Consider the following 54713-nt stretch of genomic DNA (forward strand, 5'->3'; position numbering starts at 1 on the left):
GCGGGTGAACCCGCTCCTACGGCGGGTGAAAATTGGCAAGCAGGACCGGCCCTTTCGCGGGTGAACCCGCTCCTACGGCGGGTGAAAATTGGCAAGCAGGACCGGCCCTTTCGCGGGTGAACCCGCTCCTACGACGGCCTGCGCCCGATCACCGATGTGTGCCCACTGTAGGAGCGGGTTTACCCGCGAATACGATAGCGGCGGCGACGGTGAACGGCGGGTGAAAATTGGCCTGCAGGCCCGGCCCTTTCGCGGGTAAACCCGCGCCTACGGGGACAGCACAGTGCTGTGGAAATCCTTTGGAACTGCCCATGAAAAAATTAGCCTGTACCACGATTCTCTGTGCCCCTACATTCCTTCTGGCCGCTGAGCGCGACGACGCCCTAAAGCTCCCCGACGTGCTGATCAGCGCCAGCCGCCAAGTCGAATCGCGTACCGCCACCAGTGCTGCCAATACGGTTTTCACCCGCACCGACATCGACCGCCTGCAACCCTCCAGCGTCACCGACTTGCTCTCCCGCGTGCCGGGCCTGCAAGTGGCACCTACCGGTGGCCGTGGCAGCCTGCCGGGGATCTTTATCCGTGGCACCAAGGCCGCGCAAAGCCTGGTGCTGGTCGATGGCGTGCGCATTGCCAACGCCACCTCGGGCGACAGCGGCCTGCAGTTTCTGGACATCGACCAGATCGAGCGCATCGAAGTACTGCGAGGCTCGCGCTCAGCGGTGTACGGCAGCGATGCCATTGGCGGGGTGATCCAGATCTTCACTCGACGCAGCAGTGGCCCCGGCCTGCAGCCACGCCTGCGCATGGCCGCCGGCAGCAACCAGACATTCCAACGCAGCCTGGGGCTTTCTGGCGGCAACGACTCGACCCGCTTCAACCTTGGCGCCAGCCTGGATGAAACTGCCGGCATCGACTCGACCGGGCCATCCTTCGCCAGCGATGGTGACCACGACGCCTACCGCAACAAGGCGTTGAACCTGAGCCTGAGCCACACCTTCGGTGAGCGCTTCGAGGCCGGCTTGAACCTGCTCGACAGCCGTGGTCGCAGCGAGTACGACAACCCGTTCGGCGGCTTCGACCCCGTGACCTTCGAGAGCTTCGGTCAACAACCCTACACCGACTTCAGCGTCAGCAGCCTGGGCAGCTACGTTGACGTTCAGGTCACCGAAACCTGGCACTCACGCCTTGAACTGGCACATAGCGAGAACCGGGACGACAAACGCGACAAGCTCAGCGCTGAGCGCTTCGTGTTCAACACCTACCGCGATCAGGCTACCTGGCAGAACGACCTGGCCCTCGGCGAACGGAACACCGTACTGATCGGTGGCGACTGGTACGAAGACCGCGTACACGGCACTACCGACTTCACTGACGACAGCCGCTGGAACCGTGCCGTGTTCGCCCAGCACCGCTACCGGGGCGAGCAGTTTTCCACTGAGCTGGGGGTGCGCCATGACCGCAACCAGCAGTTTGGTGGCCAGACCACCTGGAGCGGCAGCCTGACCGTACCGCTGAACGCGAACAACGATGTGCTGCTGTCCTACAGCGAAGGCTTCCGCGCGCCAACGTTCAACGACCTGTATTACCCACAGTTCAGCAACCCGAACCTGGATCCAGAGCACTCCAGAAGCTACGAGCTGCAATGGCGCAGCCAGCTGACTGCAGAGAGCCGCCTGGAGACTTCGCTGTACCGCACCGACCTGCGCGACGCGATCATCTTTGGCCAGGACTCGATACCCCGTAACGTCGCCTCGGCACGAATCAATGGTGTGGAAATGGCGCTGGCGCAGCAGTGGGGCGCCTGGCACAGCCAGCTTGGCCTGGCCCTGATCGACCCACGCGACCGCGACACTGGCCACACCCTCGCCCGCCGCGCCCGCCGCACCTTGAGCCTGGACCTGGACCGAGAGTTCGGGCGTTTCAGCGTGGGTGCCAGCTGGCAGGCGGTCAGCAACAGTTATGACGATGAGGCCAACCGCAACCGCATCGGTGGCTATGGTCTGCTGGGTTTGCGCGGCAGTTGGGCGGCTAGCGACGAACTGAAACTCGAAGCCAAGCTGGATAACCTGCTGGACCGCAGCTACAGCCGCGCCCTTTACAGCTATGAGGGTGCATATCACCCTTACCGCGAAGAGGGCCGCACTGTGCTCTTGAGCATCACCTGGACACCGGCGCTTTAGCGTCCAGCAACGCACACAAGCGGGCGGTGGCTTCGATCATCTGCCCGCTGGGGCGCTCCAGCCCTTTGTCCGGCACCACCAGCAGACGCCCATCAGCAACCGCCCGAATCTGCGGCCAGGCCTTCCAGTTGGCCAGTTGCGCCTCATCAGCTGCCAGGATGACCTGCGGATTACGCAGCAGCACGGACTCCACATTCACCTGTGGCGCCGGCTGGCCAAGGTCGGCGAACACATTGCGCGCCCCGCACACGGCCAGGGCGTCGGTCACCACCTGGCGGCCACCGAGCGTGTACAACGGCCGATCCCAGACTTGATAAAACACCTGCAAGGGTTCGTCACGCCGATACTGCTGGCGCAGCTGCTGCAGCCGCTCACGCAGGGCTCGCGCGTATGAATGGCCCTGCTCGGCACGCCCGACACGCTCGGCAATGGCCTCGATCTGCTCGATCAGCTGGCTGATGTCATGGGGTTCGGCGCTGAAGGTGGCGATACCCAGGCGCTTGAGTTGGTCGCGCTGGGCCGGCGGCACGCTGCCTGGCCACAGCAGCAACAGGTCGGGGCGCAGGCTGAGCAGGCGCTCCATGTCCAGTTGCCCTTGGCGCCCGACCGAAGGCAAGTGGCGCAGCGCAGCCGGTCGTTCGCCGCCATCGAGCACGCCCACCAGCAGGTCGTCGGCCTGCAGTTCAAGCATGATCTCGCTCATCGAGGGGGCCAGACTGACGACACGTAGCGGTTCTGCAGCCAGTACGGTGCAGGCTAACAACGCCAGCAGGCCAGGTAGCAGTCGCATCAGCCCAGCTGGCGCGGAATGCGATAGAGGTACAGCACTACGACGGTAGACAATGCGAGGAGGATCTGCGGCACTGCCTCCAGGCCGACCAGCACCGACAATGCGGCGACCCAAGCCGGGAAGCAGGCATACAGCATGGCCATGCGCCGCACCCGCGCCAGTTCGATCCAGGCAGTGGCTTCTTCGCCCGTACCGAGCACCTTTGAGGTGGCAATAAGTGCGCGCTTGTAGGCACCGAAGCGCGGCAGGCTGAGGAACATGGTGGCCGCACCGGCGATGAACAGTGGCATGGCCAACACCGGGATCAGTGCATCACCGCCCCCAAAGGCCCAAGCCATGACTGGCAGCGGCACCAGGCCCACCGCCAGGTACTGCCACCAGGCCAGCGCCAGCCGCCGCTTGACCTCGGCGCGGGTCACGCCTGGGGCACCTCGCCCTGGTGTTCGTTGCCCAGCATGTGGCCCAACTTGCCGGCCTTGGTCGCCAGGTAGTAGCGGTTGTGCGGGTTATGCCCGGTGTGCAGCGGCACACGCTCGGCAACCACGATGTTCATGTCGGTCAGGGCTTTGACCTTGCGCGGATTGTTGGTCATCAGGCGCAGCGACTTGACGCCCAGGTGCTCGAGCATCGGCAGGCATATGGCGTAGTCACGCTGGTCGGCAGCGAAGCCCAGGCGCTCGTTGGCTTCGACGGTGTCGGCGCCGCCATCCTGCAGCTCGTAGGCGCGGATCTTGTTCAGCAAGCCGATGCCACGGCCTTCCTGACGCAGGTACAGCAGCACCCCACGCCCTTCGCGGGCGATGGCCTGCAGCGCGGCTTCCAACTGCGAGCCGCAGTCGCAACGTTGGCTGAACAGTGCATCGCCGGTCAGACACTCGGAATGCAGGCGCCCCAATACCGGCTGGCCGTCCGCGATATCACCCAGGCTGAGCACCACATGCTCACGGCCTGTGGCTTCGTCGAGAAAGCCATGCATGGTGAAGGTCGCGAAGGGCGTCGGGAGTTTAGAGGCGGCAACAAAGACGACGGGCACGTTGTGCTCCTGGAGTAAGTAGGAAATTTCTCGTGGGCCGATTGTATCAGCAGGTTGGGGAATGTGGGCTGGCTGTATACAGTGGCTTAAGATCGAAAAGTTCGATAATTATTAAAAGCCATCGCTCAAACCCAAGCCCGCTGCCCCAGAGGGCCGCGACAGACCTTGGTGTATACAGCTTTAGTGCGGGTGACTATCCGTGCTGAACGGATAGGGCTGTGTCCAGTGCTCGAAAATCGGCTTCAGTTCGCCGCTACGTATCAGCTCCTTCATACGCTTGTCGAACAGCTCGCACAGAGCCTTGGCCTGGTCGTTACGGGCAAAGGCCAGGTACAACGGCAACTCGGCCACATGGGTACGGCGGAAACGCTCTGGCTGAGAGGTTTGCCCGAGCACATAGTCGACCTCGGTCAGTGCGTCGATGTAGTAATCCACCCGGTCATGCTCGAGCATCGGCAGAATGCCCTCGCGACGCTGGATTTCGCGGAATTCGCGCACATTGGGCAAGTAGCTGCCGTAATCATAACCACGCACCCAGGCCAACCGGTACTTGCCGATGGTCTCCAGGGTAGGCACAGGTTTGCTGGCCAGCCCCAGGGCATAGATATGGTCCATATCGAAGTGCCAGCGCGGGTACAGGTTGTCGTCGTTCTCTTCCTTGTACGAGCCTACCCAGGCATCAGCCTCGCCGCGTTTGACCAGGCCAACCGCCCGGCTGTAGGGCGCGCTCTGGGTAATTACCTCGACACCGGCCGGCTCGAACACTTTGCGCAGCACATCCCAGGCTACCCCGGTACCGTCGGCGTTGGTGTAGTCGAGCCACTCCTCGCTAACCAGATGGATCTGTTTCGGTATGCCCTCGGCAGCCGTCACCCACGGGGCAATACTCAGCAGCATTGCCAGCAGTACAGTCCTTATGGTCATTCACGCACTCCCTGTTTCAGGCAACCGCCCACACCAGAACCTGCATGCCCAGCCAGGCAAACACGCCGGCCAGGATATCGTCGAGCATGATGCCGACGCCCCCGTGCACATGGCGATCGATCCAGCGAATCGGCCACGGCTTGAGGATGTCGAAGAAGCGGAACATCAGGAACCCTGCCAACAGCCACTGCCAGCCCTCCGGCACCAGCCAGAGGGTGATCCACATGCCGACAATCTCGTCCCAGACAATGCCTTCATGGTCGTGTACGCGTAAATCATTGGCAACTTTGCCGCACAACCAGAAGCCAAACAGCATGCTCACGCCGAGCAACAACCAGTAGCCCCAGTCGGGCAGCAACTGCCACAGGGGGATGAACGGTATGGCGACCAGCGAGCCCCAGGTACCCGGGGCCTTGGGCAGAGTGCCGGAACCGAAGCCAAAGGCGATGAAGTGCCACGGGTTGCGCCAGACCGAAGGCGGAACGAACTCCGCAGGCACCTGGTTGGGGTGATCGGTCACGGTCTCTCCCTAAAGTGTTGATAGCCCCGCTGGACGGGGGTTATGTCCTGGCCCTGTGAGTCGCGCAAGGTCACACCCTGCCCTTCGAGCACACGACCAATGATATGTACCTCGATGCAACCGAGGCCAGCCAAGGGCGCCAGCGCTTCGGGCGGCAAGGTGAAGGCCAGTACATAGTCGTCGCCACCGGTGAGTGCTGCCTGCAACGCCGCTTCGCGGCCGAGGAATGCCTCTAAGGCAGGAGACACTGGCACCTGCGCCAGGTTCACCTCCAGCGCCACGCCGGATGCCTTGGCGATATGCCCGCAATCAGCGAGCAGGCCATCGGAAATGTCCAGGGCCGCAGTGGCCTTGCCACGCAGCAGAGCCCCGAGAGTAAGCTGCGGCATCGGTGACCAGTAATGAGCCAGCAGCGGCTCGGCCTGCGCGGCAGGCGCCTCGCGCTCACCCAGCACCAGCGGCAAGGCACCGGCGGCCTTGCCCAGCGAACCACCGACACACAACAGATCACCCGGCCTTGCACCGCTGCGGCGCAAGGCTTGGCCAGCCGGCACGCGGCCGAACACGGTTACGGTGATACTCAAGGGGCCGCGCGTCGTGTCACCACCGATCAGGCTCATGCGGCAACGGTGGGCCATGCGACCAAGGCCGTCGGCATAGGCCGCCAGCCAGTCAGAGCCAACGTCAGGCAGGGTCAATGCGAGGGTGAAGCCGATTGCAGTCGCGCCCATGGCTGCCAGATCACTGGCAGCCACAGCCAACGAACGCTGGCCAAGCAGCAACGGATCGCAGACAGCAGGAAAGTGCACCCCGGCGACCAGGGTGTCGGTCGACACCGCCAGTTGCTCACCGGGGGGAAGGTCCAGCAGGGCGCAGTCGTCGCCGATACCCAGCGCCACGCCCTCGCCGCCCTGCGCACAGGGCGCTGCGGCGAAGTAATGGTTGATCAGCTCGAACTCACCCATGGCCAGGCAGCGCCAGGATCAGCGCTTGTTCGCCTTGACTTCTGCTTCACGCAGCGCAGGTGCGAGCTTGTCCAGTACGCCGTTGACGAACTTGTGGCCGTCAGTGGCACCGAAAACCTTGGCCAGTTCCACACCTTCGTTGATCACGACGCGGTAAGGCACGTCGACGCGTTTGATCAGCTCCCAGGTGGACAGGCGCAGCACGGCCAGCTCGACCGGGTCGAGCTCTTCCAGTGCGATGGTCATGCAAGGCACCAGCGCTTTGTCGATTTCGCCCTTGATTGCCGGGACCCCATGCAGGATCTCGCGGAAATAGGCACCGTCGACATCGGTGAAATCGTTATCCACCCGGAACTGCGCTTCGATCTCGTTCAGCGAATGCTGGGCCATGTGCCACTGGTAGAGGGCCTGGGTCGCGAGCTTGCGGGCTTCGCGGCGCTTGGCGCTCTTGGAGGGCTTGCCGGCATCCGCAGGTTTTGGATCGCGCGGGTTGAAACGATCGCTTTCGTCGCTAATCACTTGGCCTCCAACTGCGCCAGCAGGCTGACCATTTCCAGTGCGGACAGGGCAGCTTCAGCACCTTTGTTGCCGGCTTTGGTGCCAGAACGCTCGATGGCTTGCTCGATGGAGTCGACGGTCAGTACGCCGAAGGCCACCGGAACACCGAACTCCATGGACACCTGGGCCAGGCCCTTGGTGCATTCGCCCGCCACGTATTCGAAGTGCGGGGTACCGCCACGGATCACGGCGCCCAGGGCGATGATCGCGTCGTAGGCGCCTTGCTGGGCGACCTTCTGTGCCACCAGCGGGATCTCGAATGCACCCGGGGCACGGATGATGGTGATGTCGCTTTCGCTGACACCGTGGCGTACCAGGGCATCAACGGCACCGCTTACCAGGCTTTCGACAACGAAGCTGTTGAAGCGGCCAACCACCAAAGCATAGCGACCTTTGGGGGCGATGAAGGTACCTTCGATGGTCTTCAGGGTCATTCCGATATTCTCATCTTCAAGAGCGAGGCCGCATACAAGCGGCCTCGACAGGGGTCTGGACTCGAGCAGAGGGCGTCAATGCCGCCTCAAGTCACTCGGAGGGCACGTATTCTACAACTTCCAGATCGAATCCGGATATCGCGTTGAACTTCATCGGCGAACTCATCAGGCGCATCTTGCGCACACCGAGGTCACGCAGGATCTGCGAACCGGCACCCACAGTGCTGTAGGTAGTCGGTGCTTTGGCCGGTGCATCGCCAGCGCTTTCGCGGATGTGCGCCAGCAGCACGTCGCCGTCCAGCGGGTGCCCCAGCAGCAACACCACGCCACTGCCGGCCTCGGCCACTGCGGCCATGGCCGCGCGCAGGCTCCAGCGGCCGGGCTGCTTGACCAGCAGCAGGTCACGCAGTGGGTCCATATTGTGTACCCGTACCAAGGTCGGCTCTTCGGCGCAGATCTTGCCCAGGGTCAAGGCCATGTGCACGTCGCCTTCGACCGCGTCACGGTAGGTGACCAGGTTGAACTCACCCAGCTCGCTCTCCACCGATTGCTCGGAAACACGCTGCACGGTGCGCTCGTGGATCATGCGGTAGTGGATCAGGTCGGCAATGGTGCCGATCTTCAGGCCGTGCTCGGCGGCGAACACTTCCAGCTCGGCGCGGCGCGACATGGTGCCGTCGTCGTTCATCACTTCGCAGATCACGCCGCTTGGCTCGAAACCGGCCATGCGCGCCAGGTCACAGGCGGCTTCGGTGTGGCCGGCACGCGCCAGCGTACCGCCTGGCTGGGCCATCAGCGGGAAGATGTGACCAGGGCTGACAATGTCTTCGGCCTTGGCGTCCTTGGCAGCGGCAGCCTGCACAGTGCGTGCGCGGTCGGCGGCGGAAATACCGGTGGTGACGCCCTCGGCGGCCTCGATCGACACGGTGAACTTGGTGCCGAAGCCCGAGCCGTTGCGCGGCGCCATCAACGGCAGCTTCAGCGTTTCGCAACGTTCGCGGGTCATCGGCATGCAGATCAGGCCACGGGCGTGCTTGGCCATGAAGTTGATGTGCTCCGGCTGGCAGCATTCGGCCGCCATGATGATGTCGCCTTCGTTCTCGCGGTCTTCGTCATCCATCAGGATGACCATTTTGCCCTGGCGGATGTCTTCGACCAGTTCTTCGATGCTGTTGAGCGCCACGCGGCACCCCCTTCTCAATCAGGATTTCAAGAAGCCATTGGCGGCCAGGAAGCTTTCGGTAATGCCACTGCCCTTGCTCGGCTCGGCGGCCTTGTCACCCAGTAGCAAGCGCTCCAGGTAACGGGCCAGCAGGTCGACCTCAAGGTTAACCCGACGCCCTGCACGGTAATCGGCCATGATGGTTTCGGACAGAGTGTGCGGGACAATGGTCAGCTCGAATTCGGCGCCATTGACCTCATTGACCGTGAGGCTGGTGCCGTCGACGGTGATCGAACCCTTGTGGGCGATGTACTTGGCCAGTTCCTTCGGTGCACGCACGCGGAACTGGATGGCGCGGGCGCTATCGCTGCGCGAAATGATTTCGCCAACCCCGTCGACGTGGCCGCTGACCAGGTGCCCGCCCAGGCGGGTGGTGGGGGTCAGGGCTTTTTCCAGGTTGACCTTGCTGCCGCTCTTGAGGTCGATGAAGGCGGTGCGCTTGAGGGTTTCGACGCTGACATCGGCCCAGAAGCCGTCGCCCGGCAGTTCTACGGCCGTGAGGCATACACCGTTGACCGCGATGCTGTCGCCGAGCTTGACGTCCCCCAGGTCGAGCTTGCCGGTTTCTACGTAGACGCGCACGTCACCACCCTTGGGAGTCAGGCTGCGGATGGTGCCGATGGATTCGATGATGCCGGTGAACATGGGGTCTTCCTCAAAAACGGTTTGCACGGGGCAAGCCCGGCATTATACGCCGGGCGCTGGCAGGGGGATGGCCGTGACCCGCCAGTCATCGCCCACTGCGCGCATTTCGGTAATTTTCAGCCGTGGTGCTTCGCTCATCTTGTCCATCGGCCAGTCCAGCAGCGGCCGGGCCTGAGAGCCGAGGAAGGTGCCAGCGACGAACAGCTGATACTCATCGACCAGACCTTGCCGTGCGAAGGCGCCAACCAGGCCGGCACCGGCTTCCAACAGGATTTCGTTGACGCCGCGGGCGGCCAGGGCGTGGAGCAGCGCCCCCAGGTCGACCTGGCCATTGTCGCCCGGCAAGCTGAGCAATTCGTGGCCGGCAGCGGCATAGCGCGGGTCATCTGCGACAGCAGTCACCACCAGAGCCGGGCCAGCCTGGAAGAACGGCGACGCCAGTGACAGGCGCAGACGGCCATCGACCAGCACGCGCAAGGGTGTGCGGCTAAGAGCCAGGGCAGTAGTTTCGGCATCCAGGCCCAGCTCGGCACCACGCACTGTCATGCGTGCGTTGTCTGCCAGCACGCTGGCGGCGCTGGTCAGCACCACGCTGGAGCGGGCGCGCAAGCGCTGCACGGCTGAGCGGGCGGCCGGGCCGGTGATCCACTGGCTCTCACCACTGGCCATGGCGGTGCGGCCGTCCAGGCTCATGGCCAGCTTGGCGCGAACGAACGGCAGGCCGTGCTCCATGCGCTTGAGGAAGCCTGGGTTGAGGGCGCGGGCCTCGGCTTCGAGCACCCCGCTGGCCACTTCGATTCCGGCTTCGGCCAGGCGCCGCAGGCCCTGCCCCGCCACTTGCGGGTTAGGGTCCTGCATGGCTGCTACTACACGCGCCACGCCGGCCTTGACCAGCGCTTCGGCACACGGCGGCGTACGGCCATGGTGGCTGCATGGCTCCAGGGTGACGTAGGCACAAGCACCGCGGGCAAGTTCACCGGCCTGGCGCAGGGCATGCACTTCGGCATGGGGCTCGCCGGCGCGCACGTGCCAGCCTTCGCCAACCACTTCGCCATCGCGCACGATCACGCAGCCTACGCGCGGGTTCGGGTGGGTGGTGTACAGGCCTTTACGCGCCAGCTCCAGCGCACGGGCCATGTAGTGGGCGTCAAGGATGGCAGCTTGGCTGGGCATGTTCACTCTTTAGCTGGCTCACGGGCCAGGCGGTCGATTTCTTCGCGGAACTCGTCGAGGTCCTGGAAGCGCCGGTACACCGAGGCAAAGCGGATATAGGCCACTTCATCGAGTTTGCGCAACTCGGCCATGACCATTTCACCGACCACCAGCGATTTGACTTCGCGCTCGCCCGTGGCACGCAGCCGGCTCTTGATGTGCGCCAGCGCAGCTTCCAGGCGCTCGACGCTGACCGGACGCTTTTCCAGGGCCCGTTGCATGCCGGCGCGCAGCTTTTCTTCGTCGAAGGGCTGGCGCGTGCCGTCCTGCTTGATCAGCCGGGGCAGCACCAGCTCGGCGGTTTCGAAGGTGGTGAAGCGCTCGCCGCAGGCCACGCATTCACGGCGGCGGCGCACCTGCTCGCCCTCGGCGACGAGGCGAGAGTCGATGACCTTGGTGTCGTTGGCACCGCAAAAGGGACAGTGCATGGTGGCAGGCAACAAAAAAAGGGAGGGCCATGGTAGCGCATTGCACTGGCAAGACAAGCCAAAGGGGTTAACATCCATGGGAAATATGCCCGTGAAGGACTCCCCCATGCACTACCGAGCGCTCGTCGTGCTGTGCTGCGCCGCTCTGCTTGCCGCCTGCGGCAGCAACAGGCCAAAGACCGACAACCCGGTGCCCGCGCCCGCCCCCTCGGCCAAGGCCGAAGTACTGGGCCCGCTGCCGGCCTACCAGCGCGAGCTGAGCGGCACCTTGCTGGAAATCCCGGCGGGTGCCGAGGTGGAACTGGCCTTGCTGGTGATCGACGAACGCGACCGCCCGCAGCGCCTGCTGGCCAGCAGCAACCTGACCGGCACCGGCCAGGCGCTGCCCTACCACCTGCGTTTCAACCCCGAAGCCTTCCCGCCCGGTGCCCGGGTCGAACTGCGTGGCCGCGCCAGCAACTCCGGCCAGCTGATCATGCACCTGCCCCCGGTGCGCATTACCCAGGCACAAACCCAGGCCACCGGCCCGTTGCGTTTCGAGAAGGCGCCTTAAGTGATGCCGCTGGCCCTGCAACAAGCCCTCAGCGGCCTGATCGGCGAAGCGCGCCTGATCGTCAGCGAACTGCCCGACTGTGACCTGAAGCTATGGCTGATCGACGACCAGAATATGGATCGCGCCTTCAGCAGCGAAGAAACCCGGCGCATTCTTGAAGAGCCTCCCTATTGGAGCTTCTGCTGGGCCAGTGGGCTGGCAATGGCCCGCTACCTGGCTGAACGCCCGGAATGGGTGGCAGGCAAGCGCGTGCTGGACTTTGGCGCCGGCTCTGGTATCGCCGGCATTGCTGCTGCACGCGCCGGTGCACGGGAAGTGGTGGCTTGCGACCTCGACCCGCTGGCCCTCGATGCCTGCCGTGCGAATGCAGCACTGAACGGGGTGACATTAAGCTACAGCAGCGATTTCTTTGCCGAGGAAGACCGCTTCGACCTGATCCTGGTTGCCGATGTGCTTTACGACCGCGCCAACCTGCCGCTGCTGGATGCCTTCCTGAGCCGCGGTCGGCAGGCCTTGGTGGCCGACTCGCGGGTACGCGACTTTCGCCACCCGTTGTACCAGCAATTGGGCGTGCTCGAAGCACTGACCCTGCCGGACCTGGCCGAGCCACACGAATTCCGCCGGGTCAGCCTGTACCACGCCAGCCGCGACACCTTATAGTGGAGCCATACACGAGTTTGCGAGAGTCGCGATGACCCAAGACACGCCTTACATTTTCGACGCCACCGATACCAACTTCCAGCAACTGGTGATCGAGAACTCCTTCCACAAGCCGGTGCTGGTGGACTTCTGGGCCGAGTGGTGCGCGCCGTGCAAGGCGCTGATGCCATTGCTGGCAAAGATTGCCGAGGGTTACCAGGGCGAACTGCTGCTGGCCAAGATCAACTGCGATGTCGAGCAACAGGTGGTTGCCCAGTTCGGCATCCGTAGCCTGCCGACAGTGGTGCTGTTCAAGGACGGTCAGCCGGTGGACGGTTTTGCCGGGGCGCAACCGGAGTCGGCGATCCGCGCCATGCTCGAGCCGCATGTACAAATGCCAGCCGCGCCCACCGCCGCGCCACTGGAGCAGGCAAAGGCGCTGTTTGCCGAAAGCCGTTTTGCCGAAACCGAAGCGCTGTTGCAGGCGCTGCTGGGTGAGGACAACAGCAATGTCGAGGCGCTGATCCTGTATGCCCGCTGCCTGGCCGAGCGTGGCGAGCTGGGCGAAGCACAAGTGGTGCTGGATGCGGTCAAGACTGACGAACACAAAGCTGCACTGGCCGGTGCCAAGGCCCAGCTGACCTTCCTGCGCCAGGCTGCCAGCCTGCCGGAAGTGGCTGACCTTAAAAGCCGTCTGGCGCAGAATCCGCAAGACGACGAGGCGGCTTATCAGCTGAGCATTCAGCAACTGGCGCGCCAGCAGTATGAGGCGGCACTGGAGGGGCTGCTGAAGCTGTTCCAGCGTAACCGTGGCTACGAGAACGGGCTGCCGCAGAAGGCGCTGTTGCAGGTGTTCGAGTTGCTGGGTGGCGATCACCCGCTGGTTGGTGTTTATCGTCGCAAGCTGCCGGCGGCGATGTTCTGAGTGACCTTGAAGCCTGCGCTGGACCTGTGGGAGCGGGCATGCCCGCGAAGAAACCGACACAGTGGATGGCACCGGCTCTGCCGGTGTTCGCGGGTAAAACCGCTCCTACAGGCGAGCACGCAGGCTTTTCAGATTTTGAGCAAGACGGGTGCTTCTGCAGGTACCGAGTGACCTTGAAACCTACGCTGGACCTGTGGGAGCGGGCATGCCCGCGAAGGAAGCAACACGGTGGAGGGCACCGGCTCTGCCGGTGTTCGCGGGTAAAACCGCTCCTACAGGCGAGCGCGCAGGCTTGGCTCCAACAGCGAAAACAGCACTCACCCCACCCAGTGATACATCGGCGCATCCACGCCACTTTCTACCTTTACCTCACTGCTGTGCCGCAAGCGCACCAGCAACCGTTTACCCGCCGCCGTACTCCCCGCCAACCCTTCCAGCCGGTCCAGCAATTCCGGCCCGCTCATCTGTCCTGCCAGACGCAACACATCACGCGCCGCAGCCCACTGACCGTCATCTTGGCGCGGCGCGACCACCGCAGCTGTCGCGGCCGCCTGGGCTACCATCGGCACCTCGGTCTGCCGCCCCAGTTGCGCCCACTCTTCAGGCGTCAGCTCGATGGTCAGGTCCACCGGCCAGTCACCAATCTGTCCACGAATTCTCATGATGCATTCCTTGAGCCCAAGTCAATGCAGCCATGCTACCGCAACATGAAACATGCGCCACACAGGCTGGCGGCACGCCGAGAAGTTGTTATAACATAACTCGATCTTTCAGCCCGCTCCGGAGTCGTCCATGCGCCGCCTGCTGCTCGCCCTGCCCTTCGCTTTGCTGCCACTGGCCGTGGCCCATGCTCACGATGACCATGACCATGACCATGACCATGATCATGCCCACGGCTCCCTCGGCGCCCACGAGCATGGCGTAGCCAAGCTCAACGCAGTGCTCGATGGCAATACCTTGGAACTGGAACTGGACAGCCCGGCAATGAACCTGGTCGGCTTCGAGCATGCCGCCAGCAGCGATGCCGACAATGCCAAAGTCGCCGCCGTGCGCCAGCAACTTGAACAACCACTGAAGCTGTTCGGCCTTTCCGCCGCCGCAGGCTGCAAGGAAGACCAGCAGGCACTGGAAAGCCCTCTCTTCGGTGACGCCTCCAAGGCCGACGACGAGGGTGACGAGCACGGCCATCAGCACAGCGACATCGGCGCCCATTATCAGCTGACTTGCGCCAACCCCGACAAACTGACAGAGCTGGACCTGGCGCCGCTGTTCAAGGCCTTCCCCGCCACCCAGAAAATCAACGTGCAACTGATCGGCCCCAATGGCCAGAAAGGCGTGGAAACCACGCCGGCCAAGGCAGCGGTCGCCTTCTGAATGAACCAGCCGTTGATCGATCTGCATGACCTGGTGTTCGCCTGGCCAGGTCACCCGCCGCTGCTGGATATCCCGGCATTGCGCCTGGACGCTGGTGAAGCATTGTTCCTCAAGGGCCCTAGCGGCAGTGGCAAGACGACCTTGCTGGGCCTGCTGGGCGGGGTGAACGTGCCGGTCCAGGGCCGCATCCAGTTGCTCGGTCAGGACCTCGGCAGCCTGAGCCAGGGCGCCCGCGACCGCTTTCGGGTCGATCACACAGGGTATATCTTCCAGCAGTTCAACCTGCTGCCGTTCCTCTCGGTACGTGAAAACGTCGAACTGCCCTGCCGCTTCTCGCGCAGCCGCAAGGCGCGCGCCGAGCAGCGCCATGGCAGTGTTGGCCAGGCGGCCAGCACGCTGCTGACCCACCTGGGCCTGGGCGACCCTGCCATGCTCGCCCGCCGCGCCGACAGCCTGTCGATCGGCCAGCAGCAGCGGGTCGCCGCCGCCCGCGCACTGATCGGCCAGCCTGAACTGGTGATTGCCGACGAACCGACCTCGGCACTGGATGCAGACACCCGCGAAGCGTTCATCCGCCTGCTGTTCGATGAGTGCCGGGCCGCCGGTGCCAGCCTGTTGTTCGTCAGCCACGACCAGAGCCTGGCACCGCTGTTCGACCGCCACCTGTCGCTTGCCGAACTGAACCGCGCCGCCAAGCCCCGGGAGGCCTGATGTACCTGCTCCGCCTTGCCTTGGCCAGCCTGGCCAACCGCCGCTTCACTGCGTTTCTGACCGCCTTTGCCATTGCCCTGTCGGTGTGCCTGCTGCTGGCTGTTGAGCGGGTCCGTACCGAAGCCCGTGCCAGCTTCGCCAGCACCATCAGCGGAACCGACCTGATCGTCGGCGCACGCTCCGGCTCGGTGAACCTGCTGCTGTACTCGGTGTTCCGCATTGGCAATGCGACCAATAACATCCGCTGGGACAGCTTCCAGCACTATGCACAGGACCCACGGGTGAAGTGGGCAATCCCGATCTCGCTGGGCGACTCGCACCGCGGCTACAGAGTGATGGGCACCACCACAGATTACTTCAGCCATTACCAGTACGGCCGCCGCCAGCCTCTGCAACTGAGCCAAGGGCGTGAGTTTGCCAACGACCCGTTCGAGGTAGTGCTCGGCGCCGAAGTGGCCGAGGCATTGCACTACAAGCTGGGTGACAAGTTGGTGCTGGCCCACGGCGTGGCCGCAATCAGTCTGGTCAAGCATGACGACAAGCCATTTACCGTGGTCGGCGTACTCAAGCGCACCGGCACCCCCGTCGACCGCACCTTGCATATCAGCCTGGGCGGCATGGAGGCGATCCATATCGACTGGCACAACGGCGTACCCGCCCGTGGCGCCGGGCGCATCAGCGCCGAACAGGCCCGTACGATGGACCTGCAACCTGCCGCCATCACTGCGTTCATGCTTGGTCTGAACAGCAAGATCGCAACCTTCAGTTTGCAGCGAGAGATCAACGAGTACCGCAGCGAGCCGCTGCTGGCGATCCTGCCAGGGGTCGCCCTGCAGGAGCTGTGGAGCCTGATGGGCACTGCAGAACAGGCATTGTTCGTAGTGTCGCTATTCGTGGTGCTGACCGGTTTGATCGGCATGCTCACGGCGATTCTCACCAGCCTCAACGAACGCCGCCGGGAGATGGCGATCTTGCGTTCGGTCGGGGCCCGGCCTTGGCATATTGCGGGGTTGCTGGTACTGGAAGCACTGTCACTGGCCTCGGTCGGGATCGTAGCCGGGCTTGGCTTGCTATATGCGGGCATCGCCCTGGCACAGGGGTATGTGCAGGCCAACTATGGTTTGTACTTGCCACTTGCTATGCCGAGTCCCCATGAATGGACCTTGCTGGCTATCATCCTGGGGGCCGCGTTGCTGATGGGCAGCGTGCCGGCGTGGCGGGCTTACCGGCAATCGCTGGCCGACGGCCTGTCCATACACCTCTGAGTGCGCGTAATGATCAAACACCTCACCGCCTGCTTCGCGGGCACGCCCGCTCCCACAGGGAGCCCCGCAGGCTTCGGAGCTTGTGCAGTACCTGTGGGAGCGGGCTTGCCCGCGAAGAGGCCGGCAATGCACATGCTGCTGGCCCTGCTGTTGCTGGTAGCGATGCCTCTATGGGCCGCCGAACCCAAGGAGCTGGACTGGCCCGCCCTGATCCCCGAAGGCGCCCCGGTCATCCCGCCGCAACTCACCCCGCTGCACGACATGTCACAGCTCAGCAACGCCCTGTCTGCCGAATCCGCCCCACCCGCGCGCCAACAGGCGCCCGACGCGCCGGTGGTAAAAAGCCTCGACGGCCAACAGGTCAAACTACCCGGCTACATCGTGCCACTGGAGGTCAGCGAAGAAGGCCGCACCACCGAATTCCTGCTGGTCCCTTACTATGGCGCGTGCATCCACGTGCCGCCGCCACCGCCGAACCAGATCGTGCACATTTTCAGCGAGATGGGCGTGCGCATCGAAGACCTCTACCAGCCCTACTGGATCGAGGGAAAGATGCAGGTTAGAGCTTCCAGTAGCGAGTTGGCCGACGCCGGCTACCAGATGGAAGCCGAGAAAATCTACGCTTATGAGCTGAGATGAGAACTGTTTCGAATTCGTGAAGACGCTTCTTTGAGCTGGGTCAAACTTTCTGTTTAACCAGCTCCGTACCATTGGACTACTCGATTAATAACGTCCTTTGGGAGCTTCCATGAACAAGTCCTTGCTGGGTGCCTCGCTTGTGGCCCTTGCGCTCGCCGCCCCTGCCGCCCACGCCTATCAGGCGGGGGACATGATCCTGCGCGCAGGCGCCATCACCACCGCCCCGAACGAGAGCAGCGGCGACCTCAAGTTTGACGGTAACAAGGTGTCTGGCACCAAGGCGACCCTGGACAGCGATACCCAGTTGGGCCTGACCTTTGCCTACATGCTCACCGACCACATCGGCCTGGAGCTGCTGGCAGCTACCCCGTTCAAGCACACCGTCGGCGTAAAAGGTCTGGGCGGCGGGCTGGACGGCAAGCTGGCAGACATCAAGCAACTGCCACCGACGCTGTCGCTGCAGTACTACCCAATGGAACCGAATTCGCGCTTCCAGCCGTACGCTGGCGTCGGTATCAACTACACCCTGTTCTTTGACGAAGATTTGAGCAGCGCACGCAAGCAACAAGGCTTCAGCAACCTCAAGCTGCAGGATTCGGTAGGTATCGCCGGCCAACTGGGCATGGACTACATGCTGACCGACAACCTGCTGGTAAACGCCTCGGTCTGGTACGTCGACATCGACACCAAGGCCAGCGTCAACGGCCCGACCGCCCTTGGCTACAGCAAGACCAAGGTCGACGTCGACGTCGACCCTTGGGTATACATGGTCGGCCTTGGCTACAAGTTCTGACCTGAACATTGCAGGGCGGCCTCGGCCGCCCTCGCGCGTTGCAGCCATAGCCAGTAGCACAGTGCGGCGGCACTGATGCCCATGCCAAGCCCACACACCGCAACCCAGCCCCAGTGTGCAAACACCCAGCTCGCCAACACCGCCCCCAAACCGCTGCCCAGCGAATAGCAACACATGTAGGCGCCGATCAAACGGCTAGCCATCGCACCACGCCCGGCCAGCAACAGGCTCTGGTTGGTGACATGCACTGCCTGCACGGCAAAGTCCAGCATCAGCACACCCAGCACGAAGGCCAGCAATGAATGTTCGACGAACGCTGTTGGCAGCCACGACAGCGTCAGAAGGGCCAACGACACCCCGGTCGTACGCTCACCCCGTCCCAGGTCGGCCAGACGACCGGCATGCGAAGCCGCCAGCGTGCCCGCCACACCTGCCAGGCCAAACAGGCCGATCTCGGTATGGCTCAGTGTCAGCGGCGCAGCGCTGAGTGGCATGACCATGGCACTCCACAGCACGCTGAATGCGGCGAAGATCAACACACCGAACACGCCGCGCTGGCGCAGCAACCTGTCGTGCCGATACAAGCTGAACTGGGCCACGATCAGCGCCCGGTAACCCGGCCGGCTCCCCATCGGCTGCCCGCCGGGCAGACTGCGCCACAGCACCAGCGCCAGCAACATCAACAGCCCTGCGGCGACCAGGTACACACTCCGCCAACCGGCCAGGTCGGCCAGCCCGCCCGAAGCCAGCCGTGCCAGCAGAATGCCCAGCACCACACCACTGGTGACAGTGCCTACCGCCTGCCCTTGCTGGCCAGGTGAGGCCAGGCTCGCCGCATGAGCCACCATCACCTGCACCATGACTGCCATCAACCCTGTGATCGCCAGAGCCAGCAGCAATATTGCCCAGTTCGGCGCCATGCCAACGCCGACCAGCGCAAGCGCCGCGAACAGCAACTGGCCAAGCAACAGACGTTTACGGTCGACCAAGTCCCCGAGCGGCACAATCAGTAGCAACCCCAGGGCGTAGCCCGCCTGGGTCGCGCCGACTACCCAGCCAATCTGCTGCTGCGCCACCCCCAACTCAGCAGCCATCGACTCAAGCAGCGGTTGAGCGAAGTACACCGTCGCCACCGCCATTGCGCTGGTGGTGGCAAGCAACAGGGTTATCCAGCGTGTCAGCGAAGGTGTCATCGGGCAAAGCCTCTGGAATCTGGTTTTAATCTGAAACCACATGCTGGCTATTTAGCAAATGTGGTTTTAATCTGCAACCAGATAAACAAGACAGGCTTGCCCCATGCTCGATGAAAAAAATGCGCAGTGCCCCGTGGCCCGGGCTCTGGAGGTGCTGGGTGACCGTTGGGCGCTGATGATCCTGCGCGATGCCTTCGACGGCCTACGGCGTTTCAGTGAATTTCAGAAGAACCTGGGGCTGGCGAAGAACATCCTCACCTCGCGGCTAAAGCTGTTGGTGGAAAGTGGGTTGCTGATGACACAGCCGGCGTCGGATGGCAGTGCCTACAAAGAGTATGTGCTGACCGATAAAGGGCGGTCGGTGTTTCCAGTGGTGGTTGGTTTGAGGCAGTGGGGGGAGCGGTTTCTGTTCGAGGCGGGTGAAGCACGTTCGGAGCTGGTGGACGGCGTGACGGGGCAGGCGCTTGAGATATTGCAGGTCCGTGGCCAGGATGGGCGGGTTTTACATCCCGAAGATTGCCAGCGCAGAAGGGTGCGGCATGGGTGATGTCAGGGCTGCTGAGCAGCCCCGAGGGGTTCAGCCTTTACCGAGAAGTTTTGCCAGGCCTTCAACCATCGGCGTCACTTGCACAAACTCGAACCGCGCCAACAACCGCTGGTTATCTGCTCGCGAATGGCGGATATCACCCGATCGCGCCGCCGCATAGCTGATCGCTGGCAAGCTCCCCACAACCTTCCCCAGCGCGGCCAGCAACTGGTTCAGTGAGGTCGCCTGGTTCAGCCCGATGTTCACCGCACCTTCCTCGACCTGCGGCTGCTCCAGTGCCTGCACCATCACCTGCACCAGGTCGCCGACATAAAGGAAGTCCCGGGTCTGTTCGCCGTCACCGAACACTGTAATCGGCAAGCCCTGCACAGCACGCTCGCAGAAGATGCTGATCACCCCGGAATACGGTGAGGAAGGGTCCTGCCGTGGCCCGAAGATATTGAAGAAGCGAAACACCACCGGCTCCAGACCATGCTGGCGACGATAGAAGTCCAGGTACTGCTCACTGGCCAGCTTGTCCACGGCATAAGGGGTCAACGGCGCCTTGGGCGTGTCTTCGGAAATCGACTCCCCTTCACCATTGTTGCCGTACACCGCTGCGCTGGAGGCAAACAGCACCCGACGCAGGCCATGCACACGCATGGCTTCGCAAACGTTGAGGGTACCGATGAAGTTACTCTGGTGGGTGCGAACCGGGTCTTCGACCGAGGCCTGAACCGACGCTACTGCTGCCAGATGCACCACAGCACGGCAGCCAGCCGCCGCCTGAGTGACCAGCCCTGCATCGGCAACATCACCTTCGATCAGTTCCAGCCGTGGGTGATCGACCTGCAGATTGCTTCGCCGGCCGGTGGAGAAGTCGTCGAGAATGCGTACGGCGTAGCCTTTGTCCAACAACGCATCGCACAGGTGGGAGCCAATGAAGCCGGCACCGCCGGTGATCAGGATGGGGGCGTCAGCCATGGCGGTAGAACCGGTCCAGTAGAGGTGGCAAGCCAGCGCGCCAGGCACGCGGCTTGATACCGAAGGTATGAAGGATTTTCTTGCAGGCCAGTACCGCGTGCTGTGGCTCTTCGCTGGCATCCGGGCGCGCAGCATGGGCCTGCGGCGTGGGGGCCTGAACGGCCAGCTGACGGTATTGACCGGCCTCGGCGAGGATTGCCTGGCCCAGCGCCAGCGGCGTGGTCGCCTCATTGCCGGCGTAATGGTAGGTGCCCCACAGCGGCGCATTGCAATCAAGTTGCTTGAGTACCGACAGGATCACTCGGGCGGCATCATCGACCGGCGTCGGGTTGCCACGTCGATCATCGGCCAGCAGCAGCTCCTGTGGTTGCTCGGCACGGGTCAGGAAGCGGCCCAATGCGCCATCAATGCTCTCGTCCAGCAACCAGCCAAAGCGCAGCAACACATGCTGCGGGCAGGCCGCACGCACGCTCTGCTCGATGCGCCATAGGGCCTGGCCACGCATGCCCAGCGGCACTGGCTCGTCCTTTTCGCTATAGGCCGTGGCCCGCGAACCATCGAACACACGGTAGCTGGATGGCTGCACCAAGGTGATCTGATGGTGCTGGCACAGCTCTGCCAACCGCTCCACCGCCCGCTCCTGTTGGGCCAGGCGCTGCTCGCTGACCGACTCGGCCTGGAACCAGTCGAAGTAGTAGGCCAGGTTGACCAGGGCGTCGGGGCGATGGTCATCGAGCAGCTGAGTGAGGCTTGAGGGCGCCCAGCCGTTCTCGGGCGGGCGCGGTGCCAGGAATGCGATGTCCTCCTCGGCCCCAAGACGAATCAGCGCTTGCCCGAGGGCATTGCCACCACCCAACAGCATTAGGCGCATACGCATAGAGTCAGCAGATCCGGAGAGGTTGATGAGAAAAAAGAGTCATTTTGCGGTTTCCTGCCCGGGAAGTCCAACACCGGACCCGTTCGATGCCACAGGGCGTGATTCCACAGTTTCACCGCTCAATACCGCCACAGACAGAAATTTCCTACGACATACGAGGAATGGGCTGACTACCACGTCACGGCATAACTGCATTGAATAGTCGACTCCCCACTTGCCGGCCAGGGAGTTTCACACAAAAACGACAAGGAACGTTCAATGCCTCATTCGGAAGCTGCCTACCTGGATTTCTACCCAGAACAAAGCCAGGCCATAACCTTTGCAAGCCAGACCCTTGCTGATTTGGGTGGACCGGAGGCTAAAGGAGTAGCACTTCAGGCTCGTATATTCGCCGATCAACTCGAAAAAGCCTTGAGTGAAGAACAGCGTGCGCTCCTACTGCGCTTCAGTGAAGGCCATCTATCTGCCTTGATGTACAGGCAGATGCACTGTGCCAACGAGCCAATACCAGAATACCTACCCGACATTACCGCCCTGGCGCAAAGCCCTCGCTGCCAATACCTTGCCTCGCGCAATCAACTCCTGCTGGAGCTCGTACGCCACCGCAGTTTCGCCTTCGATATCGACAACGATGGCAAACAGGTCCGCCTGGTCGGCAACTTCAAGGGCGGTGGCCGCGTCCCGCGACCCGACGAAGATCCCTGCCTGGAGGTTGAAACCAGCTCGCATGCGGGCTTGCGCTTAGGGCCACACACTGAAGCACCTTACAACTGCTCAACAAACGCCAGCAACGCTCACTCCCCTGCTCCCTCAGCACTGATTCTCACTGCGCGCTGGAACCCAGCCAATGAACCTACGAATGTCTTCCCACTCCGGGAAATCATCGAACGCTTGAGTAGCCTGGACACACTTGCGCTGACTTCAAAGTCTTTCGACTTCACACGCAGTGACTGCTTCGCTCAGGGACAGGGCAGTGCTGGCAAAGCAGTTTCAGTGCTGCAGTTCGAGCCCAATGGCGGTTTCTCTGTTCGATACAACAGCTATCGCTTCAGTCTGAATGAACGTGCCTGCAGCGCTGCGGCGCGCGCGTTCAACGCCTTTCAAAAAGCACTGAGCACTGCACAACCGCTGACGTTTGCCCTGCAACCTGACAGTGCATTGTTGATCAACAACAGCCGAGCCTTGCACGGCCGCGACAAGGTCCAGGACAACCGGCGCCTGCTTATCCGTCAATTCGGATACTCCCCCTTCGCCGTACCGTTGGTGCTCGCTGAAGACCCGCTGCTGGTCCGTGGTTGAGCACAGGAAAATACTCCATGATCGAAATCGACTTGACGTTTGTTCTGCTACTCGCACTGGTTGCACTGATGGCCGGCTTTTTTGATGCTATCGCCGGCGGCGGTGGCCTTATTACGCTCCCGGTGTTGTTTATTGCCGGTGTAGAACCCTTGGCAGCTATTGCCACTAACAAGTTCCAGGCAGCTTCGGCTACGGTTTCGGCTACGTGCGCCTTCGCCCGCAAAGGCATGATCGACTGGAGACGAGGCAGTCCCATGGCTGTCATGGCGTTTATCGGTGGGGCGCTGGGGGCCTTGTCGATAACTTACGTCCCCAAAAGCGTTTTGCAGGCGTGCGTCCCACCACTGCTGATCCTGATCGCCGCCTACTTTGCCTTCAGTCCAAAGCCGAATGAACAAGCGCGCAAGGCAAAGGTATCGACTAGCCTATTCTGCGTGACGGCTGCACCGATCATTGGCTTTTATGACGGCATCTTCGGCCCTGGAGTCGGCTCGTTCTTCATGCTGGCCTGCGTGGTCCTCTTGGGCCAGCACCTCATTCAAGCCGTATGCACCAGCAAGCTTTTGAACGCGGCCTGTAACCTGGGCGCATTATCAGTCTTTTCTCTCAGCGGGGCGATCATCTGGCCGCTGGCGCTGGCAATGGCGCTCGCCGCCTTTATGGGCGCACAATTGGGGGCTCGCTGCGCAGTTCGCTTCGGCTCTCGCCTCATAAAACCGCTGCTGGTCAGCGTCTGCTGCATCATGGCACTCAAACTGCTGCTCGATACCGGCAACCCGCTCGGCGAATGGCTCAACCAGTTCTTCTAGAGAGCACCATGCACATTCAAAAGGCTTCCCCACAGCGCGTGAAGTGGCAGTTTGACGAGCCCGCCCCGGGCAAAGAACTGTTCATCAATGAAGTCTTTGGAAACTACCAGCAACAGGCGCGATTGCTGGTACCTGATATCGAGCGCGCAGCTCCCGCATTCGTTTTGGGGGGCGCGCGTTCCGACTTTACCCGGCTCAACCCCCTGCTTTATCGCCTGCAAGCCGCGGGCATTGGTTCACTCACTGGCAATCTGTCAGGTCATAGCCTCGCCAGCGAGCCAGGCGCAATGGCGCCGTCACTGGCTACGAACCTTGATGAAGCACAGCGTTTCCATGCGCATATCGCGCCTCAATGCCGAACGCTAATAGGCCACAGCCTTGGCGCGGCAATTACGCTTAAGCTCGCAGCGCAGTTGCCACAAGTGGACAGCATCGTATTGATCTGCCCCGCAGTTTATCCAGACCATGCCCACCAGGCACCGTTCGGCCCGGCATTCACTGCGGCCATCAACAAGCCTTTCGGTTTTCTGGAGAGCGATAGCTATACCTTCCTCAACCAGTTTCGCGGAAGAGTATTGATGGTGATCGGTGAGTACGACGGGCTCAACTCCCAGCGATTCGGCAAAGGCCCCGGCACCAGCGCGGGCAACCTGTGGCTTGCCGGCACTGAACGCTATAGCCCGATTCCTGAAGAAGTTAACCTCGCCTTGATGCGAGCAGTTCCAGCGTCGCGTTTGCAATGCCTGTTTCTTACCGACTGCGACCATGGCATCGCGGCACATTTGCGCAGTACTCCGGCAATAGCGGACCAGGTTGCCGACACGGTCGCAACGTTCATCCTCGACAATGCTTAAGGCGTTTAGCATTACTCGATCTCGAACAGACCATTGCGCAATGGCGCCACGCTCAATCGCTCACGCACATCGTCATCTATGCGCGGATCATCCGGCCGGTAGAGTTTCACCTGCCGATACGCATTGATGCGATTGATCTCCTCGCCCAGGTACTCCCACACCACTCGGGTACAGGCCGGGTTGCGCCGGTCGCCGCTGGATACGCCGGCCTTCAGGCCATTCAGCCGGGTAATGCGGCTTTTGAAGCTGGGGATGAGGATGGTCTGGCTCATTTCGTTGAATGTCAGCGACTCGTAGTCGATGAGGAACATCCGGTCCTGCAGCTGGAACGCCGCCCCCAGGTAGCGGCAGCGTACCTCGGCATGCTGATCGGTGGCGCTGGAGCGCTCCTGCCGTTCCTGGCGCTCGAACAGAAAACGGCCGCGTTCTTCCCACAGGTGCACCAGCGACACGAGGATCGTGCCGGGCACCGACATGCAGTTGGAGTACTCGAAGTAGTAACCGCAATAGCGCGAAAGGTTACCGCCATGTTCGTGCAACGGCCGGAACAACTCGCTGATCGGGTCACTGGGCTGCTGGGCCTGGGGCGATACCCGCGCACCGATCAAACGGGCGAACTGCTCGGCGGGCAGGTTCAGTTCGTAATCCTCGACACCGAAAAAGTCGCCGATACGTTTCAGGTTGAAAGCCGTCGGACGGCTTTGCCCGCTCAGGTACTTGTTGAACTGCGCGCGGTTGATCGACAGCTGGCGGCAAACTTCGGAAATAGAGCGGTAGTGGCTACAGGCAAGTTTGAGGTTTGTGGCGAAGTGATCGCTCATATACGGAGTCCAGGTGACGCGAATGACGCCATTGTAGCATCAAGTCGCATCAAGTCAGAGCAATCCGCGAAATTGTAACCACTCTTGTCATAGCCAACCATGCGCCCCAACGAATAGCGGTGCGCCTGCCGTCCGCTGGTCTTTCCACACGAAGAATAAGAATCGAGGTCATTTTCCAATGCTCGAAGTAATCAACGATTTCCTTTCGGGGAAACTCCTCATCGTGCTGATCGTAGGGCTGGGTAGCTACTTCACCATCCGCTCCCGGTTCGTCCAGTTCCGCCACTTCACCCATATGTTCAGCGTGTTCAAGGAATCGCTGCGTGGCCAGGCAGGCCAGCTGAGCTCCTTCCAGGCCCTGATGCTGAGCCTGGCCGGCCGCGTGGGCGCCGGCAACATCGCCGGTGTCGGTATCGCAGTGACTCTTGGCGGCCCAGGTGCCGTGTTCTGGATGTGGGTCACCGCACTGGTGGGCATGTCCAGCAGCTTCTTCGAATGCACCCTGGCCCAGGTGTACAAGCGCGCTGATGGCGACGGCCTGTACCGTGGCGGCCCGGCCTACTACATTCAGCACGGGCTGAAGCGCAAGAGCATGGCCATCGTGTTCTCGATCTTGCTGCTGGTCACCTACGGCTTCGCCTTCATCGGCCTGCAGTCGTACACCGTAACCCACTCGCTGCAGAATGCCTTTGCCTTCGACCCAAGCCACACCGGTATTGTCCTGGCCGTGCTGCTGGCCATCACCTTCATCGGCGGTATCAAGCGCATCGCGGCAGTGTCGGACCTGCTGGTACCCGTCAAGACCCTGGCCTACATCGGCGTGACCCTGTACGTGATCGGCACCCAGATCGAACACGTGCCAGCCATGCTGGAAACCATCTTCAAGAGCGCCTTCGGCCTCGATCCGGCGTTTGCCGGCCTGCTCGGCAGCGCCATCGTCATGGGCGTGAAACGTGGCGTGTTCGCCAACGAAGCAGGTCTGGGCAGTGCACCGAACGTCGCTGCCGTGGCCGCGGTGAAACACCCCGGCGCGCAGGGCGTGGTCCAGGCTTTCAGCGTGTTCCTCGACACCTTCTTGATCTGCACCTGCACCGCACTGCTGATCCTGCTTTCGGGCTTCTACACCCCGGGCTTCGAGGGCGACGGCATTGTCCTGACCCAGAACTCGCTGGCCGCCGTAGTCGGTGACTGGGGTCGCGTGTTCGTCAGCGTGGCGCTGTCGCTGTTTGTCTTTACCTGCATCCTCTACAACTACTACCTCGGCGAGAACAGCCTGCAGTTCCTCAGCCGTAACCGCGTAGTGTTGATGGTGTTCCGTGGCCTGGTACTGGCACTGGTCGTGTGGGGTTCGATGCAAGACCTGTCGACCGTGTTCGCCTTCGCCGACATCACCATGACCTGCCTGGCCTTCGTCAACCTGGTGGCCCTGGCCCTGCTGTTCAAGGTCGGCCTGCGAGTCATGCGCGACTATGACGAGCAGCGCAAGGCCGGTGTAAAGCAGCCTGTGTTCGACTCGTCCAAGTTTGCCGACCTGGACCTGGACCGCAATGCCTGGCCTGCCAATCCTCAGGTGGAAACAGCCACTGACAAAGCAGTCGGCCAAGTTCAGACGCAGCGCTGATATCCTCCCCTGCCCAGCCGCCCCTTCCGCGGGCGGCTTTTCTTTGTCCGCTCACCGCTACGGATGCTTTCCATGCGCGCAGTAAAGAATCTTCTCGTTCTCTATACCGGTGGCACCATCGGCATGCTCGAAACCCCCGAAGGCCTGGCACCGGCCGGTGGTTTTGACGCGCGGATGCGTGAACACTTTGCCCAGATGGCCAATGCACCCCAGGTGCAATGGACACTGCACGAGCTGAACCCGCTGCTCGACAGCGCCAACATGCAACAGCACAACTGGCTGGCGATGCGCGATGCCATCGTCGCGGCGGTGGATGTAGCGGGCCACGATGGCGTGCTGGTGCTGCACGGTACCGACAGCATGGCCTACAGCGCTGCAGCCTTGTCGTTCCTGTTGCTGGGCCTGCCAGCACCGGTAGTGCTGACCGGCTCGATGCTGCCGGCAGGTGCCCCGGACAGCGATGCCTGGGACAACCTGTGCGGCGCATTGCGCCAGTTCGAGCATGGCCTGGAAGATGGCGTGCAGCTGTACTTCCACGGGCAGCTGCTGCATGGCTGCCGGGCGTCGAAGCTGCGTAGCGAAGCGTTCGATGCCTTTGCTGCGCTGCCACGCCACCGTGACGCTGAGCGGGCCGATACGATTCCTGCCGAGCTGGGCTACAAGCAACCGCGCAAACCGGTCAACCTGGCGGTTGTGCCGGTGTTCCCGGGGCTTCAGGCCGGGCATTTGCAAGCCTTGATCGACAGTGGTGTGCAGGGTTTGCTGCTGGAGTGCTACGGCAGCGGTACCGGGCCGTCTGATGACCAGGCGCTGCTGAATGTGCTGAGCACAGCGCGCCAGCGCGGCGTGATGCTGGCGGCTATCAGCCAGTGCCCGGAAGGCTCGGTGGTGTTCGACACCTATGCAGCGGGCAACCGCTTGCGCGGGGCCGGGCTGGTCAGTGGCGGTGGCATGACCCGTGAAGCGGCGCTGGGCAAGATGATGGCGCTACTGGGCGCAGGGTTGGATGCTGACGCAGCAGACCGCTGGTTTGTCCTGGATTTGTGTGGCGAGCGGGCTTGATCAGCGCCCTTGTGGGCCTTTTCGCTACGACGATAGCGTTTCCTGTGTAGGAGCGGGTTCACCCGCGAAGAGGCCCTAAAGGGTGAAAAAATGGCGGAAGGCAGCGGGAGTCGAACCTGCCCGGGAACGGCTGCCGTCCCCAACCGGGTTTGAAGCCCGGCCGCGCCACCGGGCGCGATTGCCTTCCTTGAACTCAGTGCCTGGCGTGCTGTTGAGCCAGGGCGCTGTCGGCGCGGATGTGACGCTGGTCGGCCACCCTCCGGGTCAGGCCGATGCGGTCGAAGTATTCCAGAATCTGCACACTGCGCTTGCGACCGATGCCCAACATATCGCGAAACGCGGCAACCTGCACTATCGTCGTTTCGCTGGCCTGCCCCAGCATCAACGCTGCCATGCGCTGTAGCGTCGCCTCTGGATAGAAGAGGTCGCGCACCACCTGATGCACCAGGCCCAGCCGGGCCAACTTGCGCAGTAACAGGCGCACATCGGCTTCGGCACGGTTCTCCTCACTCGCCAGCGCCCTGACCCAGGGTGGGTCAAATTGCCCTGCGATCAACTTCGGCTGCAGACGTGCCCACAATGCACTGTCGGCTTCGCTCAACTGTACCTTGTGATCGGGCAGATGCAGCCATGGCCCGCTGCTGGCGATGGCGCTGTCGTCGAGCAGTTCATCCAGCAAACTGACGAATGCCGGCCGTTCCAGGGGCAAGGCTACAAATCGCCGCAAGCGATCACGGTCAGGGCCAAGCTGGTCGGGCTCTTGCTCGTGAAAGCGCGCAAGTTGCTCCAGGACCTGCTGCTTGAGCGCCTGCCATTGAGCGTTGGCGAACAGGAGTTGGCCCTGCCGGGTGGCCACCACCCGCACATCGTCCGGTAACTGCCAGGTTTCCCGCAGGCGGTTGAACTGCCGCTCGAGCCGCTGCGGGCTAATGCCGCCCGGTGCACTGGCGAGCAGTGCTGGCAGTGCCTGCTCCAGATCCGCTGCATCGCGCAGCACCTGCAACTGCTGCAGACGGGTATCGCTGCGGCGTTGGCGGCTTGGGGCGAACGGGTCGAGCACCTTGCCGCCGCCCAGTGTGCGTTGGGCGCGCTGATCGCGCAGCACCAGGCGGTCGCCGTGCACGGCCTGCAACGGCGCATTGAGCAACAACTGGGCAAACATGCGTTGGCCGGCAGCCAGGCTTTCGCCTTCGAGCAAGGCGACCCGGGCCGTTACATCCTGGGTGCCGAGGTGCACATGCACAGCACTGAAATGTTCGAAAGCACGCTTCTCGTCAGGTAACAGGTTCAGCTCGATATCCATCCGAACACTGGGCGCATGCAACCATTCAGGCACCAGCCAGTCGCCCCGGTGCACCTGCTCCACGGCCAGGCGCTCGGCAGCGATGTTCAGCGCCACCCGTTGGCCTGCTTCTGCCACCAACGCGGCCTGGTTCTGTGCATGCAGGCCACGCACGCGCACCACCTTGCCGGCCTTGCCCAGCAACAACGTATCACCCGCACTGACCCGCCCGGCCAGTGCCGTGCCGGTGACCACCACTCCGGCGCCGGTAACCGCAAAGGCACGGTCGACGGCCAGGCGAAAACCACCGTGCACACTGCGTTGCCGTGTACCTGCTTCGGCCTCCAGCAGGGCCTGGTGCAACGCTTCCACACCCTCCCCGCTGATGCTCGACAGCGGAAACTGCCGCGCACCGGCATACGGCCCAGGCGCCAGCAATTCACTGACTTGCATCTGCACCTCGGCCAGACGCGACGGCTCGACCCGGTCGCATTTGCTGATCGCCACCAAGGCCTGGGGAATGCCCAGCAGCTCGATGATCGCCAGGTGCTCACGGGTCTGCGGCATGACCCCGTCGTCGGCCGCCACTACCAACAGCACCAGGTCGATGCCATGGGCACCGGCCAGCATGTTGTGGATAAAACGCTCGTGGCCCGGCACATCGATGAAGCCGGTCAGCGGCGCGCCTTCGCTCAGCGCCACATAGCGGTAACCAAGGTCGATGGTCATGCCGCGGGCGCGCTCTTCCTGCCGCTGGTCGCCGGCCTGGCCAGTCAGCGCCAGCAGCAGTGCGGTCTTGCCGTGGTCGATGTGGCCAGCGGTGCCAACGATCACTGCACCGGCCCCAGCTGCAGGGCTGGCAACTGGGCCAGCCACTGGGCTTCGTCATCCAACTGGCGCAGGTCCAGCCACAGGGCATCGTCGTCAATGCGGCCCAGCACCGGCACCGGTAGGTCGCGCAGGGCTCGCTCCAGCACATGCAGGCTGCGCCCGCGCAACTTCTTGGACACTTGCGGGCGCAGGCACAGCGCGGCACTGGGCAAGCGTGCAACCGGCTGGCTGCCACTGCCGATCATGCCCAACGCAGGCTCTACACGGATGGCCCATTGCTCGCCGAGGCGCGCCTGGAGCTCAGGCGCCAGGCGCTCGGCCTGGGCCTGGATTTCGGCCTGGCTGCGGGTCAGCAGACGCAGGCTGGGCAGGCGCTCGGCCAGGCGATCGGGGTTGCGGTACAGCGCCAGCACCGCTTCGAGTGCAGCGAGGGTGATCTTGTCGACGCGCAAGGCACGCTTGAGCGGATTTTTTTTGATCCGGGTGATCAAGTCCTTGTGGCCGACGATAATCCCGGCTTGCGGCCCGCCCAGCAGTTTGTCGCCACTGAAAGTGACGATATCGGCACCATCGGCCAGGGCCTGGCGTACCGTAGGTTCGGCGGGCAGGCCCCAGCGGGTAAGGTCGAGCAGGCTACCGCTGCCCAGGTCTTCAAGCAGCGGCAATTCATGTTGGTGGGCGATACGTGCCAGCTTGGCAGTAGGTACCTGGGTGGTGAAGCCCTGGATGCTGTAGTTGCTGCAATGCACCCGCATCAGCAGGCCAGTGCGCGGGCCGATGGCGGCCTCGTAGTCGCGGGCGTGAGTACGGTTGGTAGTGCCAACCTCGTGCAGCTTCACGCCGGCACGGGCCATGATGTCGGGAATACGGAAAGCACCACCGATCTCGATCAGCTCGCCGCGAGAGATAATGCCTTCCTTGCGCGCGCCCAGGCTGTTGAGCGCTAGCAGCACGGCGGCGGCATTGTTGTTGACCACGGTGACGGCTTCGGCGCCGGTCAGCTCGCGGATCAGGCCTTCGATCAGGTCATCACGGTCGCCACGTTTGCCGGTGGCCAGGTCAAATTCCAGATTGAGCGGGTAACGAGCGGCGGTCTGCATGGCCTCGATGGCTTCATCCGGCAGCAAGGCGCGGCCCAGGTTGGTGTGCAGCACGGTCCCGGTGAGATTGAACACGCGGCGAACCTGGCTGCGTTGCTGGAGGGCGAGGCGTTCGCCGCTGCGGCCAAGGAGTATTTCCGGAGCCAGTTCGGCACTGTCGAGTTCGCCATTACGGGCGGGCTCGCGCAGGTCATCGAGCAACTGGCGCAGGGTATTCAGCACGGCGTCACGGCCGTGGCGATCGATCAGAGGGAGGCAAGCCGGGTGGCGAAGGAGGGTATCGATGGACGGCAGGCGTGGGGTGTCGCTGGCAAGGCTGTTGGACATGCGGTACTACCTTGGACTGATCCGTTGTCTGTGCTGGCCCATTCGCGGGTGAACCCGCTCCTACAAGTACAGCGTGATCCGGAAGGTTGGCGCAATTACCTGTAGGTACGAAGGCAAGTCGGTGTTTCAGTGTAGACCCTCAGCCACTACCCGGGGCGAGCATCAGGTTGGGCGCCAGGCGATGGAACCCCTCCCCGTCCAGGCGTATATCCAGGGCCAGGGTGGCCAGGTCATCGGCCAGCGGCTCGGCCGCCGCATCGTTCTCCAGGTAGTTCTGCTTCAGGTAGCTGTCGCACCCGGGGCAGCATTCCGCGCGTAGCGGCGCTTTGCCTGGCGCATGGCGATCATCCTCAAGGCTGGTGTAACGCAAGTCCTTGCTCGACTCGCAGTACACGCACTTGACCCGCACCACATGCCATTCACAGGCACACAACGAACAGGCCAGGTAACGTAAACCGTTGTGCTTTCCACGGTTGCGCACCACCCCGGCCATCGCCGGCGAACCACAAGCCGGGCATTGGGCCAGGCTGCCGGCAGGCTCGAGCTGGGGTGCGGGCAGCGCCAGCAACCAGCTGGACCAGGCCGCCTGCAGCGCGGCCCCGAGGAACGGCACCAGTGCTGCTGGCACACCATTGTACTGGCCTGCCAGCAAAGCAATGCCCCAGCCCTTGCGCTGATTGTCATCACTGCCTCGTAGCACCTGCAGCGCCTCACCCAGCGGGCCACTGCGTTCGCCGCTGAGGTGCTCTAGCAGTGCCTGCAACCAGACCAGCCACGGCCCTTCACGCACCAGGCTGTCAGCCGCCAGCGGCGGCAAACCATGATCCATGCACAGGCGCTGACGCTCCTCGGCCACGGGCAAGCCGCTGGGCGGGTTATCCACAAGCTGCTGCTGGATGCGGCATAAACGGGCAATCAGCCTCAGGTAATCGCCAAGCGCGTTGCCCTCGGCCAGATACTCCAGGCGGGCGGCGCGCAGTTCAAACAGGTTGGCGGCAGGCAGGTGCAGAAATGGCGGCGTGACTGCCGACGCTTCGATCTGCCCGGGTTCGAGTAGGGTGCTCAAGCGCTTATCCTTCTTTTCGTCCGTGATCACCCGGCGTCTTGTCGCCGGTCACTTCGCGGTACCACAACTCATGATGCTTGCGGGCCCAGGCGCGGCTGACCCAGCCATGCAGCATGGCGCCGATCGAGCCCTTGATCCAGATGCCGGCGTAGATATGCACGATGATGCTGAGAATCAGCACGAAGGCCGCCAGCGCATGCAGCAGCGCAGACAAGCGAATGGCATCGATGCCAAACCAATGGCTGAAGTATGCACGCCAGATCACCACGCCACTGACCAGCAATACCAGCATGCACACCAGCAGGGTCCAGAACAGCAGCTTCTGCCCGGCATTGTACTTGCCGATCGGCGGTACGCCCTCCTCCTCGTTGCGCATTACCCGGTCCACCCGGCGCAGCCACAGGCGGTCATTGGCGGTGATGAAGTTGGCCCGCCAGAAGCGCAATACCAGGCCGAGGAAAAACACGAACATCGCTACCCCGATGAAGGGATGCAGAATGCGCGTCCACGGCCCGCCGCCGAACAGGTTGCTGAGCCAGAATAGCGCCGGATGGAACAGCGCAAGCCCCGACAGCCCCGCCAGGATGAACAGGATCGCCACCACCCAGTGGTTGCTACGCTCGTTGGCGTTGTAGCGCAGGATGGGTTTGTTGTCGTTCATGGCCGCTGCTCCCCTTGCCCACCGGGCTGCTTCGGATCATAGACATGGACCGACGGGTCCACTTGATGCACGCTTTCGTCCGGCGGTGTCGGGTGTTCATCCTCCTCGACACGCTGTGGGCCGATCCGCACATAGTGGAAGAACCCCGCCAGCACCGCCGCGCCCATGGCCAACAGCGCCAGCGGCTTGGTGAAGCCCTTCCACAACCCCACCAACGGGCTGATCACTGGCTGGTCCGGCAGGCCGGCATACAGCTTCGGCGTGTCGGCATGGTGCAGCACGTACATCACGTGGGTACCACCGACGCCGTCCGGGTCGTACAGCCCGGCCTTGTCGTAGCCTCGCGACTTCAGATCGACGATGCGCTCGGCTGCATGCACTTTCATCTCGTCCTTGCTGCCGAACACGATCGCCCCGGTCGGGCAGGTTTTCACACACGCCGGCTCCAGCCCCACGCTCACGCGATCGGAACACAGGGTGCACTTGTACGCCTTGTGGTCTTTCTGCGAAATGCGCGGGATGTTGAACGGGCAGCCGGTGATGCAATAGCCGCAGCCGATGCAGTGGTCCTGGTTGAAATCGACGATACCGTTGGCGTGCTTGATGATCGCACCCGGGCTCGGGCAGGCCTTCAGGCAACCTGGGTCGGCACAGTGCATGCAGCCGTCCTTGCGGATCAGCCACTCCAGGTTGCCGTCGTCGCGCTCGTGCTCGGTAAAGCGCATCAGTGTCCAGGTCTCGGCAGTGAGGTCCTGGGGGTTGTCGTAGGTGCCGTGGTTGTGGCCAATCTCGTCACGCAGTTCATTCCACTCCGAGCACGCCACCTGGCAGGCCTTGCAGCCGATGCACTTGGTAGTGTCGATCAGCTTGGCGACCTCCTCCTGCTGACGCACCGAGGGCGGCACGGTAGTGGTGGCCGAGCGGGCGATGATGTCTTGGCTGGCCATCAGAGTTTCTCCACTTTCACGAGGAACGACTTGGACTCTGGCGTCTGCGTGTTGCCGTCACCGAGGAACGGCACCAAGGTATTGGTCAGGTAGCCATGCCGGGTAGCGCCGGTGAAGCCCCAGTGCAACGGAATGCCGATCTGGTGCACGGTCTGATTGTTGACCTGCAGCGGGCGAATCCGCTTGGTCACCACCGCCACCGCATCGATATGCCCACGCTTGCTCGACACCCGTACCCGGTCGCCGGCCTTGATGCCTTTCTCGTTGGCCAGCACCTCGCCTATCTCGACGAACTGCTCGGGCTGGGCAATGGCGTTGAGCCGGCAATGCTTGCTCCAGAAGTGGAAGTGCTCGGTCAGCCGGTAGGTGGTCGCCGCATAAGGGAACTCATCGTGCGTGCCGAGGGTGTCCCACACAGAATCGAAGATGCGCCCGGCCGGGTTGCTGGTGGCCTTCTTGTTCTGCGGGTGCAGCGGGTTGATGCCGATCGGTGTTTCGAAGGGCTCATAGTGCTCGGGGAACGGGCCTTCGGCCATCTTGTCGATGGCGAAGAAACGCGCCACGCCTTCGGGGTTCATGATGAAGGGGTTCATCCCCGCCTCGGGCGGCGAGTCGACTTTGAAGTCCGGCACGTCGGTGCCGGTCCAGGCCTTGCCGTTCCACCATACCAGGCGCTTTTTCTCCGGGTCCCACGGTTTGCCTTGCGGGTCGCTGGAGGCACGGTTGTAAAGGATGCGGCGGTTGGCCGGCCAGGCCCAGGCCCAGTTCTGCACCTGATGCATGCCATACGGGTCGCTGTTGTCGCGGCGAGCCATCTGGTTGCCCTGTTCGGTCCAGCTACCGGCGAAGATCCAGCAGCCAGACGCGGTGCTACCGTCGTCCTTGAGCTGACCGAAGCCCGCCAGTTGCTGGCCCGCCTTGATCACCGCGCCAGTCGGGTCGGTGACATCGGCCACCGCCCAGCCGTTCATCTCCTTGGCCAGCTCCTCCGGGGAGGGCTCTTCAGGGATCTTGTACGGCCAGCTGATATTCATTATTGCGTCAGGGTAGGCACCCCCTTCGGCCTGGTAACGTTGGCGCAGGCGCAGGAACAGCTCGCTCATGATCTGCACGTCGGTACGCGTCTCGCCCGGGCCGTCTGCACCCTTCCAGTGCCATTGCAGCCAGCGGCTGCTGTTGACCAGCGAGCCGTCTTCCTCGGCGAAGCAGGTAGTGGGCAAGCGGATCACTTCGGTCTGGATAGAGGCCGTGTCGACATCGTTGAACGGCCCGGCGTTGCGCCAGAATTCCGAGGTCTCGGTGGCCAAGGGGTCCATAACCACCAGCCACTTGAGCTTGCCCAGTGCCGCAGTGACGCGGTTTTTGTCCGGCAGCGCGGCGATGGGGTTGAAGCCCTGGCACATATATCCATTGACTTTGCCCTGGCCCATCATCTCGAACATGCGCAGCACGTCGTAGGCCGGTACATCGAGTTTGGGCAGCCAGTCATAACCCCAGTTGTTTTCCGCCGTGGCGTTGGCGCCGTACCAGGCCTTCATCAGGCTGACGTGGAACTTGCCGTAGTTCTGCCAGTACGACAACTGCCCAGGCCGCAGCGGCTTGGAAGCGCGCTTGTCGATGTAGGCGGCGTAGTCCTGCTCGGCGTCACCGGCGAGGGTCAGGTAGCCCGGCAGCGAGTTGGACAGCAGCCCGAGGTCGGTCAGGCCCTGGATGTTGGAGTGTCCGCGCAGGGCGTTGACCCCGCCACCGGGCATGCCAACGTTGCCGAGCAGCAGCTGGACCATGGCCGCACTGCGGATAATCTGCGCACCGATCGAATGCTGCGTCCAACCTAGCGCATAAAGGATCGTCATGGTCTTGCCCGGAACCGAGCAGGAGGCGATCTCTTCCCAGACCTTCAGCATGGCGTCCTGCGGCATGCCACAGGTCATGCTCGCCAGTTCCGGGGTATAGCGGCTGTAATGCTGCTTCATCAGCTGGAACACGCAGCGAGGGTGTTGCAGTGTCGGGTCGACCTTGGCATAGCCGTCCTCACCCAGCTCGTAACCCCAGCCGGACTTATCGGCGTATACACGCTTGGCCTCGTCGTAGCCGCTGAACAGCCCATCCTCGAAGCCATAGTTCTCTTTGACGATGAACGACACGTCAGTGTAGTTGCGCACGTACTCGTGCTGGATCTTGTCGTTGCTGAGCAGGTAGTTGATCAGCCCGCCCATGAAGGCGATATCGGTGCCGGTACGGATCGGCGCGTAGTAGTCCGCCACCGAAGCGGTACGGGTAAACCGCGGGTCGACCACAATCAGCCGCGCCTTGTTGTGCGCTTTGGCCTCGGTCACCCACTTGAAGCCGCACGGATGCGCTTCTGCTGCGTTGCCACCCATCACCAGAACCAGATTCGCGTTGGCGATATCGGACCAGTGGTTGGTCATGGCGCCACGGCCGTACGTCGGGGCAAGACTTGCCACCGTCGGGCCATGTCAGACACGTGCCTGGTTATCGAACCCCAGCATGCCTGTTGCGCGGATGACCTTGTGGGTCAGGTAGCCAGCCTCGCTGGAAGCGGCGGAAGCGGCAAGAAAACCGGTGGAGAGCCAGCGGTTGACCGTTTGGCCTTGGGCATTCTTCTCGATGAAGTTGGCATCGCGGTCCTGCTTCATCAGGTCGGCGACGCGGTCCAGCGCCTCGTCCCAGCTGACCCGCACCCACTCTTTGCTGCCCGGCTTGCGAACTTCGGGGTACTGCAGGCGGCTCGGGCTGTGGATAAAGTCCAGCAAGCCGGCGCCTTTCGGGCAAAGTGTGCCGCGGTTGACCGGGTGGTCGGCGTCCCCTTCGATATGGATGATGTTCTGTTTGACGTTCTTACCCGCATCACCCTGGCTGTACAGGATCAGGCCGCAGCCGACCGAACAGTAGGGGCAGGTGTTACGGGTTTCTTTGGTATGCGCCAGCTTGAAGTGACGCACCTGCTCGGCGAATGCCGGCGTTGGGGCCATGCCCAACGCCGCAAGGCTCGAGCCTCCAAGGCCGACGGCGGCGACCTTGAAGAACTGCCGACGGTTCAGGTCCATCGTGCACTCCTGATCAGGTGGTGGACGCGCGGAACATTGCCGGCGCCTCTTGGTAGTCACGGTGGCGGCCAATTGATGGCCGCCAGTGGATAAGACTAGTCAAGAATCCAGAAGCTGCGATGACCTGGGTCAGTGGTGCGGCCCCGATCAGGCACGTGGCAGGTTACGCACCACATTCAGCGCCGCACTGCTCTGCGCCACAGGCATGATCTCGATGGTATTGATATTCACGTGCGCCGGCTGCTCGGCAACCCAGGCTACCGTTGCTGCGATGTCCTCCGGCAGAAGGGCCTCTACATCCCGATACAAAGCCTGCACGGCGTCCATGTCGCCATTGAGGCGCACCACCGAGAAGTCCGTGCCGGAGCACAGCCCCGGCTCGATGTTGCTCACCCGCACCCGGGTGCCAGCCAGGTCGGCACGCAGATTGAGGCTGAACTGGCGGACGAACGCCTTGCTGGCGCCATACACGTTACCGCCCGGGTAGGGGTAAGTGCCGGCGATCGAGCCGATGTTGATGATCATGCCGCTATCGGCTGCCACCATCTGCGGCAGGATCTTGTGGGTGACCATGGCCAGGCCGGTGATGTTGGTATCGATCATCTGCTGCCAGTTTGCGGCACTGCTGGTTTGGGCACGGTCCACGCCCAGCGCCAGCCCCGCGTTGTTGACCAGCAGATCGATCTGCAGCGACGCCTCACGCATCTGCTCGACCGCCTTCTCGAGCGATACTGAATCAGTGACATCCAGCGCCAGCGGAATGAAATTTACGCCCAGTTCGGCCTCCAGTGCTTTCAGTTTGTCCATGCGCCTGGCTCCACCGATCACACGGTAGCCTTTGCCGATCAGGGTGCAGCAGATGGCGCGGCCAAAGCCTGAGGAAGCACCGGTTACAAATGCGGTTTTCATTCGTTATCTCCTATCAATGGCTCAGGTCAGGTACTTCACGCCCAGGCTGGTGAACAGGCAGAGCATCGAGAACACCAACGCCTTGCGCACCACGTCGTTGCCTTTACGCAAGGCCAGGGAACTGCCCAGGTGGTTACCAAGGATGTTGTAGGCCACAAGTGGCAATGCCAGCAGGTAGACGACCTTGCCTGCGCTGACGAACGCCACCAAAGCACCGATGTTGGAAGCGAAGTTGAAGGTTTTGGAGTTGGCCGAACTGGAGACCAGGTCCATGCGCAGCAGGTAATGGAAAGCGATGATGAACATGCTGCCGGTACCGGGGCCGAAGAAGCCGTCGTAGAAGCCAATGGCCAGGCAAGTCAACGGCACTACCGTGTACAGCATTCGCGAAGACAGTTTGCGCTCCTCGACCGGACGATCCTTGGGGGTAAGGAAAATGAGAATGCCGAGGGGGATTAGTGCCAGGATGATCTTGCCCACCGTTTCCTGCGAGATCGACACGATCAGGTGAGCCCCCAGGTAGGCGCCTAATAGCGAAAACGGCACCCCAACCAACGCTACTTGCCAGACCATCCTGCTGTTGGCCAGGAAGTTGCGGATAGCCGCCAGCGTGCCGAGGGTACTGACCAGTTTTTCCTGACCCAGTGCCACCTGGGGCGGCATGCCAACCAGCAGAAAACCCGGCACCAGAAACAAACCACCACCACCGGCAATGCTATCGACGAAGCCCGCAACGAAGGCGATCGCGCCAAGTATGAGGACTGCCAGCAACCAGTGCTCCGCCCAGTAAGAGCCCAACATTTCCATAGCGATGTCCATCCAGTGGAGCGTTATGCCAGGCAAAGCCCGAGTGTGGCCGGCCTGATCGGTGCGATGATTGTAATTTCAAAAATTGAATCGATTCAATCTAAAATAAATTCAACTCAATTTCGCCAATTACCATCATTACCTGCATCCGAGCTTTCATGCTAGGCTTTCGCGCTCTTGCAGAGCCTGGTGCCATCTCCATGTGGATCCCCCAATACAGCCATCAAACACAGCCGGTTTACCTGATGATCGCTGATGCCCTTGAACAGGACATCGAAAGTGGTCGGCTTGCAGAAGGCGATCGCTTACCCACGCTCAAGGACCTGGCCGAGGCGCTGAATGTAACCCCCGGCACTGTTGGCAGGGCCTACGACGAAGCAGCCAAGCGTGGTCTGGTGGCTGGCGAGGTAGGGCGGGGCACATTTGTCAGGCAACTGCGGCAGCCATTACCCGCCCCGTCGGTACCCACATCCGTTGCCGGCGAGAGTAACCAGATCGACCTCTCGATCATCAAGCCCAACGACGCTCACATGAGCGAGTGGCTAGGCACGGCTATCAGCGAACTGGCCTCCTCCTCGAACTTGGGGCAGGTACTCGACTATGTGACAGAGGGTGGTCACACCTCCCACAAACAAGCCGGTGCGACCTGGATACAGCGCTGGCTGCCTGATGCTCGCTGGCAGCAGGTAGTACTGACCGCTGGCGCCCAACATGGGCTGCTGGTGGCCATCAGCAGCCTGTCGAAGAGTGACGATGTGGTGCTGTGCGAGTCGCTCTGCTACCCGGGCATCATATCCCTGGCCCACAGCCTGGGCCGGCGCCTGCGCGGCGTCGCCATGGACGAACACGGGCTCATCCCGGAGGCATTGCGCGCGGCCTGCCTGGAACACCGCCCTTCCCTGCTGGTGTGCGTCACCACGCACCAGAACCCGACCAACTCGATCATGCCCCCAGCAAGGCGCCAGGCTATCGCCGAGATCGCCCGTGAGTTCGACCTGTTCATCGTGGATGACGATATCTATGGTTTTCTCGAGCCCAGCCCGGACTACAAGCCGCTTGCAGCGTATGCGCCTGAACGCTCGGTATACCTCACCAGCCTGTCCAAAAGCGTGCTGCCGGCGCTGCGCATCGGCTACCTGTACGCCCCGCCGCAAACCCTGTCGCGGTTATCATCGATGGTACGCAGCAGCGTGTGGATGCCATCGCCTCTGATGGCGCAATTGGCCAGTAACCTGATCAACAGCGGCAAGGCCGACCAGTTGGTGCGTATGCAGCAGCAGGAGGCGGCCGCGCGCCAGCACATGGCCCGGGAGATTCTTGGCCAATACAAGATCCGCAGTCAGCCCCACAGTTTCCATATCTGGCTGGAGCTGCCAGAACCTTGGACCAGCGACGAATTTGCCAACCTGGCACGTGACAACGGCGTAACAGTGGTCAGCGGCAGCCAGTTCCTGCCAGAACGCAGCCACGCCACCAGCGGTGTGCGCATCGCTCTGATGGCACCCAGCCGCCAGGCACTGGGCTTTGCCCTGACCAAGCTGGCAAGCCTGCTGGATTCGCCGGAACCGCGGTTGTTCTACTGAAAGCGATGCCAGATACGCGGTGCTGCCCATAAAAAAACCCAGGGCAACTGCCCTGGGTTTCGTCTTGCTGAACGCCCTACCGCTTTGATCAGAACGGAATATCGTCATCGAAGCTGTCGAAGTCAGCCGCCGGCTGCGGCGCAGGCTGTTGCGGCGCTGGGCGCTGAGGGGCCTGTTGCGGGCGCTGGGCCTGCTGGCGTGGCGGTGCCTGGTTGTACTGTTGCTGCTGGCCACCACCATAATTGCCGCCACCCTGATTGTACGGGTCGCCGCCCTGCTGCTGGCCTTGCGGACGACCGCCGAGCAGCTGCATGGTGCCGTTGATGTCGACGATGATCTCGGTGGTGTAGCGCTTGATGCCGTCTTTTTCCCACTCGCGGGTCTGCAGCTTGCCTTCGATGTAGCACTGCGAACCCTTGCGCAGGTATTCGCCAGCGATTTCGGCAACCTTGCCGAACAGCGACACACGGTGCCACTCGGTACGCTCGACCTTCTGGCCCGACTGCTTGTCAGTCCACTGCTCGCTGGTGGCCAGGCTCAGGTTGGTCACGGCGTTACCGTTGGGCAGGTAGCGGACTTCGGGATCCTGGCCACAGGTACCGACCAGAATGACTTTGTTAACCCCACGGGCCATAACGTTCTCCTAGGCTTCGCACGCCGAAGAGGCTGGATTCACCAGTCGCTCGAGGGTCGCACGGTCCAAAATTTTCGTATCCAGTTTGATATAGATGGCGGCTTCTTCTTCCACCACCACAGCGTCGGTCACACCCGGCACGGCCATCAGGCGCTCGGTCAGGCCGGCCTCCCGGACCGCCTCAGGCGCCAGGGGCATGCGCAGGCTGGTCACATATGGCGGCTCGTTCATGCGCAAGGCGACGATCAGCCAGATAGCACACAGCACCGCGCTACCGAGGAACACCGTGTTCAGCCCACCGTGCTGGAACAGCCAGCCGCCAAGAATCCCGCCTAACGCTGCACCGAGGAACTGGCTGGTGGAATACACCCCCATTGCCGTCCCCTTGCCACCGGCAGGCGACACCTTGCTCACCAGAGAAGGCAGCGAAGCCTCCAGCAGGTTGAATGCGGTAAAGAATACCACGGTGCCAATCACCAGTCCGCGCAAACCGTCAGCCCACTCCCAGAAGTATATCTCCGTCAGCAGCAGGACACTGACCGCGCCGGCCAACACACGTTTCATCTTGCGCTTTTTTTCGCCGTAGATGATGAACGGGACCATTGCAAAAAATGAGATGAACAGCGCGGTCAGGTACACCCACCAGTGCTGCTCCTTGGGCAGGCCGCCACGCTCGACGAACGCCAGCGGCAGCGCAACGAAGCTGGCCATGAGGACGGCGTGCAGGATGAAAATGCTTACGTCCAGGCGCAGAAGGTCCGGATGGCGCAGGGTCGGGCCGATGGCCTGGCGCGCCACACCCGACTCGCGGTGCTGCAAAATGCTGTGGGTGTTGGGCACGACAAACGCGATCAACAGCATGCCGACCAGGGCCAGCCCAGCCGTGACCAGGAACAAACCTGACAAACCAAAGGCACTTGTCAGCAATGGACCGACGACCATGGCGACAGCAAACGAAAGGCCGATGCTCATGCCGATCATGGCCATGGCCTTGGTCCGGTGTTGTTCGCGGGTGAGGTCCGACAGCAGTGCCATGACCGCAGCAGAAATTGCCCCCGCGCCCTGCAGGATGCGCCCGGCAATCACGCCCCAGATAGAGTCGGCTTGGGCCGCCAGTACACTGCCCAGGGCGAAGATCACCAGCCCCAGATAAATCACCGGCCGGCGACCGATGCGGTCGGAAATCATCCCGAACGGGATCTGCAATACCGCCTGGGTCAGGCCATAGGCACCAATGGCCAGGCCGATCAGGGCAGGCGTGGCGCCAGCCAGGTCCATGCCGTAGGTGGCCAGTACCGGCAAGACCATGAACATGCCCAGCATACGAAAGGCAAAGACCAGGGCAAGGCCGCCAGCGGCGCGGGTTTCGCCGCTACTCATACGCTCGTTGTGGGTGTCGTGCATGGATTAACCTCGTGTGAACCGGCGGCGATTCTATCAGTCCGACAGCTTGACGGCATCAACGCGACGCTTTGCCGCGTCATACTGGCGCGCCGTATACTTCCTTGTTTATGCCCGCCAAGCGAGGCCGCAGTGGACAAGATCCTTATTCGTGGGGCACGTACCCACAACCTGAAGAACATCGACCTGACCCTGCCCCGGGACAAGTTGATCGTGATCACCGGTTTGTCCGGTTCCGGCAAGTCGTCCCTGGCGTTCGATACCTTGTACGCCGAAGGCCAGCGCCGCTACGTGGAATCGCTGTCGGCCTACGCCCGGCAGTTCCTGTCGATGATGGAAAAGCCCGACGTCGACACCATCGAAGGCCTGTCGCCAGCGATTTCGATCGAGCAGAAGTCGACCTCGCACAACCCGCGCTCCACGGTCGGCACCATCACCGAAATCTACGATTATCTGCGCCTGCTATACGCCCGCGTCGGTACTCCACGCTGCCCGGACCACGATATCCCGCTGGAGGCGCAAACGATCAGCCAGATGGTCGACCTGGTGCTGGAGCGCCCGGAAGGCAGCAAGCTGATGCTGCTTGCGCCGGTAGTGCGCGAGCGCAAGGGCGAGCACCTGGCGGTGTTTGACGAGCTTCGCGCCCAGGGCTTCGTGCGGGCCAGGGTCAACGGCAAGCTCTACGAGCTTGATGAGTTGCCCAAGCTGGACAAGCAGAAGAAGCACAGCATCGATGTGGTGGTGGACCGATTCAAAGTCCGCGCCGACCTGCAACAGCGCCTGGCCGAATCGTTCGAAACCGCGTTGAAGCTGGCCGATGGTATTGCCCTGGTGGCACCGATGGACGACGAACAAGGCGAAGAGACGATCTTCTCCGCGCGCTTCGCCTGTCCGGTGTGCGGCCACGCGATCAGCGAGCTGGAACCGAAGCTGTTTTCCTTCAACAACCCGGCTGGCGCCTGCCCGACCTGCGACGGCCTGGGGGTCAAGCAGTTCTTCGACACCAAACGCCTGGTCAACACCGAACTGACCTTGGCCGAAGGCGCGATCCGCGGCTGGGACCGGCGTAACGTGTACTACTTCCAGATGCTCGGTTCGTTGGCTGCGCACTACGGCTTCAGCCTGGAGGAGCCTTTCGGCGAGCTGTCAGCCGAACACCAGAAAGTGATCCTGCAGGGCAGCGGCAAGCAGAGTGTCGATTTCAAGTACCTCAACGACCGAGGCGACATCGTCAAGCGATCGCACCCGTTCGAAGGCATTGTGCCAAACCTTGAGCGTCGCTACCGCGAAACCGAATCGGCCACTGTGCGTGAAGAACTGGCCAAATTCCTTGGCACGCAACCGTGCCCGGATTGCCGGGGTACGCGCCTGCGCCGCGAGGCGCGCCATGTGTGGGTGGGCGAGAAGACCCTGCCGGCTGTAACCAATATGCCGATCGGTGAAGCCAGCAACTACTTTGGTCAACTGACCCTTACTGGCCGACGTGGCGAAATCGCGGCAAAAATCCTCAAGGAAATCTGCGAACGACTTCAGTTTCTGGTCAATGTCGGCCTCGACTACCTGACCCTGGATCGTAGCGCCGACACCCTGTCCGGTGGCGAAGCGCAACGTATCCGACTCGCCAGCCAGATCGGTGCCGGTCTGGTGGGGGTGATGTACATCCTCGATGAACCGTCCATCGGCCTTCATCAACGCGACAACGACCGCCTGTTGGCCACACTTAACCATTTGCGCGACCTGGGCAACACGGTGATCGTGGTGGAACACGACGAGGACGCCATTCGGCTGGCCGACTACGTGGTCGATATCGGCCCGGGCGCCGGTGTTCACGGTGGGCAGATCGTCGCCGAGGGCTCGCCCCAGGAGGTCATGGACCATCCCGATTCGCTGACTGGCAAGTACCTGTCCGGGCGCAAGAAGATCGTCGTGCCGGCCAAGCGCACACCGCGCAACAAGAAGCTGCAGCTCAAGCTCAAGGGCGCACGTGGCAACAACCTGCAGAACGTCGACCTGGAAGTACCGATCGGCCTGCTGACCTGCGTGACCGGTGTATCCGGCTCGGGTAAATCGACGCTGATCAACAATACCCTTTACCCCTTGGCCGCCACCGCCCTCAATGGCGCAAGCAGCCTGGAAGCCGCACCGCACAGCAGCATGGACGGCCTGCAGCACCTGGACAAGGTGGTGGATATCGACCAGAGCCCGATCGGCCGCACGCCGCGCTCCAACCCGGCGACCTACACCGGCATCTTCACGCCGATCCGCGAGCTGTTCTCCGGTGTCCCGGAGTCACGCTCGCGTGGTTATGGCCCGGGGCGTTTCTCGTTCAACGTCAAGGGTGGCCGTTGCGAGGCCTGCCAGGGCGATGGCCTGATCAAGGTGGAAATGCACTTCCTGCCGGACATCTACGTGCCGTGTGACGTGTGCAAGAGCAAGCGCTACAACCGCGAAACCTTGGAGATCAAGTACAAGGGCAAGAACATCCACGAGGTGCTGGAAATGACCATCGAGGATGCCCGCGAGTTCTTCGATGCGGTGCCGGCGCTGGCGCGCAAGCTGCAAACGTTGATGGATGTGGGCCTCTCGTACATCAAACTGGGGCAATCAGCGACCACGTTGTCCGGCGGTGAGGCGCAGCGGGTAAAGCTGTCGCGCGAACTGTCCAAGCGCGATACCGGCAAGACCTTGTACATCCTCGACGAACCTACCACCGGTCTGCACTTTGCCGATATCCAGCAACTGCTGGACGTGTTGCATCGCCTGCGCGACCACGGCAACACCGTGGTGGTGATCGAGCATAACCTGGATGTGATCAAGACCGCCGACTGGCTGGTTGATCTGGGGCCTGAGGGCGGCTCCAAGGGTGGGCAGATCATTGCCTGCGGTACACCAGAAGAGCTGAGCGAGATGAAGCAGTCATATACCGGCCATTACCTGAAACCATTGCTGGAGCGGGATAGGGCCTGAGTATTGCCGGGGCAATGAAAAAGCCCCTGGTACCGATGGTGCCAGGGGCTTTTACTTGAGTCTGTGGATAACTTACATCTGCGACTGCAGGTAGTTTTCCAGCCCGATGGCCTTGATCAGGCCCTGCTGCTTCTCAAGCCAGTAGGTGTGATCTTCTTCGGTGTCGGCCAGCTGCGCACGCAGGATGTCACGACTGACGTAGTCCTTGTGCAATTCGCACAGCTCGATGCCTTTGCAAAGCGCACCGCGCACCTTGTATTCGAGCTTGAGGTCAGCCTCGATCATTTCCGGCACGGTGCTACCGACCTCCAGGTCATCCGCACGCATGTCAGGGGTCCCTTCGAGCATGAGGATACGGCGCATCAGGGCATCGGCGTGTTGCGTCTCTTCCTCCATCTCGTGGTTGATGCGCTCGTAGAGCTTGGACAGGCCCCAGTCTTCGTACATGCGCGAATGAATGAAGTACTGGTCGCGTGCCGCCAGTTCGCCCTTCAGCAGCGTGACGAGATAGTTGATTACATCCGGGTGGCCTTGCATCGCCCTGATTCTCCATGTGAAAACGTCTATGCCACATAGTGTGAACCAGCTTTTGTCTATGGTCACTGAAAAACGCGCAATTAGACGCAAAAAATCGGTTAAACAGTAGTGATATTCATTGAAAAACCGCCCAAATGAGGGCGGTTCTTCTTATCACTTCGACTTAGGCGAGATTGATGCCCAAAGCCTTGGCAATTCCTTCGCCGTAGGCCGGATCCGCCTTGAAAAAGTACTGTAGCTGACGCTGGATCACGTCTTCGCTGACGCCCGCCATGGTACCGGCGATGTTGCTGATCAGCAGGGCCTTCTGCTCATCGTTCATCAAACGGAACAAAGCGCCGGCATGGCTGAAGTAGTCGGTGTCCTCGCGGTGATCGTAGCGATCAGCCGAACCATTCATGGCCAATGCTGGCTCAACATGACGTGGCGACTGTTTCGGGGCATCGCTGTAGCTGTTTGGCTCGTAGTTCGGTGCACTACCGTAACTGCCGGTGGCCATCGAGCCGTCACGCTGGTAGCTGTTCACCGGGCAGCGTGGCGCGTTGACTGGCAATTGCTGGTGGTTGGTACCCACGCGATAGCGGTGCGCGTCAGCGTAGGCGAATACACGGCCTTGCAGCATGCGGTCCGGGGAAAGACCGACGCCGGGCACCATATTGCTCGGCCCGAACGCGGCCTGCTCGACCTCCGCAAAATAGTTGAGCGGGTTACGGTTGAGCTCCAGTACACCCACCTCGATGAGCGGATAATCCTTCTGCGACCAGGTCTTGGTCACGTCGAATGGGTTCTCATCGCGGCTGGCAGCCTCGGCTTCGCTCATCACCTGAATGCAGACAGTCCAGCGCGGGTAGTCGCCACGCTCGATGGCCTCGAAGAGGTCGCGCTGAGCGTAGTCCGGGTCGGTACCTGCCAGGCGTGCAGCGTCTGCCGGGGTGAGGTTCTTGATGCCTTGTTGGGTCTTGAAGTGCCACTTGACCCAAGTGCGCTCACCCTTTGCATTGATCAGGCTGTAGGTGTGGCTGCCAAAGCCATGCATGTGACGGTAGCCGTCCGGAATGCCACGGTCGGAAAACAGGATGGTGACCTGATGCAGCGCTTCTGGGGAGTGCGACCAGAAGTCCCACATCATCTGAGCATTCTTCAGGTTGGACTGCGGGTGGCGCTTCTGGGTGTGGATAAAGTCCGGGAACTTCAGTGGATCACGAATGAAGAACACTGGCGTGTTGTTACCGACGATGTCCCAGTTACCTTCTTCGGTGTAGAACTTCACCGCGAAGCCACGCGGGTCACGCTCGGTATCTGCAGAGCCGCGCTCGCCACCAACGGTGGAGAACCGTAAGAAAGTCTCGGTTTGTTTACCGACCTCTTCGAACAGCTTGGCGCTGGTATAGCCGGTGATATCGTGAGTAACGGTAAAGGTACCGTAGGCGCCCGAGCCTTTGGCATGGACGCGGCGCTCAGGAATGTTCTCGCGGTTGAAATGGGCGAGCTTCTCGATCAGGTGGAAGTCGTCGAGCAGCAGCGGACCGCGCGGGCCGGCGGAGCGGGAGTTCTGGTTGTCGGCTACAGGTGCACCGCTAGCGGTGGTGAGAATCTTGCTCATGGGCTCTCCTTTTCGTTCTTCAAGGGCCGGCTAATCGGCTGTAGAAAGAGTATTGACGAGCAAGATTACAGGGACAAATTCATTACATGACTTACATCAATAGAGATAAACAATAGATGTACAAACAAAAAACCGGGCACTAGGCCCGGTTTTCTGTAGCAGACAGAACGTCTTACTCAGCAGCTTCTACAGCACCGCCGACCGGACGATCAACCAGCTCGACGTACGCCATAGGCGCGTTGTCGCCAGCGCGGAAACCGCACTTCAGGATGCGCAGGTAGCCGCCCTGACGGGTGGCGTAACGCTTGCCCAGGTCGTTGAACAGTTTGCCAACAGCGGACTTCGAACGGGTACGGTCGAAGGCCAGACGACGGTTAGCAACGCTGTCTTCCTTGGCCAGGGTGATCAGCGGCTCGGCAACGCGGCGCAGTTCCTTGGCTTTCGGCAGGGTGGTTTTGATCAGCTCGTGCTCGATCAGCGACACTGCCATGTTCTGGAACATAGCCTTGCGGTGAGAGCTGGTACGGCTCAGGTGACGTCCACTTTTACGATGACGCATGATTCATTCCTTACCAAACACTACGTTCGGTGATTACGACGATCAGGCGGTCGCCTTGTCGTCTTTCTTAAGACTTGCAGGCGGCCAGTTGTCGAGGCGCATGCCGAGAGACAGACCACGAGAGGCCAGAACGTCCTTGATTTCAGTCAGGGACTTCTTACCCAGGTTAGGAGTCTTCAACAGCTCTACTTCGGTACGCTGAATCAGGTCGCCGATGTAGTAGATGTTCTCCGCCTTGAGGCAGTTGGCCGAACGTACAGTCAGTTCCAGGTCGTCAACCGGACGCAGCAGGATCGGATCGATCTCGTCTTCCTGCTCGACTACGACAGGCTCGCTGTCACCTTTGAGGTCGACGAACGCAGCCAACTGCTGTTGCAGAATGGTCGCAGCGCGGCGGATAGCCTCTTCAGGATCCAGGGTGCCGTTGGTTTCCAGATCAATGACCAGTTTGTCCAGGTTGGTACGCTGTTCAACACGGGCGTTCTCGACCACATAGGCGATACGACGCACCGGGCTGAAGGAGGCGTCCAACTGCAGACGGCCAATGCTACGGCTTTCGTCTTCGTCGGTTTGACGGGAGTCGGCCGGCTCGTAACCACGACCACGAGCTACAGTGAGCTTCATGTTCAGAGCGCCGTTCGACGCCAGGTTCGCGATTACGTGATCGGGGTTGACGATCTCGACATCGTGATCCAGCTGAATATCGGCAGCGGTAACCACCCCCGAACCCTTTTTCGACAAGGTCAGCGTAACTTCGTCACGACCATGCAGTTTGATAGCGAGACCTTTCAGGTTCAACAGGATTTCAATTACGTCTTCCTGAACACCTTCGATCGCGGAGTACTCATGGAGTACGCCATCGATCTCGGCCTCGACTACTGCACAGCCAGGCATGGAGGACAACAGGATGCGGCGCAGCGCGTTGCCCAGGGTATGGCCGAAACCACGCTCGAGAGGCTCGAGCGTAATTTTGGCGCGGGTCGGACTGACTACCTGCACATCAATGTGGCGGGGAGTCAGGAACTCATTTACCGAAATCTGCATGGATGCACCTATTTTCTAGCCCTTACTTGGAGTAGAGCTCGACAATCAGGTTTTCGTTGATGTCGGCAGACAGGTCGCTGCGAGCAGGAACGTTCTTGAAAACGCCCGACTTTTTAGCAGCATCCACGTCAACCCACTCAACGCGGCCACGCTGGGCGCACAGTTCAAGGGCTTGAACAATGCGCAACTGGCCCAGCGATTTCTCGCGGACTGCGACCACGTCACCCGGACGAACTTGGTAGGATGGAATGTTTACAGTCTTACCGTTGACGCTGATCGCTTTGTGCGAAACCAGCTGACGGGACTCGGAACGAGTCGAGCCGAAGCCCATACGGTAAACGACGTTATCCAGACGGCACTCGAGCAGTTGCAGCAGGTTTTCACCGGTTGCGCCTTTTTTAGAGGCAGCAGCTTGGTAGTAACCGCGGAACTGACGCTCCAGAACACCGTAGATACGACGGACTTTTTGTTTCTCACGCAGCTGGGTGCCGTAGTCGGACTGACGGCCACGGCGCTGGCCGTGGATACCTGGGGCTGCTTCGATATTGCACTTCGATTCCAGAGCGCGAACGCCGCTCTTCAGGAAAAGATCAGTGCCTTCACGACGAGACAGTTTGCATTTTGGACCAATGTAACGTGCCATTCTTCTGTCTCCTGATTACACGCGACGCTTCTTCGGCGGACGGCACCCGTTGTGCGGGATTGGCGTCACGTCGGTGATGCTGGCGATCTTGTAGCCGCAGCTGTTCAATGCACGAACGGCGGACTCACGACCTGGACCTGGACCCTTGACGTTAACGTCGAGGTTCTTCAGACCGTATTCCAGCGCAGCTTGACCAGCACGCTCAGCAGCGATCTGAGCTGCGAACGGGGTGGATTTGCGCGAACCACGGAAACCCGAACCACCGGAGGTCGCCCAGGACAAAGCATTGCCCTGACGGTCGGTGATGGTCACGATGGTGTTGTTGAAAGAAGCATGGATGTGGGCGATGCCATCAACCACTGTCTTTTTGACTTTCTTACGAGGACGAGCAGCAGGTTTTGCCATGTCTATATTCCTGGGCGATTACTTGCGGATCGGCTTACGCGGGCCCTTACGGGTGCGTGCGTTGGTCTTGGTGCGCTGACCGCGAACCGGCAGACCTTTACGATGACGCAGGCCGCGGTAGCAACCCAGGTCCATCAAGCGCTTGATCTTCATGTTGATGTCACGACGCAGGTCACCTTCGGTGGTGAACTTCGCGACTTCGCCACGCAGGGTTTCGATTTGCTCGTCGCTCAGATCCTTGATCTTAGCGGCTGGGTTTACACCAGCGTCTGCACAAATCTTCTGTGCAGTTGTGCGACCGACACCATAGATGTAGGTCAGCGAGATAACAGTATGCTTGTTATCTGGAATGTTGACGCCTGCAATACGGGCCATTCAGTGGGACTCCAATTGACAGCTACCTACGCCCCGGAAGCCAAGAAATAGGGCGCGAGATAATATCGCTGTAGAAACGAATAATCAACCCAGCAGCACACTAGCTGCTGGGTTTGAAGCGCAGATCACACTCAGCCTTGGCGCTGTTTGTGACGCGGTTCCGCGCTGCAGATCACTCGTACGACGCCTTCGCGACGGATGATCTTGCAGTTACGGCACAGCTTTTTCACCGATGCACGAACTTTCATTACCGACTCCTCGAACCTTAGGGGCGTATCAGCGCAGCAAACCGCTGCCACCGTAGCCTTTCAGGTTGGCTTTCTTCATCAGGGATTCGTACTGGTGCGAAACGAGGTGCGATTGTACTTGGGACATGAAGTCCATCACAACCACTACCACAATCAGCAACGAGGTCCCGCCAAGGTAGAACGGCACATTTGCTGCCACCACCAGGAACTGGGGCAGAAGGCAGACGGCCATCATGTAAAGAGCACCGAACATGGTCAAACGGGTCAGAACGCCATCAATGTAGCGCGCCGACTGCTCACCAGGACGGATACCCGGAATAAAGGCACCGGACTTCTTCAGGTTTTCCGCTACGTCTTTCGGGTTGAACATCAACGCTGTGTAGAAGAAGCAGAAGAAAATGATCCCTGCACTAAACAGCAGAATGTTCAACGGCTGACCAGGAGCGATCGACTGCGAGATGTCCTGCAGCCAGCCCATACCTTCGGACTGACCAAACCAGGCACCCAGCGAAGCCGGGAACAGCAGAATGCTGCTCGCGAAAATGGCCGGGATAACCCCCGCCATGTTCACTTTCAGCGGCAAGTGGCTAGTCTGCGCAGCGAAGACCTTACGGCCCTGCTGACGCTTGGCGTAATGAACGGCGATACGACGCTGACCACGCTCAATGAACACCACAAAACCGATAATCGCTACTGCCAGCAGACCGATGGCGACCAGGGCGAAAATGTTGATATCGCCTGTGCGTGCAGACTCGAAAGACTGCCCGATTGCTCTCGGAAGACCGGCAACGATACCCGCGAAAATCAACATCGAGATACCGTTGCCCACACCGCGCTCGGTGATCTGCTCGCCCAGCCACATCATGAACATCGCGCCTGCCACGAAAGTGGAAACAGCGACGACATGGAAGCCCAGGCCTACAGAAAACGCCACGCCCTGGTTGGCCAGGCCAATGGACATGCCAATGGCTTGGACCAGTGCCAGGATAACGGTGCCGTAGCGGGTGTACTGGCTGATCTTGCGACGGCCAGCTTCACCTTCCTTCTTCAACTGCTCCAGTTGCGGGCTGACCGCCGTCATCAACTGCATGATGATCGATGCCGAAATGTACGGCATGATCCCCAGTGCAAAGATGCTCATGCGCTCGAGCGCGCCACCGGAAAACATGTTGAACAAGCTAAGAATGGTCCCCTCATTCTGCCGAAACAGATCCGCCAGACGGTCCGGATTGATGCCGGGAACCGGGATATGCGCACCTATCCGATAGACGATGATCGCCATGAACAGAAAGCGCAGACGAGCCCAGAGTTCCGACATCCCGCCCTTACCGAGCGAAGAGAGAGCACCTTGCTTAGCCATTTATTCCTCGAATTTGCCGCCAGCTGCTTCGATAGCCGCACGCGCACCCTTGGTGGCTGCGATACCCTTGATGGTGACTGCGCGAGTAACTTCGCCAGACAGCATGATTTTCACACGCTGAATGTGCTGGTTGATCACGTTGGCATCCTTCAGGGATTGCACGGAGATCACGTCGCCTTCCACTTTGGCCAGCTCGGACAGACGCACTTCAGCGCGGTCCATGGCTTTCAGGGAAACGAAGCCGAACTTCGGCAGGCGACGGTGCAGCGGCTGTTGACCGCCTTCGAAGCCAGGAGCGATCGAACCACCCGAACGGGAAGTCTGACCTTTGTGGCCACGGCCGCCGGTCTTACCCAGACCGCTACCGATACCACGACCTGGACGATGCTTCTCGCGACGGGAACCCGGCGCTGGACTCAGATCATTGAGTTTCATCGATTAGCCCTCGACCTTCAGCATGTAGTAAGCCTTGTTGATCATCCCGCGGTTCTCGGGAGTATCCTGGACTTCTACAGTGTGACCGATGCGACGCAGACCCAGGCCTTTAACACACAGCTTGTGGTTAGGCAGACGGCCCGAGACGCTCTTGATCAGCGTTACTTTTACGGTTGCCATGATCAGAAGATCTCCTCGACGCTCTTGCCACGCTTGGCGGCAATGGATTCAGGAGATTGCATGGCTTTCAGACCCTTGAAGGTGGCGTAAACCACGTTCACTGGGTTGGTCGAACCGTAGCACTTGGCCAGAACGTTCTGAACACCAGCAACTTCCAGGACAGCACGCATTGCGCCACCGGCGATGATACCGGTACCTTCCGAGGCAGGCTGCATGTAAACCTTCGAGGCGCCGTGGGCAGCCTTGGTGGCGTACTGCAGGGTGGTGCCCTTCAGGTCAACCTGGATCATGTTGCGGCGAGCAGCTTCCATGGCTTTCTGGATCGCGGCTGGTACTTCGCGCGACTTGCCACGGCCGAAGCCAACACGACCTTTACCATCACCAACCACGGTCAGCGCGGTGAAGGTGAAGATACGGCCGCCTTTTACGGTTTTGGCAACGCGGTTAACTTGAACCAGCTTCTCGATGTAGCCTTCGTCGCGCTTTTGATCGTTATTTGCCATAACTTAGAACTCCAGCCCGCCTTCACGAGCAGCATCAGCCAGCGCTTTGACGCGGCCATGGTACTTGAAGCCGGAACGGTCAAAGGCAACTTGAGATACACCGGCGGCTTTCGCACGCTCAGCTACCAGCTTGCCAACCTTAGTGGCCGCGTCGATGTTGCCAGTGGCGCCATCACGCAGGTCTTTGTCCAAGGTCGAGGCGCTTGCCAGAACCTTGCTGCCGTCGGCCGAAATGACCTGGGCGTAGATGTGCTGCGAGGAGCGGAACACGCACAGGCGCACGACTTCGAGTTCGTGCATCTTGAGACGTGCTTTGCGAGCGCGACGCAGTCGAATAACTTTTTTGTCGGTCATTTACTAGGCCCTACTTCTTCTTGGCTTCTTTACGACGGACTACTTCGTCCGCGTAACGCACACCTTTACCTTTGTAAGGCTCTGGCGGACGGAAGTCGCGGATTTCAGCGGCCACCTGACCTACCAGCTGCTTGTCGATACCCTTGATCAGGATGTCGGTCTGGCTAGGTGTTTCAGCGGTGATACCGGCTGGCAGTTCGTAGTCCACTGGGTGAGAGAAGCCCAGGGCCAGGTTCAGGACGGTGCCTTTAGCCTGTGCCTTGTAACCAACACCGACCAGCTGGAGCTTGCGCTCGAAGCCTTGGCTTACGCCTTGGACCATGTTGTTGACCAGAGCGCGGGTGGTACCGGCCATGGCACGAGCTTGCTGGTCACCATTGCGAGCGACGAAACGCAGCTCACCAGACTCTTCGGTAACTTCAACAGACGAGTGAACGTTCAGTTCGAGAGTACCTTTGGCACCCTTCACCGAAAGCTGCTGGCCGGCGAATTTGACTTCGACACCGGATGGCAGCTTAACGGGGTTCTTAGCGACGCGAGACATGTCTATCCCCCCTTAGAACACTGTGCACAGAACTTCGCCGCCGACACCGGCAGCGCGCGCAGCGCGATCAGTCATCACACCTTTGTTGGTGGAGACGATAGACACGCCCAGACCGCCACGTACTTTCGGCAGATCGGTGACGGCCTTGTACTGGCGCAGGCCTGGACGGCTGGAGCGCTTCAGTTCCTCGATGACCGGACGGCCTTCGAAGTACTTCAGTTCGATCGACAGGGAAGGCTTGGCCTCACCAGTTACCTGGTAGCCAGCGATGTAACCTTCGTCCTTCAGAACTTTGGCAACCGCGACCTTCAGGGTAGAGGAAGGCATGCTTACGACGGACTTTTCAGCCATCTGGGCATTACGGATGCGAGTTAGCATGTCCGCTAACGGGTCCTGCATACTCATGGGCTAGATGCTCCTGATACAAGAATTATTAGCCTTGCGGCTATGACAACCACCCGAACGGTTTGGGCAAAAACCC

59 protein-coding genes and 1 tRNA gene are annotated in these 54713 nt (G+C 61.4%); 17 read left to right on the forward strand and 43 right to left on the reverse strand.

The genetic code is table 11. The annotated features are described in order from the left end of the window. Nucleotides 1-311 precede the first annotated feature (311 nt). A complete protein-coding gene (locus QYE47_RS17450) occupies nucleotides 312-2183 on the forward strand; it encodes a TonB-dependent receptor (RefSeq protein ID WP_041166828.1) in 1872 nt (623 codons plus the stop codon). On the opposite strand, the gene QYE47_RS17455 is transcribed toward QYE47_RS17450, so the two are convergent. The 12 genes from QYE47_RS17455 to nrdR form a co-directional block, all read right to left on the reverse strand. Beyond that, a complete protein-coding gene (locus QYE47_RS17455; protein ID WP_041166827.1) occupies nucleotides 2161-2973 on the reverse strand; it encodes a cobalamin-binding protein in 813 nt (270 codons plus the stop codon). The two genes, QYE47_RS17450 and QYE47_RS17455, sit on opposite strands and share 23 nt — an antisense overlap. Beyond that, a complete protein-coding gene (locus QYE47_RS17460) occupies nucleotides 2973-3392 on the reverse strand; it encodes a hypothetical protein (protein WP_014589510.1) in 420 nt (139 codons plus the stop codon). The genes QYE47_RS17455 and QYE47_RS17460 overlap by 1 nt, the downstream gene beginning before the upstream one ends. Beyond that, nucleotides 3389-4006 carry a GTP cyclohydrolase II gene (gene ribA / locus QYE47_RS17465; RefSeq protein WP_003255389.1) on the reverse strand — a complete coding sequence of 206 codons (618 nt, stop codon included), beginning with the start codon at nucleotides 4004-4006 and terminating at the stop codon, nucleotides 3389-3391. Before ribA ends, QYE47_RS17460 begins: the two co-directional genes overlap by 4 nt. Before the next feature lie 180 nt (nucleotides 4007-4186). Then, on the reverse strand, nucleotides 4187-4930 hold the full coding sequence (locus QYE47_RS17470; RefSeq protein WP_014589509.1) for an ABC transporter substrate-binding protein: 744 nt from the start codon (nucleotides 4928-4930) through the stop codon (nucleotides 4187-4189). 16 nt (nucleotides 4931-4946) lie between these two features. After that, the gene (locus QYE47_RS17475; protein WP_010951803.1) at nucleotides 4947-5450 is read right to left on the reverse strand and encodes a phosphatidylglycerophosphatase A; all 504 of its coding nucleotides are present in this window, start codon (nucleotides 5448-5450) and stop codon (nucleotides 4947-4949) included. After that, nucleotides 5447-6415: a thiamine-phosphate kinase gene (gene thiL / locus QYE47_RS17480; protein ID WP_014589508.1), complete on the reverse strand. Its 969-nt coding sequence runs from the start codon at nucleotides 6413-6415 to the stop codon at nucleotides 5447-5449. The genes QYE47_RS17475 and thiL overlap by 4 nt, the downstream gene beginning before the upstream one ends. An 18-nt stretch (nucleotides 6416-6433) precedes the next feature. Further along, complete coding sequence (nusB, locus tag QYE47_RS17485; protein WP_003255393.1) at nucleotides 6434-6934, reverse strand: transcription antitermination factor NusB; 501 nt, start codon at nucleotides 6932-6934, stop codon at nucleotides 6434-6436. Continuing rightward, on the reverse strand, nucleotides 6931-7407 hold the full coding sequence (gene ribE / locus QYE47_RS17490; RefSeq protein WP_003255395.1) for a 6,7-dimethyl-8-ribityllumazine synthase: 477 nt from the start codon (nucleotides 7405-7407) through the stop codon (nucleotides 6931-6933). The genes nusB and ribE overlap by 4 nt, the downstream gene beginning before the upstream one ends. Before the next feature lie 91 nt (nucleotides 7408-7498). Next, complete coding sequence (gene ribBA / locus QYE47_RS17495; RefSeq protein WP_003255398.1) at nucleotides 7499-8590, reverse strand: bifunctional 3,4-dihydroxy-2-butanone-4-phosphate synthase/GTP cyclohydrolase II; 1092 nt, start codon at nucleotides 8588-8590, stop codon at nucleotides 7499-7501. Nucleotides 8591-8608: 18 nt separating this feature from the next. Beyond that, nucleotides 8609-9274, reverse strand: coding sequence for a riboflavin synthase (locus tag QYE47_RS17500; RefSeq protein WP_012312508.1), 666 nt, complete (start codon nucleotides 9272-9274; stop codon nucleotides 8609-8611). A 42-nt stretch (nucleotides 9275-9316) separates the two neighbouring features. Continuing rightward, nucleotides 9317-10447, reverse strand: a complete 1131-nt coding sequence (gene ribD / locus QYE47_RS17505; RefSeq protein WP_014589507.1) for a bifunctional diaminohydroxyphosphoribosylaminopyrimidine deaminase/5-amino-6-(5-phosphoribosylamino)uracil reductase RibD — start codon at nucleotides 10445-10447, stop codon at nucleotides 9317-9319. Nucleotides 10448-10449: 2 nt separating this feature from the next. After that, entirely contained in the window at nucleotides 10450-10914 is a 465-nt protein-coding gene (nrdR, locus tag QYE47_RS17510) for a transcriptional regulator NrdR (RefSeq protein WP_003255402.1), read from the reverse strand. Nucleotides 10915-11020: 106 nt separating this feature from the next. Between nrdR and QYE47_RS17515 the strand changes: the two genes are divergently transcribed. From QYE47_RS17515 to trxA, 3 genes are read left to right on the forward strand one after another with little or no spacing between them, the layout of a single operon-like run. Next, nucleotides 11021-11467, forward strand: a complete 447-nt coding sequence (locus QYE47_RS17515) for a YbaY family lipoprotein (RefSeq protein WP_014589505.1) — start codon at nucleotides 11021-11023, stop codon at nucleotides 11465-11467. A gap of 3 nt (nucleotides 11468-11470) precedes the next feature. Beyond that, the gene (locus QYE47_RS17520; RefSeq protein ID WP_014589504.1) at nucleotides 11471-12127 is read left to right on the forward strand and encodes a methyltransferase; all 657 of its coding nucleotides are present in this window, start codon (nucleotides 11471-11473) and stop codon (nucleotides 12125-12127) included. Between the two features lie 31 nt (nucleotides 12128-12158). After that, a complete protein-coding gene (trxA, locus tag QYE47_RS17525; protein ID WP_301159099.1) occupies nucleotides 12159-13031 on the forward strand; it encodes a thioredoxin in 873 nt (290 codons plus the stop codon). Nucleotides 13032-13348: 317 nt separating this feature from the next. Here the strand turns inward: trxA and QYE47_RS17530 are convergent, their stop codons facing one another. Continuing rightward, the gene (locus QYE47_RS17530) at nucleotides 13349-13693 is read right to left on the reverse strand and encodes a hypothetical protein (protein WP_003255407.1); all 345 of its coding nucleotides are present in this window, start codon (nucleotides 13691-13693) and stop codon (nucleotides 13349-13351) included. Nucleotides 13694-13823: 130 nt separating this feature from the next. Here QYE47_RS17530 and QYE47_RS17535 point away from each other — a divergent pair, with 130 nt between their 5' ends. The 5 genes from QYE47_RS17535 to QYE47_RS17555 all read left to right on the forward strand — a co-directional run bounded on the left by QYE47_RS17535 (nucleotide 13824) and on the right by QYE47_RS17555 (nucleotide 17813). Continuing rightward, on the forward strand, nucleotides 13824-14405 hold the full coding sequence (locus QYE47_RS17535; protein WP_014589502.1) for a DUF2796 domain-containing protein: 582 nt from the start codon (nucleotides 13824-13826) through the stop codon (nucleotides 14403-14405). Next, a complete protein-coding gene (locus QYE47_RS17540) occupies nucleotides 14406-15116 on the forward strand; it encodes an ABC transporter ATP-binding protein (RefSeq protein ID WP_014589501.1) in 711 nt (236 codons plus the stop codon). After that, nucleotides 15116-16381 (forward strand): ABC transporter permease, encoded by a 1266-nt coding sequence (locus QYE47_RS17545; protein WP_014589500.1) that lies wholly within the window; start codon nucleotides 15116-15118, stop codon nucleotides 16379-16381. The genes QYE47_RS17540 and QYE47_RS17545 overlap by 1 nt, the downstream gene beginning before the upstream one ends. Before the next feature lie 126 nt (nucleotides 16382-16507). Then, nucleotides 16508-17020 carry a DUF3299 domain-containing protein gene (locus QYE47_RS17550; protein WP_014589499.1) on the forward strand — a complete coding sequence of 171 codons (513 nt, stop codon included), beginning with the start codon at nucleotides 16508-16510 and terminating at the stop codon, nucleotides 17018-17020. A 109-nt stretch (nucleotides 17021-17129) separates the two neighbouring features. After that, the gene (locus QYE47_RS17555) at nucleotides 17130-17813 is read left to right on the forward strand and encodes an OmpW family protein (RefSeq protein WP_014589498.1); all 684 of its coding nucleotides are present in this window, start codon (nucleotides 17130-17132) and stop codon (nucleotides 17811-17813) included. Here QYE47_RS17555 and QYE47_RS17560 read toward each other — a convergent pair. Further along, nucleotides 17801-19006 (reverse strand): MFS transporter, encoded by a 1206-nt coding sequence (locus QYE47_RS17560; protein ID WP_014589497.1) that lies wholly within the window; start codon nucleotides 19004-19006, stop codon nucleotides 17801-17803. The genes QYE47_RS17555 and QYE47_RS17560 overlap by 13 nt on opposite strands. A gap of 103 nt (nucleotides 19007-19109) precedes the next feature. Between QYE47_RS17560 and QYE47_RS17565 the strand changes: the two genes are divergently transcribed. After that, nucleotides 19110-19553 (forward strand): helix-turn-helix domain-containing protein, encoded by a 444-nt coding sequence (locus tag QYE47_RS17565; protein WP_014589496.1) that lies wholly within the window; start codon nucleotides 19110-19112, stop codon nucleotides 19551-19553. Nucleotides 19554-19583: 30 nt separating this feature from the next. On the opposite strand, the gene QYE47_RS17570 is transcribed toward QYE47_RS17565, so the two are convergent. Together QYE47_RS17570 and QYE47_RS17575 are read right to left on the reverse strand one after the other, a co-directional pair. Next, on the reverse strand, nucleotides 19584-20516 hold the full coding sequence (locus QYE47_RS17570) for an NAD-dependent epimerase/dehydratase family protein (RefSeq protein WP_014589495.1): 933 nt from the start codon (nucleotides 20514-20516) through the stop codon (nucleotides 19584-19586). Next, on the reverse strand, nucleotides 20509-21393 hold the full coding sequence (locus QYE47_RS17575) for a sugar nucleotide-binding protein (protein ID WP_019439170.1): 885 nt from the start codon (nucleotides 21391-21393) through the stop codon (nucleotides 20509-20511). The genes QYE47_RS17570 and QYE47_RS17575 overlap by 8 nt, the downstream gene beginning before the upstream one ends. A 258-nt stretch (nucleotides 21394-21651) precedes the next feature. Between QYE47_RS17575 and QYE47_RS17580 the strand changes: the two genes are divergently transcribed. From QYE47_RS17580 to QYE47_RS17590, 3 genes are read left to right on the forward strand one after another with little or no spacing between them, the layout of a single operon-like run. After that, nucleotides 21652-22692 carry a TauD/TfdA family dioxygenase gene (locus QYE47_RS17580; protein WP_019439169.1) on the forward strand — a complete coding sequence of 347 codons (1041 nt, stop codon included), beginning with the start codon at nucleotides 21652-21654 and terminating at the stop codon, nucleotides 22690-22692. A 17-nt stretch (nucleotides 22693-22709) separates the two neighbouring features. After that, a complete protein-coding gene (locus QYE47_RS17585) occupies nucleotides 22710-23501 on the forward strand; it encodes a TSUP family transporter (protein WP_014589492.1) in 792 nt (263 codons plus the stop codon). Between the two features lie 8 nt (nucleotides 23502-23509). Beyond that, nucleotides 23510-24355: an alpha/beta hydrolase gene (locus QYE47_RS17590; RefSeq protein ID WP_014589491.1), complete on the forward strand. Its 846-nt coding sequence runs from the start codon at nucleotides 23510-23512 to the stop codon at nucleotides 24353-24355. Between the two features lie 11 nt (nucleotides 24356-24366). Here the strand turns inward: QYE47_RS17590 and QYE47_RS17595 are convergent, their stop codons facing one another. Next, a complete protein-coding gene (locus tag QYE47_RS17595; RefSeq protein WP_014589490.1) occupies nucleotides 24367-25176 on the reverse strand; it encodes a helix-turn-helix transcriptional regulator in 810 nt (269 codons plus the stop codon). 178 nt (nucleotides 25177-25354) lie between these two features. Here QYE47_RS17595 and QYE47_RS17600 point away from each other — a divergent pair, with 178 nt between their 5' ends. Together QYE47_RS17600 and QYE47_RS17605 are read left to right on the forward strand one after the other, a co-directional pair. Further along, nucleotides 25355-26797, forward strand: a complete 1443-nt coding sequence (locus QYE47_RS17600) for a sodium:alanine symporter family protein (RefSeq protein WP_014589489.1) — start codon at nucleotides 25355-25357, stop codon at nucleotides 26795-26797. Between the two features lie 63 nt (nucleotides 26798-26860). Further along, on the forward strand, nucleotides 26861-27859 hold the full coding sequence (locus QYE47_RS17605) for an asparaginase (RefSeq protein WP_081343566.1): 999 nt from the start codon (nucleotides 26861-26863) through the stop codon (nucleotides 27857-27859). Nucleotides 27860-27950: 91 nt separating this feature from the next. On the opposite strand, the gene QYE47_RS17610 is transcribed toward QYE47_RS17605, so the two are convergent. The 9 genes from QYE47_RS17610 to QYE47_RS17650 all read right to left on the reverse strand — a co-directional run bounded on the left by QYE47_RS17610 (nucleotide 27951) and on the right by QYE47_RS17650 (nucleotide 38857). Next, nucleotides 27951-28046, reverse strand: a tRNA-Sec gene (locus QYE47_RS17610). 6 nt (nucleotides 28047-28052) lie between these two features. Further along, complete coding sequence (gene selB, locus QYE47_RS17615) at nucleotides 28053-29975, reverse strand: selenocysteine-specific translation elongation factor (protein ID WP_070384460.1); 1923 nt, start codon at nucleotides 29973-29975, stop codon at nucleotides 28053-28055. Beyond that, the gene (selA, locus tag QYE47_RS17620) at nucleotides 29972-31399 is read right to left on the reverse strand and encodes an L-seryl-tRNA(Sec) selenium transferase (RefSeq protein ID WP_070383385.1); all 1428 of its coding nucleotides are present in this window, start codon (nucleotides 31397-31399) and stop codon (nucleotides 29972-29974) included. Before selA ends, selB begins: the two co-directional genes overlap by 4 nt. 139 nt (nucleotides 31400-31538) lie before the next feature. Further along, the gene (fdhE, locus tag QYE47_RS17625) at nucleotides 31539-32465 is read right to left on the reverse strand and encodes a formate dehydrogenase accessory protein FdhE (protein WP_070383384.1); all 927 of its coding nucleotides are present in this window, start codon (nucleotides 32463-32465) and stop codon (nucleotides 31539-31541) included. A 4-nt stretch (nucleotides 32466-32469) separates the two neighbouring features. Continuing rightward, nucleotides 32470-33126: a formate dehydrogenase subunit gamma gene (locus QYE47_RS17630; RefSeq protein ID WP_011953329.1), complete on the reverse strand. Its 657-nt coding sequence runs from the start codon at nucleotides 33124-33126 to the stop codon at nucleotides 32470-32472. Beyond that, nucleotides 33123-34073, reverse strand: coding sequence for a formate dehydrogenase subunit beta (fdxH, locus tag QYE47_RS17635; protein WP_301159100.1), 951 nt, complete (start codon nucleotides 34071-34073; stop codon nucleotides 33123-33125). Before fdxH ends, QYE47_RS17630 begins: the two co-directional genes overlap by 4 nt. Beyond that, on the reverse strand, nucleotides 34073-37141 hold the full coding sequence (gene fdnG / locus QYE47_RS17640) for a formate dehydrogenase-N subunit alpha (protein WP_144179856.1): 3069 nt from the start codon (nucleotides 37139-37141) through the stop codon (nucleotides 34073-34075). Before fdnG ends, fdxH begins: the two co-directional genes overlap by 1 nt. 147 nt (nucleotides 37142-37288) lie before the next feature. Then, nucleotides 37289-38050, reverse strand: a complete 762-nt coding sequence (locus QYE47_RS17645; RefSeq protein ID WP_014589482.1) for an SDR family NAD(P)-dependent oxidoreductase — start codon at nucleotides 38048-38050, stop codon at nucleotides 37289-37291. 21 nt (nucleotides 38051-38071) lie between these two features. Next, on the reverse strand, nucleotides 38072-38857 hold the full coding sequence (locus QYE47_RS17650) for a TSUP family transporter (RefSeq protein WP_014589481.1): 786 nt from the start codon (nucleotides 38855-38857) through the stop codon (nucleotides 38072-38074). Between the two features lie 200 nt (nucleotides 38858-39057). On the opposite strand from QYE47_RS17650, the gene QYE47_RS17655 reads away from it, so the two are divergent. Next, nucleotides 39058-40440: a PLP-dependent aminotransferase family protein gene (locus tag QYE47_RS17655; protein WP_014589480.1), complete on the forward strand. Its 1383-nt coding sequence runs from the start codon at nucleotides 39058-39060 to the stop codon at nucleotides 40438-40440. A gap of 88 nt (nucleotides 40441-40528) precedes the next feature. Here QYE47_RS17655 and QYE47_RS17660 read toward each other — a convergent pair whose 3' ends face one another. Further along, a complete protein-coding gene (locus QYE47_RS17660) occupies nucleotides 40529-41074 on the reverse strand; it encodes a single-stranded DNA-binding protein (RefSeq protein ID WP_003255446.1) in 546 nt (181 codons plus the stop codon). A gap of 9 nt (nucleotides 41075-41083) precedes the next feature. Then, complete coding sequence (locus QYE47_RS17665) at nucleotides 41084-42478, reverse strand: MFS transporter (protein ID WP_014589479.1); 1395 nt, start codon at nucleotides 42476-42478, stop codon at nucleotides 41084-41086. Nucleotides 42479-42607: 129 nt separating this feature from the next. Between QYE47_RS17665 and uvrA the strand changes: the two genes are divergently transcribed. Next, nucleotides 42608-45442: an excinuclease ABC subunit UvrA gene (gene uvrA, locus QYE47_RS17670; RefSeq protein WP_014589478.1), complete on the forward strand. Its 2835-nt coding sequence runs from the start codon at nucleotides 42608-42610 to the stop codon at nucleotides 45440-45442. A 72-nt stretch (nucleotides 45443-45514) separates the two neighbouring features. Here uvrA and bfr read toward each other — a convergent pair whose 3' ends face one another. From bfr to rpsH, 15 genes are all read right to left on the reverse strand, one after another. Then, nucleotides 45515-45979 carry a bacterioferritin gene (gene bfr / locus QYE47_RS17675; RefSeq protein WP_003255449.1) on the reverse strand — a complete coding sequence of 155 codons (465 nt, stop codon included), beginning with the start codon at nucleotides 45977-45979 and terminating at the stop codon, nucleotides 45515-45517. A 163-nt stretch (nucleotides 45980-46142) separates the two neighbouring features. Next, a complete protein-coding gene (locus QYE47_RS17680; RefSeq protein ID WP_014589477.1) occupies nucleotides 46143-47582 on the reverse strand; it encodes a catalase in 1440 nt (479 codons plus the stop codon). Nucleotides 47583-47754: 172 nt separating this feature from the next. Further along, nucleotides 47755-48141 (reverse strand): 50S ribosomal protein L17, encoded by a 387-nt coding sequence (gene rplQ, locus QYE47_RS17685; RefSeq protein WP_003255451.1) that lies wholly within the window; start codon nucleotides 48139-48141, stop codon nucleotides 47755-47757. A gap of 42 nt (nucleotides 48142-48183) precedes the next feature. Next, entirely contained in the window at nucleotides 48184-49185 is a 1002-nt protein-coding gene (gene rpoA / locus QYE47_RS17690; protein ID WP_003255452.1) for a DNA-directed RNA polymerase subunit alpha, read from the reverse strand. Nucleotides 49186-49207: 22 nt separating this feature from the next. Beyond that, nucleotides 49208-49828, reverse strand: coding sequence for a 30S ribosomal protein S4 (rpsD, locus tag QYE47_RS17695; RefSeq protein ID WP_003255453.1), 621 nt, complete (start codon nucleotides 49826-49828; stop codon nucleotides 49208-49210). A 15-nt stretch (nucleotides 49829-49843) separates the two neighbouring features. Continuing rightward, a complete protein-coding gene (gene rpsK / locus QYE47_RS17700) occupies nucleotides 49844-50233 on the reverse strand; it encodes a 30S ribosomal protein S11 (RefSeq protein WP_003255454.1) in 390 nt (129 codons plus the stop codon). A gap of 18 nt (nucleotides 50234-50251) precedes the next feature. Further along, the gene (gene rpsM, locus QYE47_RS17705) at nucleotides 50252-50608 is read right to left on the reverse strand and encodes a 30S ribosomal protein S13 (protein ID WP_003255457.1); all 357 of its coding nucleotides are present in this window, start codon (nucleotides 50606-50608) and stop codon (nucleotides 50252-50254) included. A gap of 131 nt (nucleotides 50609-50739) precedes the next feature. After that, nucleotides 50740-50856: a 50S ribosomal protein L36 gene (gene rpmJ / locus QYE47_RS17710; RefSeq protein WP_002555468.1), complete on the reverse strand. Its 117-nt coding sequence runs from the start codon at nucleotides 50854-50856 to the stop codon at nucleotides 50740-50742. Nucleotides 50857-50884: 28 nt separating this feature from the next. Beyond that, nucleotides 50885-52216 carry a preprotein translocase subunit SecY gene (secY, locus tag QYE47_RS17715; protein WP_003257108.1) on the reverse strand — a complete coding sequence of 444 codons (1332 nt, stop codon included), beginning with the start codon at nucleotides 52214-52216 and terminating at the stop codon, nucleotides 50885-50887. Beyond that, complete coding sequence (gene rplO / locus QYE47_RS17720) at nucleotides 52217-52651, reverse strand: 50S ribosomal protein L15 (protein ID WP_003255461.1); 435 nt, start codon at nucleotides 52649-52651, stop codon at nucleotides 52217-52219. A 3-nt stretch (nucleotides 52652-52654) separates the two neighbouring features. Further along, a complete protein-coding gene (rpmD, locus tag QYE47_RS17725; protein ID WP_003255463.1) occupies nucleotides 52655-52831 on the reverse strand; it encodes a 50S ribosomal protein L30 in 177 nt (58 codons plus the stop codon). A gap of 2 nt (nucleotides 52832-52833) precedes the next feature. Beyond that, nucleotides 52834-53334, reverse strand: a complete 501-nt coding sequence (rpsE, locus tag QYE47_RS17730; RefSeq protein ID WP_003255465.1) for a 30S ribosomal protein S5 — start codon at nucleotides 53332-53334, stop codon at nucleotides 52834-52836. A gap of 3 nt (nucleotides 53335-53337) precedes the next feature. After that, complete coding sequence (gene rplR, locus QYE47_RS17735) at nucleotides 53338-53688, reverse strand: 50S ribosomal protein L18 (RefSeq protein WP_003255467.1); 351 nt, start codon at nucleotides 53686-53688, stop codon at nucleotides 53338-53340. 10 nt (nucleotides 53689-53698) lie between these two features. Then, on the reverse strand, nucleotides 53699-54232 hold the full coding sequence (gene rplF, locus QYE47_RS17740; RefSeq protein WP_003255469.1) for a 50S ribosomal protein L6: 534 nt from the start codon (nucleotides 54230-54232) through the stop codon (nucleotides 53699-53701). Between the two features lie 12 nt (nucleotides 54233-54244). After that, the gene (rpsH, locus tag QYE47_RS17745) at nucleotides 54245-54637 is read right to left on the reverse strand and encodes a 30S ribosomal protein S8 (protein WP_003255471.1); all 393 of its coding nucleotides are present in this window, start codon (nucleotides 54635-54637) and stop codon (nucleotides 54245-54247) included. Nucleotides 54638-54713 lie beyond the last annotated feature (76 nt).

This window comes from Pseudomonas sp. 2,4-D (assembly GCF_030418155.1).
Lineage (GTDB): Bacteria > Pseudomonadota > Gammaproteobacteria > Pseudomonadales > Pseudomonadaceae > Aquipseudomonas > Aquipseudomonas alloputida.

Excerpts from the sequence above, each read along its gene's own strand:
- QYE47_RS17450 (WP_041166828.1), top strand. The coding sequence starts at position 312 with ATGAAAAAATTAGCCTGTACCACGATTCTCTGTGCCCCTACATTCCTT.
- QYE47_RS17540 (WP_014589501.1), top strand. The coding sequence starts at position 14,406 with ATGAACCAGCCGTTGATCGATCTGCATGACCTGGTGTTCGCCTGGCCA.
- rplR (WP_003255467.1), bottom strand. The coding sequence starts at position 53,688 with ATGACCGACAAAAAAGTTATTCGACTGCGTCGCGCTCGCAAAGCACGT.
- QYE47_RS17520 (WP_014589504.1), top strand. The coding sequence starts at position 11,471 with ATGCCGCTGGCCCTGCAACAAGCCCTCAGCGGCCTGATCGGCGAAGCG.
- QYE47_RS17680 (WP_014589477.1), bottom strand. The coding sequence starts at position 47,582 with ATGAGCAAGATTCTCACCACCGCTAGCGGTGCACCTGTAGCCGACAAC.
- trxA (WP_301159099.1), top strand. The coding sequence starts at position 12,159 with ATGACCCAAGACACGCCTTACATTTTCGACGCCACCGATACCAACTTC.
- QYE47_RS17580 (WP_019439169.1), top strand. The coding sequence starts at position 21,652 with ATGCCTCATTCGGAAGCTGCCTACCTGGATTTCTACCCAGAACAAAGC.
- QYE47_RS17565 (WP_014589496.1), top strand. The coding sequence starts at position 19,110 with ATGCTCGATGAAAAAAATGCGCAGTGCCCCGTGGCCCGGGCTCTGGAG.
- rplQ (WP_003255451.1), bottom strand. The coding sequence starts at position 48,141 with ATGCGTCATCGTAAAAGTGGACGTCACCTGAGCCGTACCAGCTCTCAC.
- QYE47_RS17550 (WP_014589499.1), top strand. The coding sequence starts at position 16,508 with ATGCACATGCTGCTGGCCCTGCTGTTGCTGGTAGCGATGCCTCTATGG.
- QYE47_RS17630 (WP_011953329.1), bottom strand. The coding sequence starts at position 33,126 with ATGAACGACAACAAACCCATCCTGCGCTACAACGCCAACGAGCGTAGC.
- QYE47_RS17545 (WP_014589500.1), top strand. The coding sequence starts at position 15,116 with ATGTACCTGCTCCGCCTTGCCTTGGCCAGCCTGGCCAACCGCCGCTTC.
- QYE47_RS17595 (WP_014589490.1), bottom strand. The coding sequence starts at position 25,176 with ATGAGCGATCACTTCGCCACAAACCTCAAACTTGCCTGTAGCCACTAC.
- QYE47_RS17570 (WP_014589495.1), bottom strand. The coding sequence starts at position 20,516 with ATGGCTGACGCCCCCATCCTGATCACCGGCGGTGCCGGCTTCATTGGC.
- rpmJ (WP_002555468.1), bottom strand. The coding sequence starts at position 50,856 with ATGAAAGTTCGTGCATCGGTGAAAAAGCTGTGCCGTAACTGCAAGATC.
- QYE47_RS17555 (WP_014589498.1), top strand. The coding sequence starts at position 17,130 with ATGAACAAGTCCTTGCTGGGTGCCTCGCTTGTGGCCCTTGCGCTCGCC.
- rpsM (WP_003255457.1), bottom strand. The coding sequence starts at position 50,608 with ATGGCCCGTATTGCAGGCGTCAACATTCCAGATAACAAGCATACTGTT.
- nrdR (WP_003255402.1), bottom strand. The coding sequence starts at position 10,914 with ATGCACTGTCCCTTTTGCGGTGCCAACGACACCAAGGTCATCGACTCT.
- QYE47_RS17535 (WP_014589502.1), top strand. The coding sequence starts at position 13,824 with ATGCGCCGCCTGCTGCTCGCCCTGCCCTTCGCTTTGCTGCCACTGGCC.
- QYE47_RS17575 (WP_019439170.1), bottom strand. The coding sequence starts at position 21,393 with ATGCGTATGCGCCTAATGCTGTTGGGTGGTGGCAATGCCCTCGGGCAA.
- QYE47_RS17660 (WP_003255446.1), bottom strand. The coding sequence starts at position 41,074 with ATGGCCCGTGGGGTTAACAAAGTCATTCTGGTCGGTACCTGTGGCCAG.
- secY (WP_003257108.1), bottom strand. The coding sequence starts at position 52,216 with ATGGCTAAGCAAGGTGCTCTCTCTTCGCTCGGTAAGGGCGGGATGTCG.
- QYE47_RS17605 (WP_081343566.1), top strand. The coding sequence starts at position 26,861 with ATGCTTTCCATGCGCGCAGTAAAGAATCTTCTCGTTCTCTATACCGGT.
- QYE47_RS17530 (WP_003255407.1), bottom strand. The coding sequence starts at position 13,693 with ATGAGAATTCGTGGACAGATTGGTGACTGGCCGGTGGACCTGACCATC.
- ribE (WP_003255395.1), bottom strand. The coding sequence starts at position 7,407 with ATGACCCTGAAGACCATCGAAGGTACCTTCATCGCCCCCAAAGGTCGC.
- QYE47_RS17470 (WP_014589509.1), bottom strand. The coding sequence starts at position 4,930 with ATGACCATAAGGACTGTACTGCTGGCAATGCTGCTGAGTATTGCCCCG.
- rplF (WP_003255469.1), bottom strand. The coding sequence starts at position 54,232 with ATGTCTCGCGTCGCTAAGAACCCCGTTAAGCTGCCATCCGGTGTCGAA.
- QYE47_RS17455 (WP_041166827.1), bottom strand. The coding sequence starts at position 2,973 with ATGCGACTGCTACCTGGCCTGCTGGCGTTGTTAGCCTGCACCGTACTG.
- QYE47_RS17500 (WP_012312508.1), bottom strand. The coding sequence starts at position 9,274 with ATGTTCACCGGCATCATCGAATCCATCGGCACCATCCGCAGCCTGACT.
- bfr (WP_003255449.1), bottom strand. The coding sequence starts at position 45,979 with ATGCAAGGCCACCCGGATGTAATCAACTATCTCGTCACGCTGCTGAAG.
- QYE47_RS17600 (WP_014589489.1), top strand. The coding sequence starts at position 25,355 with ATGCTCGAAGTAATCAACGATTTCCTTTCGGGGAAACTCCTCATCGTG.
- QYE47_RS17560 (WP_014589497.1), bottom strand. The coding sequence starts at position 19,006 with ATGACACCTTCGCTGACACGCTGGATAACCCTGTTGCTTGCCACCACC.
- ribD (WP_014589507.1), bottom strand. The coding sequence starts at position 10,447 with ATGCCCAGCCAAGCTGCCATCCTTGACGCCCACTACATGGCCCGTGCG.
- rpsH (WP_003255471.1), bottom strand. The coding sequence starts at position 54,637 with ATGAGTATGCAGGACCCGTTAGCGGACATGCTAACTCGCATCCGTAAT.
- rpoA (WP_003255452.1), bottom strand. The coding sequence starts at position 49,185 with ATGCAGATTTCGGTAAATGAGTTCCTGACTCCCCGCCACATTGATGTG.
- rpsD (WP_003255453.1), bottom strand. The coding sequence starts at position 49,828 with ATGGCACGTTACATTGGTCCAAAATGCAAACTGTCTCGTCGTGAAGGC.
- rpsK (WP_003255454.1), bottom strand. The coding sequence starts at position 50,233 with ATGGCAAAACCTGCTGCTCGTCCTCGTAAGAAAGTCAAAAAGACAGTG.
- fdxH (WP_301159100.1), bottom strand. The coding sequence starts at position 34,073 with ATGGCCAGCCAAGACATCATCGCCCGCTCGGCCACCACTACCGTGCCG.
- QYE47_RS17515 (WP_014589505.1), top strand. The coding sequence starts at position 11,021 with ATGCACTACCGAGCGCTCGTCGTGCTGTGCTGCGCCGCTCTGCTTGCC.
- QYE47_RS17645 (WP_014589482.1), bottom strand. The coding sequence starts at position 38,050 with ATGAAAACCGCATTTGTAACCGGTGCTTCCTCAGGCTTTGGCCGCGCC.
- rplO (WP_003255461.1), bottom strand. The coding sequence starts at position 52,651 with ATGAAACTCAATGATCTGAGTCCAGCGCCGGGTTCCCGTCGCGAGAAG.
- rpmD (WP_003255463.1), bottom strand. The coding sequence starts at position 52,831 with ATGGCAACCGTAAAAGTAACGCTGATCAAGAGCGTCTCGGGCCGTCTG.
- QYE47_RS17665 (WP_014589479.1), bottom strand. The coding sequence starts at position 42,478 with ATGCACGACACCCACAACGAGCGTATGAGTAGCGGCGAAACCCGCGCC.
- QYE47_RS17585 (WP_014589492.1), top strand. The coding sequence starts at position 22,710 with ATGATCGAAATCGACTTGACGTTTGTTCTGCTACTCGCACTGGTTGCA.
- QYE47_RS17650 (WP_014589481.1), bottom strand. The coding sequence starts at position 38,857 with ATGGAAATGTTGGGCTCTTACTGGGCGGAGCACTGGTTGCTGGCAGTC.
- selA (WP_070383385.1), bottom strand. The coding sequence starts at position 31,399 with ATGTCCAACAGCCTTGCCAGCGACACCCCACGCCTGCCGTCCATCGAT.
- QYE47_RS17590 (WP_014589491.1), top strand. The coding sequence starts at position 23,510 with ATGCACATTCAAAAGGCTTCCCCACAGCGCGTGAAGTGGCAGTTTGAC.
- rpsE (WP_003255465.1), bottom strand. The coding sequence starts at position 53,334 with ATGGCAAATAACGATCAAAAGCGCGACGAAGGCTACATCGAGAAGCTG.
- thiL (WP_014589508.1), bottom strand. The coding sequence starts at position 6,415 with ATGGGTGAGTTCGAGCTGATCAACCATTACTTCGCCGCAGCGCCCTGT.
- QYE47_RS17655 (WP_014589480.1), top strand. The coding sequence starts at position 39,058 with ATGTGGATCCCCCAATACAGCCATCAAACACAGCCGGTTTACCTGATG.